Here is a 57,671-nt window from a genome sequence, read left to right on the forward strand (position 1 = left end):
AAAGGTGCTGGTAAACAAGTTGATATTGCCGCTGCTAAATTAATTCAAAAAGTCGGTAAAGAAAGACTACCTGAATTTGTGAAAGTGCATTTTGCTAATACAGAGAAGGCGTTTCGCTTATTAAAATAGTATCGACAAAAACAGGAGCCTACAAACTCCTGTTTTTTGTTTCGCTTTAGTCCACTCTACTATCGCCTGTGTATTTTTGTTATAATTAAAATATACATATTTTTCAAACATATGAGTTCCTATTACTACTTCTACAAATGATTCTAGATATTTTACTAGGTGATCCACACGAAAGACAGTTCGAAATTAGAGAAAACATTCAGCTACTAAGTGAACAACCCGTGTTCAACGATTTAATAGAGCGCTATGGCCGATCTTTCTTATTAAACTTTCGGATTCGAAGATTTATCGGGAAACACGATGCCCGCTTGTTAATACATAATCCAGTAAAGCTGCAACACTTCTGTGAGGAACTTGAATTTATGATTAGAAAAAGAGGATTGTTTAAATAAGGAGGTAATTCATATGAACTCTGTTAAAGTTAAAAAGATATTATATATTTTAGTACACCTCGTGTTCCCTCTTTCTTACCTTACAATCTCTATCATTTGGGGAGCTTTTTTCACTTCCAAATCCACATTCGAAAATATATCTGATAATCTTTGTGTTATGGCCATCTATTACGTTCTCATGAGCTTACTGTGGTTTTTCTATTTAGATCGATTAGACAAAGATGTAGATAAAATTACAAAAGAGATTAATGATAATAAGATGTAATACATAAAAAAAGGAGAGCCGCCAAGACTCTCCTTTTTTATGTTAGCTTCGTTTCTGCTTCTTATTTGATGAAGATACTTTATGAGAACCTGTTTCATGTGTCGTCGTTCCTTGTCCTTCTACTTCTGGAGAACCTAGGCTTGATCTTGAATGATCTTTTTTCACTTTTTTACTCATTTATATTCACCCCTTCGCGTTACTTTTTGCTACGAGGTAATAAACTATTCAAAATAAAAAGCGAGAGGAAACCCTCTCGCTTTTTTCATATTTTAGAACTCAGAAGAACCTGGAGTTCTTGGGAATGGAATTACGTCACGGATGTTAGCCATGCCAGTAATGTACATTAGGAAGCGCTCGAAACCTAGACCGAATCCAGCGTGTTTTGTACCGCCGTATTTTCTAAGTTCTAAGTACCACCAGTAGTCCTCTTCGTTCATACCTAATTCTTTAATTCTGTCTACTAAAACGTCCATTCTTTCTTCACGTTGACTTCCGCCGATTAATTCGCCGATGCCAGGAACTAGAAGGTCAGTAGCTGCTACTGTTTTACCATCTTCGTTCATACGCATGTAGAATGCTTTAATGTCTTTCGGATAGTCAGTTACGAATACAGGGCGTTTGAAGATTTCTTCTGATAAGTATCTTTCGTGCTCTGTTTGTAAGTCAATACCCCATTCTACTGGGTATTTAAATTCAGCACCTGATTCTTGAAGTACTTTAATTGCTTCTGTATAAGTGATGCGACCGAAGTCAGAGTTGATCACGTTGTTCATGCGCTCTAGAACTGTTTTATCAACGAAGCTGTTGAAGAAGTCCATTTCTTCTGGTGCATGCTCTAGTACGTATTTCATTGCATATTTCAGCATATCTTCTGTAAGATCCATTACATCGCCTAACTCAGCGAATGCAATCTCAGGCTCAACCATCCAGAACTCAGCTGCGTGGCGAGTTGTGTTTGAGTTTTCTGCACGGAATGTAGGACCGAATGTGTACACATCACGGAATGCTAACGCATAAGCTTCAGCATTAAGCTGTCCACTTACTGTTAAGTTTGTTTCTTTACCGAAGAAGTCTTTTGATTCGTCAACTTGTCCGTCTTCACCTTTAGGTACGTTGTTTAAATCTTGCGTTGTTACGCGGAACATTTCGCCTGCACCTTCTGTATCACTACCAGTGATGATTGGTGTGTGAACATGTACGAATCCACGCTCTTGGAAGAACTGGTGAATCGCAAATGCTGCGATAGAACGCACACGGAACGTTGCAGAGAATGCATTTGTTCTTGGACGTAAGTGAGCGATTGTACGTAAATATTCAAACGTATGACGCTTCTTTTGAAGTGGGTAATCAGAATCTGATAAGCCCTCGATATCAATTTTTTCTGCTTTAATTTCAAATGGTTGCTTCGCTCCAGGCGTTGCAATTACTTTACCTTCTACTTTAACTGAAGAGCTAAGTGGAAGCTTTGCAATTTCTTTGAAGTTCTCTAATTCTGTATCGAAAACGATTTGAACACCTTTGAAGAAGCTACCGTCGTTTAATTCGATGAAACCAAATGCTTTTGAATCACGTAAGTTACGAATCCAACCTGATACTTGTACTGTTTGATCTGCGTATTTATCTGTATCTCTATACAGACTTTTTACTAATGTGTTTTCCATAGTAAAATTCTCCTTTACTCATATATTTAAATACAAAAAAACCTTTCATCCATAAAGGGACGAAAGGTTAAACTTCGCGGTACCACCCAATTTGTCATAAAGACCAACTTTAACTCGTATGTAATACATACTTCCCGGTTTGTAACAGGCCGGATTCCCGTCTAAGTCTACTCTTGAATACAAGTTTCAATTTCGGTTAGCAACTCCAAGGTGTTCTTCACATATACCGCCTCATCAGGCTCTCACCGTCCCTGACTCGCTTTGGATTATAGTATATACTACTTTTCCTTATCATCGTCTTTCGTTTTGTTAAACTAAAATTAATGTACTACATTCGAGAGAAAGATGCAAGATGCCAGAAAATATATCAGCGATTTTCGCAATATATCGACTTACCGACAATCGTGCCATAAAAAAATTGCCGGACTTAATCCGGCAATTTTTTATTACTTACGTAACTCCGCACCAAATTTCTCTTCTACCGCTGTTAATACACGGTTATGTGCTTCTGTTACTTCTTCGTCTGTTAATGTACGTTCTGCATCGAAGTAGTTCATAGAGAATGCAATTGATTTCTTGCCTTCTTCCATTTTTTCACCTTCGTATAAGTCGAATAGTGCTACGTCTTTCAGAAGTTCTCCGCCAGCTTCAGCAATGACTTGCTTCATTTCACCAGCTTTTGTTTCTGTTGTTACTACAACAGCCATATCACGTGTCATAGATGGGAAACGTGGAATTGCTGAGTAGTAAGTTCCCTCAGCGTCTGCACCGAATACTTTTGCAAGAGATAATTCGAATACGAATGTATTTTTCACATCTAATTGTTTTTCTGTTTCCGGGTGCAATTGACCGATGAATCCGATTGCTTCACCATCTAATACGATGTCAGCAGTACGGCCTGGGTGCATACCTTCACGTTTTGCTGGTGCATAAGTGATTTGATTTGCCACGCCAAGTACGTCGAATAATCCTTCTAATACACCTTTAACAACGAAGAAGTCTACAACTTTCTTCTCACCTTGCCATGCATGGTGAAGAGCAAGACCTGTCATAACACCTGCAAGATGTTGTTCTTCTTTCGGAAGTTCTCCTGCTTCTGTTGGTAAGAAGATAGAACCTACTTCATATAATGCAACGCTGTCGTTTTTACGTGCAACATTGTATGAAACTGCTTCTAACAATTGTGGCACTAAGCTTAAACGAAGTTGGCTACGCTCTTCGCTCATTGGAAGCGCAAGATTTACAGGAGCTTTTTCGTTCGGCTCAACCATATATTGTTTCGCTTTGTCAGCGCCTGTTAATGAATATGTGATTGCTTCATATAAACCAGCACCTTCTAGGAAGCGGCGTACTTTACGACGTTTCGTTTGTGCTGATGTTAATTTACCACGTGTCATTGTTCCAGATGGTAATGTAACTGGAATGTGATCATAACCATACAGACGACCTACTTCTTCTACTAAGTCTTCTGAAATTGTAATGTCAGGACGACGTGCTGGTACATTTACATGGAATGTTCCTTCTACTTCTGTGAATGGGAATTTTAAGTTTGTGAACATTGTACCCATTTCACTCGCAGAAATATCTGTACCTAATACACGGTTTACTTTTTCAGCTGTAACAGATACTGTACGTTCTTGTACTTGTAAGTTATCAGCTTCTACTACACCTTCAAGCGCTTCTCCACCAGCGTATTTTGCCATTAAAGCAGCTGCATGTTGAATTGCTTCAAATGTACGTGTTGGGTCGATTCCTTTTTCAAAACGTGCACTTGATTCGCTACGAAGACCTAAGTCTTTTGATGTACGACGCACTGTTTGACCTGCAAAGTATGCAGACTCAATTAGAACGTTTACTGTCTCGCTATCAACTTCAGAATCCGCTCCGCCCATTACACCAGCAACAGCTAACGCTTTTTCACCGTTTGTAATAACAAGGTGGTGGCTTTGTAACGTACGTTCTTGAGCATCTAATGTTTGAATCTTTTCGCCTTCTTTTGCAAGACGAACAACGATTTCTTTTGAACCTAATTTATCGTAATCGAATGCATGTAACGGTTGACCGTATTCCATTAAAATGTAGTTTGTAATATCAACTACATTACTAATTGGACGAATGCCAGCTGCCATAAGACGAGTTTGCATCCACATTGGTGATGGACCAATCTTTACGTTCTTCACCATTTTTGCAATATATAATGGGTTTTCTTCTTTCGCTTCTACACTTACAGAAATGTAATCAGAAGTTTTTTCTTCTGTTTCTTGTAAGTCGATAGCTGGAAGTTTTACTTCACGGCCGTAAATAGCAGCTACTTCATATGCAACACCTAACATGTTTAAGCAATCTGCACGGTTTGGTGTTAAACCAAGCTCAAGTACTTCATCATGTAAATTTAAAATTTCAAGTGCATCTGCACCAACTTCAGCATCACTTGGGAAGATGAAGATACCGTCTGCATATTCTTTCGCAACGAATTTCCCATCAATACCAAGCTCTTGAAGAGCACAAACCATACCGTGAGAAGCTTCCCCGCGTAGTTTTGCTTTTTTAATTTTGAAGTTACCAGGAAGTACAGCGCCAACTTTTGCAACTGGTACTTTTAAACCTTTTGCAATGTTAGCAGCTCCACAAATAATTTGAACCGGCTCTTCTTCACCGATATCGATTAAGCATTTGCTTAATTTATCAGCTTCTGGGTGTTTTTCACATTCTAATACGTGACCAACTACAACACCCTTTACACCTTTATTTAATACTTCAACACCTTCTACTTCAATACCACTTTTCGTGATTTTGTCTGCTAGTTCTTGTGCTGTTACATCTTTAATATCTACATACTCTTGTAACCAACGATATGATACGAACATATTTATCCTCTCCTTCCCTTACGCTCGTTTGAATTGTTGTAAGAAACGTACATCATTTGTATAGAAATGACGAATGTCATCTACGCCGTATTTCAACATTGCGATACGCTCTGCGCCCATACCGAATGCGAAACCTTGATATTCTTTTGAATCATAACCAGCCATTTCAAGTACGTTCGGGTGAACCATACCTGCTCCTAAAATTTCGATCCAGCCAGTCCCTTTACAAGTGCCACAACCTTTACCGTGACACATCATACAAGAAATATCCATCTCTACAGACGGCTCTGTGAATGGGAAGAAACTTGGACGAAGACGGATTTCACGATCTTCACCGAACATCTTTTTCACGAATACTTGCAGTGTACCTTTTAAGTCACTCATACGAATATTTTTATCAATTACAAGACCTTCAATTTGCATGAATTGGTGTGAATGCGTTGCATCATCGTCATCGCGGCGATACACTTTACCAGGACAAATAATTTTAATCGGGCCTTTTTCTTTATTCTTTTCCATCGTACGTGCTTGCACAGAAGATGTATGTGTACGTAGTAACGTTTCTTCTGTAATGTAGAATGTATCTTGCATATCACGCGCTGGGTGATCTTTCGGTAAGTTTAATGCTTCGAAGTTGTAGTAGTCTTTTTCTACTTCTGTTCCTTCAGCTACTTCATAACCCATACCGATGAATACATCTTCAATTTGTTCAACAACTGCTGTTAACGGATGGTGACAACCTGTTTCAACAGGACGACCTGGCAGTGTAACATCAATTGTTTCAGTAGCTAATTTCGCCTCAATTACTGCTTTTTCTAAGTTACCAATTTTGTCTTCTAGACGCGTTTGAATCGCTTCACGTACTTCATTTACTAATGCTCCCATACGTGGACGCTCTTCTGCTGATAATTTTCCCATGCCGCGTAATACTTCTGTAATTGGACCTTTTTTCCCTAAATACGCTACGCGTACGTCGTTTAAGCCCTTTAGCTCTTTCGCTTCTTCAATAAGCTCTAACGCTTTTTGCTTTAGCTCTTTTAAACGTGCTTCCATTTGGAACCCTCCTAATTTTAAAAATAAAAAAACCCCGCTCCCAAAAAGGGACGAGGTAAATTCGCGGTACCACCCTAAATTGACAGAACAAGTCTGCCCACTCATTAGTTATAACGATCAATTCTGACCGGAACGCCTTTACATATAAATGGTCCTGGCGCCAACTCCAGAGGTGAATTCACTTCCATCTACCATAAGAATGCTTTCAGTCTACGGCACTCTCTCCCTATATGGCGATTTTGTAAGCTACTCTTCTCTATCAACGTTTTTCATTAATATACTTTTATTATATGTTCAAAAAAGTTCGATACTCATTTCACCACTTTTTTATGAACATGCACTTCAACTTATTATAAGAAGTTTTTTATCGATTCGCAACTGGGCTTTGTAAATAATACGTTAAAATCCCTGCTGCAACCGCAACATTTAATGATTCTGCCCCGCCGTAAATCGGAATATACAAGTTTTGATCACTTTTCGCAAGAATTTCTTGGCGTACGCCGCTTCCTTCATTCCCTACAATTAATGCAAAACTTCCAGCCGGGGTTACTTCACCAAATGGAACTCCATTTTCAAGAGCTGTTCCATATACAGGGACGTTATTTTCTTTTAACTTGTCTACCCATTCTTCTAAGTTCCCTTTCACAACCGGTAAGTGGAAAATAGAACCTTGTGTAGATCGTAGTACTTTACTATTATAAACATCAACGCACCCTTCTCCAAGCACAACGGCATGAATACCCGCTGCATCCGCTGTACGAATAATCGTTCCCAAATTACCTGGGTCTTGAAGGCCGTCTAATAAAAGAAATTTCCCATCAGTAAGAGCTACTTCTTTCTCATGTTTCTCACAAACAGCAAATACACCTTGCGTTGTTTCTGTTTCGCGAAGTACTTTTACAATTGCTTCAGGCACAATATACATTTCAACATCATTAACTGTCCAATCTTTCGGAAGATCTGTCTGATCTGAAACGATAAGTTCTGTTACAACTCCTGCCTTTAACGCTTCCTCTACTAAATGGAATCCTTCTACAAAAAATAAAGCTTTGTTATCGCGCTCTTTTTTCGTCTGCAGCTTTTTCCACTGCTTCACACGCGGGTTTTGTACTGAATCAATGTTTTTCATAATATGTATTTCCCTCTCTTCTTGTCTTATCATTATAGCCTATTTTTCATACATATTTACATAAAAAAGAACAAAAACTAACGTCAGTTTCAATTCTGAAGAAGAGGTGAAGATAATGAGTTTTAATTTACGCGGCGCGGTATTAGCGAATGTATCTGGAAATTCACAAGACCAATTACAAGAAACGATTGTCGATGCAATTCAAAGCGGTGAAGAAAAAATGCTTCCAGGTCTTGGCGTTTTATTCGAAGTCATTTGGAAAAATGCTGATGAAAATGAAAAACACGAAATGTTAGGAACACTGGAGCAAGGATTAAAAAAATAAGCAATAAAAGGTCACCTTAGAAAAAAAACTAAGGTGACCTTTTATGTCTATAAAATTTTTCTTCTCCTAAACATTTCTACTTTACTAACGCTACCCCGATGGAGTACAATGTTCAAAATACATTTAAACCGATCGATTTTTCTTCATGTACATCATTAGATAAAAGGAGTGAATGTTTTATGCAACGTATTACGCTTGAACAAGTTTTTAAACATCACATTACACAAAAATATGTAAACCGTTCTGGAATGGTCCACGCGATTGCTGTCGCTTACCATGCGTTTCACTTAGCCAAAAAGCATCACGCCTCAGTCGATGCTGCGACAAAGGCTGGCTTCCTTCATGATATCGGACATCATACGTGGTACACAGGCGGCGAATGGGACTATGACTTGTATAAAAAGAATGATATACATGCGATTAAAGGGGCAGAAAGATCTCATAAATTGCTTATTAGATTAGGAGAACATCCTAAACTAGCAAAAGAAATTTCTATTGCGATTCTTCTTCATACAGATTCTTTCTTAGTACAGCAAGAAATTGAAAGAACATCTCTTCAAAACATTATTAAATGGGCAGACGAAGCAGATGAAGAACCGGGCGGAGCGCACCATTATAGAACGATTTCTTACGAAAAAGCACTTAAAGCTATTCAGCAATTAGACCGATTGGTAGAGCGTGAATTACAAATAGAGCAAAAGAAATTGAATGACAAGGCAGAACATAGTTATCAATGAGAAAGAGGCATCACTATAGGGTGATACCTCTTTTATTATTTTGCGAAAAATACACCTTTGTATGTAATATTTAAATGTTACACCCAAAAGCAAAATACTTTATAATTAGATATAAAAATATAAAGAGGTGATTTTACAAATGCAACCCGCTACACAACTTTCTAATGCACAGAAATACTCTATGTCATGGGGACAATTTATTAGCTCTGTTTTATTCGCTTTTTTCGGAACCGGACTTATTACTGTGTTCCTCGCAATGCCCTTAACAATTTATACAGCCGGTCTTACAGATAAAAAACAAATTGCCCTGTATGAATCTATTGTAAATACTGCAAGTATCATATTACAACTAGCCGTGTTGTTATTCTTCATTTTTAAATTCGAACCCGCAAAAAAATTACTACTAAAATCTTTTAACTTTAAAGTACTTAAAGAATGGCGTACATACGTATACTTACTTCTTTTCTTCGCTATAAACATTATACTCAATTACATCTTGTTAAATTATGTGTTCCAAGACGCAACAAAGCAGCAATCTTCCGCACTAAACTTAGACGTTTTTAAGCAGTATCAAATATTATTACTTCTCGGCTTCGCTATACTCACACCAATTTTTGAAGAGCTGATTTTCCGTGGTTTTATACTTCGCTTCTTCTCAGAACGCTTTCCATTTTGGATTGCAGCTATCGTAACAAGCTTCTTCTTCGGTATCGCTCATACATACTCACTTGGAGTAATGGTAATTACTTTCTTCATGGGATTATTAATGGCTATTTTATGTAAAAAAACAAAATCCATTATTCCAGCTATGTTATTTCATATTATGAATAATATGTTAGCATTCTTGAGTTAGAAAGAGGTGTCATCGCGATACCTCTTTCACTCTTTTATCACAACTTCAAACTCTTCTTCCGTTAACACTTTTCGATAATTCGTTTTCTTTTCTCCCTCTTCACCAGAAGTGATGACAGGCGTCAGTACAATTTTCGTTACACTGTCCTCTAGCTTTTCAAAACGCCAATAACTATTTTCCGCTAATGTATGACCTGAAACTGGTTTTAACTCTTTCCCATCTTGATCTTTTGCAGTAAATGTCACATCTAACTTTGTTCCGTTCATCATTTTATAATTTAACTTCGTAGATACAGGAGACACTTTCAAATCTTCCACTTCTATTTTTTGACCATTTTCCAATTTAAAATGTTTATGGATTGGGATTGTTTTCGTTTCAGCTTTTAATTTGTCTCCAGATGCCTTAAAGGAAAAGCCCCATTCTCCTTTTATTGAGGTTTTATCTTTTAACGGCATAAGTCTTCTATATATAATTTGTATATCTAGTTCCCCATCCAATTCCATTGGCTTCATTTGTGAATCTTTCAAATTTGTAGTAGTAAAAAATGTGTATGTATAATCATTTACTTTTTGTTTACCTCCACCACCACTACCATTTAACTCTTTTCCATTTATATAAACATCTGGGTACGGTAAAAAAATACCTCCCAGATTAACACTGTTAGACTTAAACGTACTATTAACAATAATCTGCCCTTCATCTATCATCACTTCATCTAACCTTACTTCTACACCGTTATCATAAACCGTTTGTCCTATTGTCGTTTTATATTCTTTTAAAGGTTCTCCTCTACTGTTTACGTAGTCTTCCATTTTACTTCCGATTAACGGTATATCTGCAATCATCCTTCTCATATCTACAGTCATCATCATGATAAATAATGCCGCAGCCGATGTTACAATAGCTATATTATGTTTCGTATGAACTTTGTTCTTTCTTATCTTTTTGCTAATTCGCTTTTGTATTTTCTTTTTCTCTATATGAGTTAAGTTAACTTCTTTATATTCATTTTCATCAATTTTTATATCATTTAACATTTCATACGGATCTTTCATTTCCTTCACCTCTTTTCTTATTTACTTCATTCGATTATGTAAAAATAATGCCCTTAGCTTCTTCCGGCCTCTCGACAGACGATTGTATATAAAAGAAGTTTTCATCCCCATTTTCTCTGCAATATCTTCTACACTGTCTTCTTCAACGTAATGCTTCATAAAGATTTCTTTATCGTTCTTCTTTAAATGATCTAATATATGTTCCATATCATTACTAATTTCATTTTTAGTAGTATCGGTATGTACCGCTATTTCACCTATTTGATCTAATCCTTTTTCATTTACTGTCTTCGCATATTTCCTCGCATAATCGATAGATTTATATTTTGTAATAGCTGCAATCCAATTTTTTAAAGTATTTTTCTCCTCATCATACTTTTCAATATGATTCCAAATTGCCAATAACACATCATCCATGCATTCCTCTTGTACATCTTGAAAAGAGGCTAAATGCTTCTGAATAATACTTTTTATAAGTCCGCCGTACCGGTCGATAATAAAATATAATGCTTTTTCGTTCCTTTTCCGTAGTTGCATTGCAACGTTCTCTTCTGTAATTTTCATATGCACCCTCCTCTCTAACGTTCTCTACATCTATTAATTCGTATCGTTGCTTCTCATTTCTATCAATTTATACATATTTATTAATAATATCCAAAATAAACCTCATGTAGTAAAATATAACTTAATTCACTTAAAGGAGTTTACATATGTTCAGTATTATTTGGATACTTTTTACGCCACTTCTCTTACTATGCGGGATTGCTGGTGGTATTTTTTTAATGGTAACAGGAATTAAATATCGGAAATTACTTGTTATCTTAATGGGGATTATTTGCTTTTCATTAGTTATAATGCCTTTTATTTTTTTGAACAAAGGGATCAATGGAGAGACCGTTCTCCACATTCCACCTGTCCTATATTGGATACTTTTCTCTCTAGCTGGTTTATTAGCAGGATTGAATGGGGTACGTTCAAAAATTAAGAGTATACGCAACATGGGATTCATTATTTTCTCAATAGGACTGTTTGCAGCTATTTGCTATCAACTCATGTCCATGCCTGATTCATCTTTTATTCGTTAAGGGGTTATTACATATGGAATCTATCAACTTATTTATTTGGCTTATCTTAGCCCCTATTTTGTTATTATGTGAAGGCATCGTTGGCATTTTTTTAATTGCTGCCGGAATGAAATATCGAAAATCATTTATCGTTATAGCTGGTTTAATTAGCATATCGCTTATTGTTGTTCCTATCATTTGTATAGGTTTTGGAATAGATTTAGAGGGGATGGTTCCAATTTCAGGAACTTTATATTGGTGTTTCTTCTCTTTAGCTGGACTATTAGCTATTATAAGTGGAAGACAAACATCCAGCATTCGTGCTATGGGAACAATTTTGTTTATAACAGGGCTGTGCTCCGTAGCTGGTTATCATTTTTTATATCTCACTCTTTAAAAAGACAAAAAAGCAGGGAAATTAATTCCCTGCTTTTCTATTTGGTTTATTGCCTGATGGTAAGAAGAACGATAACACCCAAGCAATACCGGCTAATATAGTTGCAATTAAGAAGGCATCGTTAATACCGTTAATTGCAGATAGCTTTGAAATTTGTCCGAATAATAGTTGTGTACTCATCGCATCTCCTGCTTGAGCTGATCCGGCTAATGCCGCTAAGCTTTGGCCCATACCGTGTACTTTATCAACTAAAATCGGGTTTGACGTTGTTAACATATTGCCGTAATCCGCTACGTGAGCAGTAGTTTGTTGCGTCATAAGCGTGATTAATATCGCTGTTCCAATTGAACCAGCTACTTGTCTTGACGTATTTTGCGTTGCTGTACCGTGAGAAATTAATTTCATCGGCAGTGCATTCATACCAGCTGTCATAATTGGCATCATAATGAATGACATACCAATTGAGCGTATAATATAATCCGTCATAATAACGCTATACGGTGTATCCATCGATAACGTTGTAAATTTATATGTCGCATATGTTGTAATGGCTAATCCGACAATTGCTAACGGACGAATACCATACTTATCAAATAGTTTACCTGCAACTGGTCCCATGATCCCCATAATTAATGATCCTGGAAGTAATAATAAACCAGATTCCATCGGTGTAAAACCGCGAATGTTTTGCAAGTATACTGGAAGTAATAACATACCTCCGAATAAGGCCATCGTTACAATCGCGTTAATTACTAATGTGAAAGTGAACGTCGGATATTTAAACACTTGTAAATCAAGCATTTTATTGTCTGTTGTTAACTCTCTCCAAATAAATACAGCTAAACCAATGACACCGATGATAAGTGTTATAACAACTTCTGCACTAGTCCAGCCATTATTTCCAGCTTCACTAAATCCGTACAGTAAGCTACCTAGTCCAATACTTGAACTAATAACACCGAATACATCTAACTTTGTTTTAGACACTGGCTGAGCTAGTGTAAAGAATTTAAAAGATAAGAACGTAATAATTAAACCGATAACAAACATCCCATAGAACATTAAGTTCCAGCTATAGTTTTCAATTACCCAACCTGTTACAGTTGGTCCGATAGCTGGTGCTAAAATCATCGCTACCCCAAGTAACCCCATAGCTGCTCCGCGTTTATTAGGCGGGAATAATGTCATGAAGATATTCATACCAACTGGCATTAAAATACCTGCACCAACCGCTTGAACAACACGGCCTGTCATCATCATTGTAAAGTTTCCTGATGTAGCACAAATAATAGATCCTACAGTGAAGAATAACATTGCTGCTATGAATAATTTACGATACGTAAATCGTGAAACTAAAAATGCACTGATTGGTACTAAAATTCCGTTTACAAGCATGAAGCCTGTAATTAACCATTGTGCTGTTGAAGTTGATACGTTAAATTCATTCATTAATGGAGGCAGTGCAACATTAATGATCGTTTGGTTTAAAATAGAAACGAACATACCGAGAATTAATACAGCTACAACTGCCTTTACATTCACATTCTCTACCGGCAATTGTCTCTTCAGCATTTCTTTTTCCCGTTTTACTTGCTCTTGCTTCCCTGTTTCTAATTCCACTACGTTAGAAGCTTCTGTTTCTTGTTTTTGTTCAAGTTCTTTCTCTACTGTTTCTGCTTGACTTACTTCTATCTTACTTACGGCTGGGACTTGTTCTTCTCCCACATTCGTTTTTTTCTTTCGTAAAAGACGATTTACAAGGAAGAAGACGATTATACAAAATAGTGCATATCCTACAATTGCAATTGAGGACATCTCATCTCCCCCTTACTTATGAATACGAACTGACACATTCATTCCAGGAACAATATTTACTGATTTACTATGATCTAAAGAAACTTTAACTGGTACAACTTGCTTTACTTTCGTATAGTTCGCTGTTGCGTTACTTGATGGTAACATCGAGAATGTATTCGCTGTTGTTAATCCAACTTGTTCTACTTTTCCCGTTAACGTTGTATCTGGGTATGCGTCTACATACACATCTACTGTTTGGCCTTTTTGAACATCATCAATATTTGTTTCTTCAATATTTGCTGTTACCCATAAATTGCTCATATCAAATGCATAAGCAATTGGGCTACCTGCCCCAACGAACGCATTAGTTGTTGCATTTGACTGTACAACTGTTGCATTTTGCGGAATTGTTACATCTACTGTTTGCTCACCATTTGCTCCTGCTACAGTAACCGCACCTAATTTATCGTTCTCATTGTAATTTTTTCCGACTTCAGCTTTCCAGTCTGTTAATTTACCTGCTACTGGTGATGCAATTGGGATTACTTTCCCGTCAATCTTTGCATTTTCTGTTTTTAAATAGTTTTCCGCTTGATTGTAATAGTAATAACCGCCAATACCGCCGCCAACTAATACAATTAATGTGATAATGTTGATAATTACCATTCTTCGAAACTGATTCATTGCATTCCTCTCCTTATATCGCATATAATTTTTTTCTAAACTATTTACATCCTTAGTGTTTATATTGTTTAATTGTTAATTATATTAACCTTTAAACAAAAAAAGCACACCTTTTACGACGCAAACTATGTTTTGTCTGCATCCTAGCGGTGCTGATTTCTAAAGGACTATCGTTTATAATTATAAATAATTATCCCGAATCTACAACCAACAATTTAAACCTATATGTTGTTTAAACAACATTACACTATACATGTGTTGTTTAAGGTTAAAAAATTAAACGAGGTGAAGTAAAAATGTCTATTAAAAATACAAATGATCCACGTGTAAAACGAACGAGACAACTCATACAGGATGCTTTTGTCGCTTTAGTAGGCGAAAAGGGCTTCGAAAATGTAACTGTGCAACATATCGCGGAACGCGCTCCTGTAAATCGTGCTACATTTTATAGCCATTACCATGATAAATATGATTTATTAGAAAAAAGCATAGAAGAAATGTTAGAAAAACTAGCTGCAGTAATTAAACCACAAAATCGAAATAAAGAAGATTTTCAGCTCACTTTTGATTCACCGCATCCAACTTTTTTAGCTTTGTTTGAGCATATCGCAGATAATACTAATTTCTATAACGTTATGCTCGGCGATAAGGCAGCTGGAAACTATTCTTATAAAATGATGAAAACAATTCAAACACATTTAACATTAAGCCTATCTATTTCCCAGCCAGATGATGAAGACCTTATGGTCCCTCGTGATATTCTTATTAGTTATGTTACAGGCGCTCATATCGGAATGATTATGTCATGGTTAAAAAGAGGCATGATTTATACCCCACATTTCATGGCAATGCAATTAACTCGCTTAATTATTTTAGGAGCTCATACTGCAGCAGGATTAGAAAGACCGTTTTAAAAATGGAAAAAGCGAAGGAGGTTATCCTTCGCTTTTTTCTATTAATTAAATGTAATGTTATGTACAGCCTCTTTATCAAGACGTTTAATAACTTCTACAATTAACTTCACCGCGTTTTCATAATCATCACGATGTAACATTGCTGCATGAGAATGAATGTAGCGTGTCGCAATCGTAATTGCCATAGATGGGATACCATTTACAGAAATGTGAATTGCTCCTGCGTCCGTTCCCCCGCCCGCTACAGAATCATACTGATATGGAATTTGTAATTCATCCGCAACATCAACAACAAAATCACGTAAACCTGTATGACCAATAACAGAAGCATCATATAGAATGATCTGCGGACCATCACCCATTTTACTTTGTGCTTCTTTTGCCGTTACACCTGGTGTATCACCAGCAATACCTACATCTACTGCGAATGCGATATCTGGCTTAATATAGTTTGCAGATGTTTTCGCACCACGAAGACCAACTTCTTCTTGTACAGTCCCAACGCCGTATACAACGTTTGGATGCTTTTCATCTTTTAATTGTTTTAATACGTCAATTGCAATTGCACAACCAATTCGGTTATCCCATGCTTTTGCAAGTAACATCTTTTCATTCTTCATCACTTGGAATTCGAAGTACGGTACAACTTGATCTCCTGGTCGGATGCCCCACTCCATCGCTTCTTCTTGGCTAGAAGCACCAATATCGATGAACATGTCTTTAATTTCAACTGGCTTTTTACGAGCTTCTGGAGGTAAAATGTGCGGTGGTTTTGAACCAATTACACCTGTTACATCTCCTTTACGCGTTACAATCGTTACGCGCTGTGCAAGCATAACCTGCGACCACCAGCCACCCACCGTTTGGAAACGAAGGAAGCCTTTGTCATCAATTTGCGTAATCATAAATCCGACTTCATCTAAATGACCTGCAACCATAATTTTCGGGCCGTTTTCTTCCCCAACTTTTTTCGCAACTAAACTTCCTAAATTGTCAGTAGAAAGTTCATCTGCAAACGGCTCAATATATTTCTTCATTACTTCACGTGGTTCGCGCTCGTTACCCGCAATACCGCGTGCGTCTGTTAATTCTTTTAGCATTGTCAATGTCTCGTCTAATTTTATCATTGCCAACACCCTCCTTTTTCTTCAGTCACTTTATTATACAAAAGGAAATTGAAATATTCAAAAATTAAATTAGTATCCTTGTGTTTGACGCTGATGATTTACTTCATTTTTATCTAAATATGCTTTTTCAATTTCATCTTGTTCAAATTCAAGCGCTTGTCCAAGGCGAAGATAGCTTGTAAATAGTTCAATATAGTTCGTAATAGAAGGTTGATCTGTAAAACGAATTACTTTCGCATATGTGTCTAAGAAAATTTCCACTTGTGTTTTATTCGTTTGCGCACATTTATAGAATAAGAAGTTTTTATCAATTCCTAAATCGATTCCGATTGATAAAATAAAATGTAAACCATCTACGTATTCTTCTAATATTACTTCACGTTCTGAAGCTGGTTTATTGCTCCAATATTTAAAACAACGTGTTTCATTTGCAAGTTCTCCAATTTCTACAAGAAGAGCTAACATTTTTTCTTTTAACAATTTTTTCGGTTGTAAGTCATGTTCTTTCACAATACGGTCATCTAATTCTTTTTGTAATTTAAATAGTTGTAGTAAGTCCATTCTATTGTCCTCCTCCAACATCGCATTTTCCGCAACAATGTTGTTTCATCTCAAAGTTCATTATTATTTTTCGTTTCTTATTAACAAGTCAGCTACCTACATCTTTATAAAGATAGCTTGTCCTTAATTTGCAAATACGTTTCAATCATCACTCATATATTGTTCACTTGATGAAAGCTCCATATCATCTTTCCATTATAGCAGTGTCGTTTCTGCTAGGAAAGATGCACTTCTCACGAATGGGTTCAAATAAAAAAAGTCAGGAGGATTCTCCTGACTTTATATATATATTCTTTTATATCGCTATAGCTTTTATATTGATTTTGTCATATCGATAACGACACATCCGTTAATCTTTCCTACTTTCATGTAAAAGTCTCCTCGTTATCGTTACAAAATTTCTTACAAGCACATCTTAATATACTTGAGCAAGAAATAACGATAATAAGTGGAGGATTTTACAATAAATGCAAATAAAAAAAACCTTAGAAGAAAATCTTCTAAGGTTTTAAACAATTAGTTAATGTTGTTTTTTGCAACTGTTGCTAATTCAGCGAAAGCTTTTTCGTCATGAACAGCTAAGTCAGCAAGCATCTTGCGGTTAACTTCGATGCCAGCATTTTTTAAACCGTGCATTAAGCGGCTGTAAGAAAGACCATTCATACGAGCTGCTGCGTTGATACGTGTAATCCATAATTTACGGAAGTCACGTTTCTTTTGACGACGGTCACGGAATGCATACATTAGAGATTTCATAACCTGTTGGTTAGCAACCTTAAATAATGTACTCTTAGAACCGTAGTAACCTTTTGCTAATTTTATAACTTTTTTACGACGTTGACGAGTAACTGTACCACCTTTTACTCTTGGCATAATATTACCTCCTAGTTTGTTCTATATATCAGCCGAACTTATTTTAAGTTGTCAAGCATTTGACGAATGCGTTTGAAGTCACCAGCGCTAACTACACCAGCTTTACGTAGTTTACGTTTAGCTTTTGTAGATTTGTTAGCGAATAAATGGCTTGTGTAAGCGTGAGAACGCTTCAGTTTACCAGATCCAGTCTTTTTGAAACGCTTTGCAGCGCCGCGATGAGTTTTTTGTTTAGGCATAGGTATTTCCTCCTCTATCTATTACTTATCGTTTTTCGGTGCTAAAACTAAGAACATACTACGTCCTTCCATTTTAGGCTTAGATTCAATTGTACTAACTTCAGCACAAGCTTCTGAGAAGCGATCTAAAACACGTTGACCGATTTCTTTATGAGTAATGGCACGTCCTTTAAAGCGAATTGACGCTTTAACCTTGTCGCCTTTCTCTAAAAACTTGACAGCATTACGAAGTTTTGTGTTAAAGTCATGTTCATCAATTGTTGGACTTAAACGAACTTCTTTCATGCTAATTACTTTTTGATTTTTGCGCTGTTCTTTTTCTTTCTTCTGTTGCTCAAAGCGGAATTTACCGTAGTCCATAATGCGGCATACTGGTGGTTTCGCATTTGGAGCAACCAATACTAAATCAAGATTAAGACCTGCAGCTAAGTCTAAAGCGTCATTACGAGACTTGATTCCAAGTTGATCGCCGTTTGCGCCAACTAAGCGTACTTCACGTGCACGAATTTGCTCGTTAATCATCATATCCTTGCTAATAGTAAGCCACCTCCAAGGTTTTCTTAGAATACGTTTTGCAATTGTAGAACCCGAACAAAAAAAGTGCGGGCACACGGCACCCACACTTGTAATATCTTTAGTAAGAAATACATTTACCTGCTAACTGCGAATGCGTCCATCAGGTGAGAAGCGGGTGCTTCTACTTGTCAAAACCATATTCTATTATCCTTGATGAGTTTATCATAGGACATGACGTCTGTCAAGAAGACACGATGTGTTTTACTAACAACAAGAAATATTGTAACAAACAACCAGCATACTTGCAATACTTTTTTATGATAAGTATTGTTTGGTTATTTTTTCTAAATTTTCTTTTTTATAATACATAAATAAGCCGCGGTATACCGCGGCTCTTTCTTATCGTTTTCCTTCTACCTTAATCATGTCAACAAACGCATCTAATGCGATTGTTTCTGATTTTTGTTCACCATATTTACGTACGTTAACGCCATTTTCAGTAACTTCATTGTCACCTACTACAAGCATGTACGGAATCTTTTGCATTTGTGCTTCACGGATTTTGTAACCAATTTTCTCTTCACGAGTGTCTAATTCAACACGGATACCAGCACGTCGTAATTCATCTTGTACTTTCTTCGCATAGTCTAAATGTACTTGCGGAGAAACTGGAATTACTTGCGCCTGAACTGGAGCTAACCAAGTTGGGAATGCGCCTTTGTATTCTTCAATTAAGAAGGCTACGAAACGTTCCATAGTTGATACAACACCACGGTGAATTACAACTGGACGATGTTGTTTACCGTCTTCACCAACGTAAGTTAATTCAAAGCGTTCTGGAAGTAAGAAGTCTAATTGTACAGTTGAAAGTGTTTCGTCTTTTCCAAGAGCAGTACGAACTTGAACGTCAAGTTTCGGACCATAGAATGCCGCTTCACCTTCAGCTTCATAGTAATCAAGACCCATTTCATCCATAGCTTCTTTTAACATACCTTGTGCTTTTTCCCACATCTCATCATCAGCATAATACTTTTTAGTATCTGCTGGGTCACGATAAGATAGACGGAATGAATAGTTTTCTAAACCAAAATCTTTGTACACTTCTAACGTTAAGTTTACAACACGTTTTAATTCTTCTTTAATTTGATCTGGACGAACGAAAATGTGCGCATCATTTAAAGTCATTCCGCGTACACGTTGTAATCCAGATAATGCTCCAGACATTTCATAGCGGTGCATTGTTCCAAGTTCCGCAATACGGATTGGTAATTCACGGTAGCTGTGAATATCATTTTTATAAACCATCATATGGTGAGGGCAGTTCATTGGACGAAGAACTAACTCTTCATTATCCATTTCCATTGATGGGAACATGCCATCACGGTAATGGTTCCAGTGACCAGAAGTTTCATAAAGCTCTCTACTTCCTAATACTGGAGTGTATACGTGATCATAGCCTAAGCTTGCTTCTTTATCAACGATGTAACGCTCGATAATACGGCGAATTGTTGCACCTTTTGGTAACCAAAGTGGTAACCCTTGTCCTACTTTTTGGCTATTAGTAAATAGTTTTAACTCTTTACCTAATTTACGGTGATCGCGCTCTTTCGCTTCTTCAAGCATACGTAAGTGCTCATCTAATTCTGCTTTCTTAACGAATGCAGTACCGTAAATACGTTGTAACATTTTATTATTGCTGTCGCCGCGCCAGTAAGCACCTGCAACACTTAATAATTTAAATACTTTAATTTTCCCTGTAGATGGAAGATGAACACCACGGCATAGGTCGAAGAATTCGCCTTGCTCATAAATTGAAATAACTGCATCTTCTGGAAGATCGTTAATTAAATCTAATTTTAACTCATCGCCGATTTCTTCAAAGCGACGAAGTGCTTCTGCACGTGGTACTTCATGACGAACGATTTCTAAGTTTTCGTTCACGATTTTTTGCATTTCTTTTTCGATTTTCTTGAAGTCCTCAACTGTAATTGCTTCTTCCATATCAATATCGTAGTAGAAGCCATTTTCGATTACTGGACCAATGCCAAGCTCAAGCTTAACATCTTTATATAAACGTTTTAACGCTTGTGCTAAAAGGTGAGCTGTTGAGTGGCGTAAAATATATAAGCCATCTTCAGAATCTAATGTAATAATAGAAACTGCACCATCTTCTTCGATTGGTGTAACAAGATCGATCATCTCATCGTTTAATTTTCCAGCCACAGCTTTTTTCTTTAAGCCTGGGCTAATAGAAGCTGCGATTTCTTCAGTTGTTACTCCTTTTGGAAACTCCTTCACAGCTCCATCAGGGAAAGTAATTTTAACTACATCTGCCATCACTGGTCACTCCTCTTTTTTTTCAAAATAAAAAACACTCATCCCATAAAAAGGGACGAGTGTTGAATTCGTGGTTCCACCCTTGTTCCAATTAACCTTATTGTTAATTGCTCAAGTTCAACATAACGGTGTTGTCCGTTAGCAATTACTAGAAAAACGTTCACTGCTAAAGTTTAGAGGTGGTAAGTAATAATCCCGTACTAGGAAGCTCGCACCCTAAGGCTTCCCTCTCTGAAAATCGTAGATAACTACTCATGTCCTCATCATGACATTTCAATATATTTCATTTATGTAGGTAATTATATGCTCAAAAACTTAGAAAATCAAGGGCGTTACCTTTATTTTTTAAATTTTTCACATTGCGCTCAAACTCATGCAAACCATGTAATTGGACCCGTTCCTGAAATACATTTCGCAAAGTAACAATCATGTTATGATCTTGTTCTTTCGTATATAAATAAATCTTTTTCGGCGAAATAGAAAGAAGTGGTGCAATTACTTTCGTATCGATATATACATCCTGTTTCTTTAATAATTCTTCATCTATATATTGAACCAATTTCTCCTGTTTTAAACGCCTACCTTTATCATCATAGAAAATAAAACTTTCATCAAAAATAAGATGTACACAGGACAAACGTGATTTCCGGCTACTTACTTGTTGGCGAAGTGTCTCAATGAATATTTGGTATTCCTGCTCCATCTTATACTCATCAATTGCAACTTCAGCAAGCTTAGTTACCATTTCCCTATATGTACGAAGACGAAAACGAACGTATGATGAAAACGAGAATGAGAGCGGATCACAAAGCCAATCATTCAAAGACGACGCAATATAAGATTCAAATTTTTGACGTGTTAAATCACTAGCTACTCCTTTTCTTCTTTCCTTTAAAATCTCATGTGCCATATGCAATATTTGATGACACTCTTCTTGTTCTTCATAAAAAAACTTTTCCTTTAAAATGGTATGAATCCATTCATTTTGTTTCACATTCATAATGAAATATAGTAATACTGGCAATAAAATCTTTTCAATATAATTTGATTCACATAATGGTATATGAATAACAACCTTTTGTTCATTTAAATATACACTTGTTTCCTTATATAAGGATTCTGTTCTTTTCGTTAGTTGTCTGTATACGTACACAGCATCATTTTTTTCTTCGAAGCAAATTTCAATCACTTTTGTCCCCCCTTTTATCCCCGCTCTAAAGGATTGCATCTATACGTTACAAATCCTATAAGAGTCCGATCTATGGAAGTTCACTCTTAGTAGAAACCTATCTCCCATCGTTAGAACATCCACTCGATATGGCTTGCTAATTTTATATATATTAAGGGAGGGAGAAAAAAATGATACAAGCTACTCTGAAAAAATGATTAAAATAAAGTGAAACTTTAATCAGTGGAGGTTTTGTCCATCCTCCACTGATTATTAGCCCGCACCAATCGGGCTTTTACGGGCAGCAGGGCTCCCACCTAACTTCTTTGCTTTACAGCCGAATTTTGAGGTGGGAGTCTTACTGCCCGCCAATAGCGGGATAAAAAAGAGCAAGCTTCTCAGCTCGCTCTTTACTTATTACGACGATTTTTCCCGCCAATTGGGATTGGCTTCGCTAAATATTTAATTCGTTCCATAATACGGGCCGCTTTCATCTCTTCTGCTTCACCGCGCTGTGTATACGTTAAATGATGTTCCAACTGTTTGAAATCAAAGTTAGATGTAAAGAACGTCGGTAAGTTTTCCAACATACGGAATTGCAAGATTGCACCGAGTACATCATCACGTACAAAACTTGACATCGCTTCTGCCCCGATATCATCTAACATTAATACTTGTACACGTTTGACAGCATCAATCTTTCCGCTAATCGAATTATCTTGAATCGAACTTTTGATTTCACGTAAAAATTCAGGGAAGTATACGAGCATCGAACTAATTTTCTTTCGCGCAAGCTCATTTGCAATTGCCCCTAAAAGATACGTTTTCCCTACACCAAATTTACCGTACAAATATAAACCTTGTGCTTTTTTACCTGGTTCGTATGTGTTTAAAAATTCATTCGTTGCACCTATTGCATCAATACGTGCATCTAAATCTGAAGGGTCTAAATTTTCCATAGTTGCCTGCAAAATGTCAACTGGCATATATACACTTTGAACGAGTTTTTCATATTTTTTTCTCTCATCATATGCTACTTTTCTAATACAACGATCGTATTGAATATCAATCATCTTACCTTGAATGACGAGCTTCGGCTCATATCCTTGTAGCATATTTTTACATGACCCTAAATCTGGACAATCCGCACACCCTACACTTTGTCCAATATATTCATATAACTTCACAAGACTTCGTTCAATCATAGAAGTCGTTACTTCACCTTTATGTTCGTCTATAAATTCTTTCACACGAGGGTGCGCCATCACTTCTGCCTTTAAGACTTCATATCTATTTTTAAAGTTTTTATTTTCCATTAATTTCGTAAATGAATTTTGAATATGCTCCATTTTCTCACCTCAAAGAGCGTTCATTTTCTTTTATTAATCACGCTTATATTTTTTCAATACTTCTTCTAATCGTTTCCGTTCATCTTCTAACGTACTTGCATCTTTTTTCGCACTTACGTCATTTTTTGCAGGTTCTTTCTCTTCTTCTTTCGACTCTTCTTTAAGCCAATCTGGCACCATTTCTTTTCGCACTGTTTTCTTCGCTGTACGACCTTTTTTCTTCTTCTCAGCCCACTCTTGATATTGACGATTCTCTTCTTTCGCTAGCGCCATCGCCTCGCCTACTGTACCGACCTTTTTTCGCGCCCAATGTCCAGCAATCTTCTCGACATACGTTTTAGCAAGCTTCATATCTGAGCGTAGCATAACGTAATAAATAAGTACATTCACAACCCCTGGCGTTAACTTTTGATTTATCATTACATCCTCAACGATTTGCAAGTCCGCTTTCGTCGCCTCTGCACCGCCTGAAATCTCTTTCAATAGTTGTTTTGGCGAGATTTCCTCTAACTGTTTCATTAGCATCTCTTCTTGCGTAGATGGCTCTTTCTCTTTCATTGTACGAGCAGCATGAGGTTGCACTCTTTCACTTAATACAGGTAACGCTTGACCATTTTCGAATTGATACCAATCGCGTGCTCCCTTCCGAAGCCTTTCGATATCAATTGTTTGCACTTCTGTCACTGCGCCAAGAACGATATTTTGCATCGATAACACATCCACACCGTACACATAAGCGAGTGTAATAACACATTCTCTCACTTGATCTGTAATCGCCTTTTTAGGAACAAGGGCTGATAGTCCGTCTACAAATAACGAGAAATCAAAGAAATCGTTCCAAACTTTCGGAGCATCCCCATTCTCGTTACTTGGCATAATTGTCGTTTTCGGGATACGCAGTTCTTCTTGCGCATATTCAAACTGACCTGGGTTAAACGAATCAAATATATCGTTGAAGGAGCGCGTAACATTTTCATAAGAAGCAAAATCGAATTCTTCTTCTAAGAAATATTGCTTTACTTGATTGTATTTTGTCCGACTCAAGCGATTATATAAAAAGATACTTAAAACAATATCATCAAAAAACTGCTTCGGAGATAAAGGTGGTTGCAATTCATATATAAACATCCGAATATCTTTTTCTTTCTTAATATATACATTTAAAAGACCAATCGCTTCTAACTTTACTCGTTCCCCATATATTTCAGGAAGTTGCATTTGCATAGTCACCATAAGGGAGTGATGTGTATTCTCTTTTCCAAACACACGATCTTGCTCTAACTCTCCCCATAGTGTCATGTATAAGCTAAAAGCTCTACTACCTATTAACGGCTGATACAACATCGTTAATACTTTCCGGTCGTAATTATGTAACAACCCTTTCGCACTTACTTTATAACGATCAATCGGCAATAGCTCCATCCATGACTGTTTTTCCATTCTTGCTTTTCCTTTCTCTCATCCAATCTAGCCTACATTTCACTCGTTCTATCTTTATTATATAATTTATTAGCGAAAAAGAGCTATTAGCTTCCGCTTCTAGCTCTCTTATCTCGTTTACTTACAGTATATAAAGAGATTCCTTCTACTCTCTCTCTTTTTGCAGTATATCTTTTAATTCTTCAATAAATACATTTAAATCTTTAAATTGACGATACACAGAAGCAAAACGTACGTACGCAACATCATCAATATCACGAAGTTCTTCCATAACAATTTCACCAATCATATCACTTTTCACTTCTGATATACCTAAGTTACGAAGTTCACGCTCCACACTTTGTGTTACTTCCTCTAACTGCCTTAAAGATACAGGTCTTTTTTCACACGCTTTAATTAAACCGCGTAAAATTTTCTCTTTATTAAACTCTTCTCGTGTTCCTTCTTTTTTAACAACGATAAGAGGTGATTCTTCTACTCTTTCAAATGTCGTAAAGCGACTTAAACAACTTTCACACTCTCTTCTTCTTCGAATAGAGCGCCCCTCGTCTACCGGACGCGAATCTAACACTCTTGTTCCATTATGAAAACAGGATGGACAACGCAATTCATTCACTCCTTTACACTATAATCTTTATTCTTTCGCTACTCACCTACATGTGAAAATATATATACAATATTATATAACTCATTCTTCTATAATGACCACTCTAAGTTATTACATATCGTGATCCTATTTTATATAAACTAAAAAAGAGGTGCATTATACACCTCTTTACATTTTAAATCAATTATGTTCTTTTTTAAAGAGCTTTTGTTTCTCTCTGCTTAATTTCGAAGCTACCAGTGCCTCGAGGAAGCTCGATGCTCTCACGCGTTTTCGCGTTTAAACCTTCTGCAATATATTCTGCAGCAACATTTGGATCAATACGATCCCCACAAGTATAAACATCAATACTTGCGTAACCGTGCTCCGGAAAGCTATGAATTGTTAAATGTGATTCCGAGATAATTACTACTCCACTTACACCTTGCGGTGCAAATTTATGAAAAGCAACCTCACGTACTTCAGCACCAGCTCTTAGTGCTGCATCCACAAATAATTGTTCAATATACGGCATGTCATTAAGCTTGTCGAAATCGCAATCCCAAAGTTCAGCAATCACGTGACGACCCATCGTATCCATAGTATCCATTCTACAGTTCCCCCTTGTAAATTTATTCTAACTGTTCGAATTGAAAACTAATTTGCAATTTGGCTTGCTCCACTACCACGGGGGAAAGTTAGTCCAGAGAGGTCCTAACCCTTTAAGTAGTGACTACGTACCTCAGCTCTTAAGTTTACGAGTGTTAGTATACTTTGTTTATTTTCATTTTGCAACAACAGTTTTTTCGATTTTCTGTCATATTTTCCTCTTTACTTTTCCCTAAAAAAGATTAATGATTCACGAATACAGTAATCCCAACGTTTCGTGGTATGTCCACTATTTAAAAATATACTTATATAATTTTTTTCCTTTTCAGAAAAAAATAAAAAAGAGGGCAAATTTTCACTTGCCCTCTCTCGTTCACTTAAATATGTTGCACATTTTTTTGTTTCGCTAATTCATCAACAACTAACGTTACAAGATCTACAACACGACGAGAGTAGCCCCACTCGTTATCATACCAAGCAAGTACTTTCACTTTACGATCACCCATTACCATTGTAGACAAACCATCAATAATAGCTGAGTGTGTATTTGTATTAAAATCGATAGACACTAAAGGCTCTTCGCTGAATTCTACAATTCCTTTTAATGCACCGTTTGCAACAGTTTTGAACGCTTCATTAATATCTTCAACTGTTACATCACGTTTTACGTCTACTACTAGGTCAACAAGAGACACGTTTGGTGTTGGTACACGAAGTGCCATACCATGAAGTTTTCCGTTTAAGTGTGGAAGAACTTTTGCTAGCGCTTTTGCAGCACCCGTCGTTGTTGGAATGATAGACTGTCCGCAAGCACGCGCTCTTCTTAAATCTTTATGTGGGTTATCAATATTTTTTTGGTCATTTGTATAAGCATGAACAGTTGTCATTAAACCGTTTTCAATTCCGAACTGCTCATCTAACACCTTTACAACAGGCGCTAAACAGTTTGTTGTACAAGATGCATTTGAAATAACAGTATGCTTTGTAATATCTAATTGGTCTTCGTTCACACCAACTACGATTGTTACATCTTCATTTTTACCAGGTGCTGTTAAAATAACTTTTTTCGCTCCAGCTTCAACATGAAGAATTGCTTTTTCTTTCGAGTTAAATTTACCAGTTGCTTCAATTACAACTTCAACACCTAGATCTTTCCAAGGCAACTCCTTTGGATCGCGGTTGTTTAAAAGGCGAATCATTTTCCCATCAACTAGTAAGTGATCTTCAAATGCTTCCACTGTTCCGTCAAACTTTCCATGAACTGTATCATATTTAATTAAATGCGCTAACGTTTCTGATGGATAGCTTGCATTTATTGCTACAATTTTGAATGCGCTTTCTTTTATTGCTTGACGAAATACCATTCTCCCGATACGTCCAAATCCATTAATTGCCACACGAGTCATAATATGTTATCCCCCTTGAATGCGTTATACTATTTATCTCCAATCCCAATAATAGTATAACACAAAAAGGAGATATGTCACTAAGCATTTTCATTAATTTCACAATTTTTTAATCAATAATGTTCCATTCTTTCAAAATAGAAGCTAATTGTGTTTTCGTTCCAGTAATTGTGCCATCATTATAAATTACCTCATCTGCCTTCTTTACTTTTTCTTCTAATGGCATTTGAGATTGAATACGAGCCGTTGCTTCTTCTTCTGAAAAGTTATTTCGTTTCATTAAACGTTCCAATTGCGTATTCGGTGTGACTGCTACAACTAAAACACGATCAACGAGATTTGTTAATTTACTTTCAAACAAAAGAGGGATATCTAACACAACCGCTTGCATACTTTCTTTTATGTACATCTCCTTTTGTGCATTCATTTCTTCACGCACTGCAGGATGAACAATTTCGTTTAACTGCAATCGTTTTTCTTCATTATAAAAAACGACACTCCCAAGCTTTGGTCGATCAAGCTCTCCATCTTTTTGTAACACTTCCGTTCCGAACACCTCTACAATTTTGTTATATGCCGGTTTTCCTCGTTCTACAACTTCTCGCGCAATAATATCTGCATCAATAACCGGTATACTCATTTCACGAAACATTTCTGATACCGTACTTTTTCCGCTTGCAATGCCTCCTGTTAATCCAATTACTACTGTCATAATAATCCTCCTCACAATATTAAAGGCGCGAAACTAATGTTCCACGCCCATACTTACATTTTCCAAATTCCAATAATAATGAGTAATACCCCAGGCAGAAATGTAAATTTTTGTAACCATTTCATATTTGATAAAATCGTACCGAGCTTCATTCCAATAAATAAAAATAAAGAACTCATAACCGCGACTAATGCCGCCATCATCGCGGGTGCATAACCTAATAAAGATGCACCAATTCCAGCACCAAACGAATCTATAGAAAGAGCAATACCAAGAAGTAACGCTTCTCCTGCAGAGATAGTTCCTGATTTATCAAAATCCGCAACAGTCGGCTTCCGCAAAATTTGAATCACTAACCCTAGCGAAGCAATTTCTAGTTTCCAAACCTTCTCCTCTTGCTTCGGTTCTTCTTTTTTATCACTTCGAAAAAATTGATATAATACCCAAATACCTATTCCAATAAGAACAAATCCGCCGATACGCGTTGCGATAACAGGTGAAAATATTTTCGCGATCATATGTCCAATTCCCATGGAAACGAGCATTACAGCTGCTGAACAGATCCCGATAATTATAATTGATCTTAGTGGAATTCTTACGCTCCTTAACCCGTATGTTAGCCCTACACTACAGCTATCTAAGCTTAATGTAAAAGCTAATAAAATAAGAGATAAATAAAGGTACATCGGTAAGCTCCTCCCTTATACATAGCTCTGCTCTATGTATATGACAAATGCCTATCCGATGTTATCCCTTTTCTATATTCTAGGTTGGCAAATTGGGCAGTAATGTGTTCCCCTTCCGCCAACAACTGTTTTTTCTAATAGCGTACCGCAAGTCACACACGGTTCTCCTTTTTTCCCATATACATTTAGAAGTTCCTGGAACGAACCAATTTGTCCTTGTGAATTAATATACGTTCTAATTGTACTTCCGCCTCGCTTAACAGCTTCGCCCAGCGTTGTAACAATCGCCTCGTAAATTCTTTCTATTTCTTCTTCTGTTAAAGATGCGGCTTCTCGTTCTGGATGAATTTGCGAACGGAATAATACTTCATCTACATATATATTTCCAAGCCCTACTAAAAGACGCTGATCTAATAATACGACTTTTATTTTGCGATTTGTCTTTTGCAATCTTTCTTGTAAGTACTGCGGTGTCAATTCAGCATCAAATGGCTCTGGTCCTAAATCTGCAAGAGGCATTTGATTCAACTCTTCACCTTTCTTAAAGAGATGCATCGTACCAAACTTTCTCACATCTTTATAATGTAATTCAGTTCCATCTGTAAATAAGAAACGGACGTGCGTATGTTTATCAATCGGCTCATCCTCTTGATGAAGTAAAAACTTACCTTCCATGCGCAAATGTGAAACAATTACATAGTTCGTTACATACAAAAGCAAAAACTTACCTCTTCGCTTTATATTTTCAATTGTCTCGCCTCTTAGCATTTCTTTAAAAATTTCTGCATCATCCGGTCGTTTTACTATTTTGGGATAAGTAATAACGACATCTTCAATCGTTTTTCCTGTTACAAGATTTTCAAGCGTCCGTCTAACGTTTTCAACCTCTGGTAATTCCGGCATTTCATCACGTCCTTATTTCGCATCGTACCAAGTTGGACCGTAAGAATAATCAACTTTCAATGGAACGGCTAGTTCAATTGCATGCTCCATTACTTCAGGTACAAGCTTCTCTAATTTTTCAATTTCTTCTTTTGGTGCTTCAAATATCAATTCATCGTGTACTTGCAGAAGAAGACGCGCTTGTAATCCTTCTTCTTCTAGACGATCTGCCATAATAATCATCGCTTTTTTAATAATATCAGCCGCACTACCTTGAATTGGTGTATTCATAGCTGTACGCTCAGCAAAGCTACGTAAATTGAAATTACGACTCGTAATTTCCGGAATATAACGGCGACGATTTAATAATGTAACCACATATCCTTTTTGTTTCGCATCTTTTACGATTTCATCCATGTATTCTTGTACACCAGGGAAACTTTCTAAATACTTTTCAATAAATTCCGCTGCTGCTTTTCTTGTAATTCCTAAGTTTTGCGAAAGACCATAATCACTAATACCATACACAATTCCGAAGTTAACAGCTTTTGCTTGTCGTCTCATGTTAGATGTTACTTCATCTTTCCCAACACCAAATACATCCATAGCTGTTTTCGTATGAATATCCATGTCATGTTGGAACGCTTCAACTAACCCTGGATCTTTTGCAATGTGAGCAAGCACACGAAGTTCGATTTGTGAATAATCAGCCGCGTACATGATCCATCCTTCTTCTGATGGAACGAATGCCTGACGAATCTTTCTTCCTTCTTCTAAGCGAATCGGGATATTTTGTAAGTTCGGATCTGTTGAACTTAATCGACCTGTTTGCGTTAACACTTGATTAAAACGAGTATGGATTTTAGATGAATCTTCATGTACAACTTTCAATAAACCTTCAATGTAAGTTGAATTTAGCTTTCCTAATTGACGGTAATGTAAAATATTTGGAATAATTTCATGACGATCCATAAGTTTATCTAATACATCCGCCGACGTAGAATAACCTGTTTTCGTCTTTTTAATAACTGGTAAGTTTAAATTCTCAAACAGAATAACCCCAAGTTGCTTCGGTGAATTAATATTAAATTCTGTTCCCGCAAGCTTATAAATTTCCTGTTCCATTTCCTTTAATCTACCTGCAAGTTCTTCTCCCATATTACGAAGACGATCCGTATCAACTTTTACACCTTTCACTTCCATATCAGCTAATACACGTGCAAGTGGTAATTCTAATTCCGTAAATAATTCATATTGCTCGTTCTTTTTTAATTCTTCTAAGAACGTTTGCTTTACATCATATAATACATGCACTTTACGAGCTACATGCTCCGCTACTACCTCTAGCCCCGGAACAGCACGCTTCGCACCTTTCCCGTAAACTTCTTCGTCAGATTTTACGGCATGCGTTTCTTTCATTTTCGCTACAGTACGGAAATCTTTATCTGTATCGGCTGGATCAAGTAAATAAGCGGCAATTAATAAATCAAAGTCAATCCCTTGAATATCTACACCTTTCCACTTGAGAGCAACGATAGCACGCTTCGCATCAAATGTATGTTTTCTCATTTCTCCATTTGCAAGCCACTCTTTAAAAGCATCCGATTTAAGAGCAACATCGGCTGGAATGAAGTAACAACCATTTTCATTTTGAATACCAAAACCTTGAATATCGGCTTTATGATAATTATCTTCTTGCACTTCAACAATAAGCGCACTATCTTGCTGAAGCATTTCTTCTGCAACTTCTTCTACAATATCAAATGTAATATCATCTAATTCAGCTGGAGCCGTTTCCTCCGGCGTAACACCTAACTTATTTAAAAGGGATGTAAATCCTAAATTCTCGAACATTGGAATCAAATCGTTTGGTTCATACCCTTTATATTCCATATCATCTACATGCACAGTAATCGGTGCGTCTGTAATAATAGTCGCAAGTTCTTTACTCATAAGAGCTTGTTCTTTATTCGCTTCTAACTTTTCTTTTAATTTCTTTCCACTCACTTGATCTAAGTTTTCATATACTGCTTCTACCGTTTCAAATTGCGTTAATAATTTAATGGCTGTCTTCTCACCAACACCTGGTACACCTGGAATGTTATCCGATTGGTCTCCCATTAAACCTTTCATATCGATAATTTGCTTTGGTGATAAGCTATATTTCTCAAATAAAGCTTCTTTCGTATATTCATCTACTTCCGTAATCCCTTTGCGAGGAATACATACGAGTGTATTATCTGAAACAAGTTGCAGTAAATCTTTATCTCCTGAAATAACTTTAACATGAAACCCTTGCTCACTCGCTTCTTTCGCTAACGTTCCCATAATGTCATCCGCTTCATAATTTTCCAGCTCATAACGCGGTACATTGAATGCATCAAGCACCTCACGAATAAACGGGAATTGCTCTGATAACTCAGGTGGAGTCTTTTGACGCCCTCCCTTGTAATCACTATACGTTTTATGACGGAATGTTGTTTTCCCCGCATCAAACGCCACAAGCATATGCGTCGGTTTTTCTTCCTCTAGTATCCTCATTAACATCATTGTAAAACCATAAATTGCGTTCGTATGTATACCTTTGTCGTTATTTAAAAGCGGTAGTGCAAAGAAAGCACGATACGCGATATTATTACCATCTACTAATACGACTTTTTTTTCCAAACTACAAACCTCCCCATACATATTTGAAACGGTTTTTTCCACAGAAAAAAAACCGTTCCTGTCCTCTCTCTATATTAACATGACTAATAGAGAGAAGAAAAATAACGGTTTTTTTCTATCATATATAAACAAACTTACATTGGCATAAAGGGAAGTGACGAGAATAGCATAACTACTCTCGTCCAAAATTACTCCTTGGATGAAGGGGTTTTCATATATTATATTAACAGAGCTTTATTAATATTTAATTAAGCCATTGTTAATATATTGTAAATATCCTTCATCCTATTTTTCAGTAGCTGATTTTGGTAAAACAACTGTAAATGTTGTTCCTTCCCCAACCTCACTATCCACTGTAATCGTACCTTGATGCGCTTCAACTAAATGTTTTACGATTGATAAACCAAGACCCGTTCCACCCGTATTTCTACTTCTTGCTTTATCCACTCGGTAAAAGCGTTCAAAAATACGTGGGATTTCCTCTTTACTAATACCAATTCCAGTATCAGATACTTTTATATAAGCATTATATTTATCTTCTGCCAATTCAACAGAAACAACGCCTCCAGCCGGTGTATATACAATCGCGTTATTAATTAAATTAATAAAGATTTGTTTCAAGCGGCCTGGATCTCCAATAACGGAAACTCGTTTCAATGCATTCACTTGTAAAGAGATTTCTTTTTCTCCCGCTTTATTATCAAGCACCATATGAATATCTTCAAGAAGTTCCTTCATATCAACGGTCCCCATATTTAGTTTAAACCCTTGTTGCTCAATCTTTGACAAGTCTAATAAATCTTCAATTAATCCTTGCATGCGTTCACTTTCTTTTAAAATAATATGTAAGAAATGTTCGCAGAATTTTTTATTATCCATAGCCCCATCCAAGAGCGTTTCTGAAAAACCTTTAATAGAAGTAATTGGCGTCTTTAGTTCATGAGAAACATTCGCTAAAAAGTCTTTTCTCATTTGTTCTAATTTCTTTAACTCTGTTATGTCATGGAACACAAGAACAATACCTTTCCATTCATGGTTCGTCCCGATAATCGGCGCTCCATATACTTCAAAGTGCTTTCGCTCAATTCCAAGCGGCAATAACATTTGTTTACGCACTTTCACTTCTGTCATAAAGATTTCTTCCACAAGCTCAATAATTTCTGTATGGTGAAATGATTCATAATATAAGCGATCTAAATATTCTTCATCTGTTACGTGGAAAGTTTCCTTATAAGAACGGTTTACAAGGTTTATATAACCGCGGCTATCAATTAAAATCATTCCACTTCCCATATTTTCAATTAACGTATGCAGACGATCCTGTTGCATTTCCTGCTCAAGAGTCATCTCTTGTAAATTACGAGCTAAAATATTAATCGCTTTACTCAGCATCCCTGTTTCATCCGAATGACTTTCATAAGCGCGTGCTTTATAATTTCCCTTCGCTAATTCAATGGCAACTTTCGTAACTGATTCAATCGGCCTAATATATTGCCCCGTAATTTTCATACCTAAAAATACGACTACGAGACAAGCGATAACAAATCCTATAATTAATAATCCCCACGTTTTTTGATGTACGTCTTTCAATGGCTCAATTGTACTTTTCACCAAAATATATCCTTGTTTTCCTGTTAGATCTTGAACGAACACCGCATGATAAAATTCATTCTTTTGATCTGTTTCTTGCGTAATCACTTTACTTCGTTGTTTTGCTGCTTCAGAAGAAAGTTCTTTAATCATCTCTTGATTAAATGCAGATGGTTGCCCTCCGCTATATTGAACTTTCTTTTTTTCATCAACAAATATAATAGAAGCTGGTATTTTTTCTTCTAACTTTTCAAATACATAAGGCTTTTTTAAAACAGCATCAAACCCTTGCTCTTCTGCTAATACCGCAACATACTGTGTCTCTTTTATCATTCTCTCTTTAGCATGATCTATATAGTAGTTTTCAAATACAGTTTCTAATAATACACCTAGTCCAACTAAAATAAAAACGATAAGAGAAACAAATGTAAAAAGAAGCCTGGAACGAAACTTATTCATCCACTTTTGGCTCCTCTAATTTATAACCTAAACCACGTATCGTTTTAATGTACGTCGGTTTTTTCGTATTTTGTTCAATTTTATCGCGCAAATGGCTAATATGGACATCAACAATTCTTGTATCACCGGCAAAATCATAATTCCATACAGCACTTAATAATTGGTCACGAGTTAATACACGACTTTTATTTTTCGCAAGATAAACAAGTAACTCAAATTCTTTCGGTGTTAATTCCAGTTTCCTTCCTTGGAAGTACGCTTCATAAAACTCCGGTAAAATTTTAAGCTCTGCAATTTTGATGCTCTCTTCATCTGGCGATTCTGAAACTTGTTCTTCCTGCTGTAATTTCGTACGGCGCAAAATCGCCTTCACACGAGCAACAACTTCCCTTGGACTAAATGGCTTCGTCATATAATCATCAGCCCCAAGCTCAAGACCTAGCACCTTATCAAATTCATCATCTTTTGCTGTTAACATTAAAATCGGCGTCATAATACGCTGCAATCGTAATTCTTTACAAACTTCCATACCATCCATTTTTGGAAGCATTAAATCTAATATAATTAAATCTGGGCGTTCTGTAGTCGCTTTTTGAAGCGCCATTTCTCCATCCATTGCTGTAATAACTTCAAACCCAGCTTGTTGTAAATTAAATTCAATTAAAGTTAAGATAAATTCCTCATCATCAACTACTAAAATACGATTGTTCATTCTTTTCCTCCAAGTTATAGACTTGAAACCTTCTTCATCCTAGTATTTTCCCCGTTATTCTCATCATACTAGAAAACAAGGTCTCCCTCAATATAATTGTCTATTCATGGAGCTCGTTTGTACTAGAGTTTCGGAAAATAAAAGCAATCGTAACTTCATTCCCTCTATCCGGTCGCTATCCAAACTTTATAGATGAATCTATCTTTTTTAAACTCTTCTTCCGTATGAACTATAAACTCTCGATTTTGCGCTAGGAAAAACGAAAGAGCATACGCTATTTTATAATCTGTTGTTTCATATCCATCAAATACTTTCCCATACATTTCATTCGCGATTGAATCGGCCCATACTTCAGCTTCTCTTATCGTTTCAAAAATAATGTCTTCCCTCTCCCATTTCACAGTTATATCACCCTTTCCAAACAAAAAGTAGCGCTAGCATACCCTTAATAAGAATATGACTAACGCTACTTTTATATCATTCTAACTTTCATTTTTTAAAAATTATCTAATGCTTTTTCCATAATGGAAACAGATTTAAAAGGTGGTGTTACTGTTAATGAACCTTTTACAACAGTTTCTCCTTTTTCATCATGAGCAAATACAAGCATATCAATTGTATGTTCCTCCTCTGAAACAGCCACAACTTCAAAGTGGATTTGTAACGTTTCATAATGGTGAACATGTTTCACGAACGTAAGGTCCTTCCTAGTAATATGACTACCTGGACCTGGTAAATATTTCGTAACCGCCGTTGTAATCAGTCCCGTTAGCATAATGCTTGGGACAATCGGCTTTTCATACGGAGTTTGGGATGCGTAATCATGCTGAATATATAATGGATTGGCATCATTCGTTAACCCTAAGTACAATAACAAATCTTTATCCTCAATTTTTTCAGTGATAGATAATTTCTCTCCTACTGTAATTTCATCCATTCTACGACCAATTTGAACTTTTTTCTTTAACATGTTACAACCCCCTCCGATTTTTTCACCTTATTATCCTACTAAAAGCGATACCTTATCCGAAATTTACTGTGATGAGGGCAATGTATAGTATAAGTCTATAGTTTCATTATAGGATACACCAAATGATAGCGTTTTCATATTATTTCAAAAAAACATTTCAATATATAGTAGAAAAAGATTCGGGGCCCCGAATCTTTTTCCACTTATATTTAATTATTAAACAAGAACTTTCATAACGTTACGTACAGATTCTACAGAGCGATCTAACGCTTCTTTCTCATCTGCAAGAAGTTCTAATTCAATAATTTTTTCAATTCCGTTACCACCTAGAATTACTGGTACCCCTAAGTAAAGGTCACTATAACCATATTCACCTTCAAGGTACGCAATAGCTGGTAATACACGGCGTTGATCTTTCAAGATCGCTTCTGTCATTTCAACTAAAGAAGCTGCTGGTGCGTAATATGCACTACCGTTTCCTAATAAGCCTACAATCTCACCGCCACCTTTACGTGTACGTTCTACGATTGCTTCTAAACGCTCTTTTGGAATTAATGTTTCTAACGGAATGCCACCTGCATAGGAATAGCGTACAAGAGGTACCATATCGTCACCATGTCCACCAAGAACAAATCCTGTAATGTCTTTCACAGAAAGGTTTAACTCTTGTGAAATAAATGTACGGAAACGAGCTGTATCTAATACACCCGATTGACCGATAACACGCTCTTTCGGGAATCCTGCTTCTTTAAATACAGAATATGTCATTGCATCAACTGGATTTGTTAATACAAGAATAATCGCATTTGGTGAATGTTTCGCAATGTCGCGCGTAATACTTTTCATAATTTTAGAGTTTGTTGCTACTAAGTCATCACGGCTCATACCAGGCTTACGCGCAATACCTGCTGTAATAACGACAACGTCAGAATCAGCAGTATCTGCGTAATCAGATGTACCAATAATGTTAGCATCAAAACCTTGTACTGGGCTCGCTTCTAACATATCTAACGCTTTCCCTTTCGTTGGATTTTCCAGCTGTGGAATGTCCACTAATACAACATCTGCAAGTTCTTTTTGCGCTAATAAGAATGCTGTTGTTGCTCCTGTAAATCCTGCACCGATGACTGAAACTTTCTTGCGTTTGATTGTCATAATTTACCCCCCGCTTTAATTATGCGTTTTTGATTATCGCTACATCCATGTTTTTAATAAGTTCATTAGCAAACTCAGAACATTTTACTTCTGTTGCACCTTCCATTAAGCGCGCGAAATCATAAGTTACTACTTTTGATTCAATTGTTTTCTCAACTGAATCAGTTACTAAATTCGCAGCTTCGTTCCATCCTAAGTGCTCTAATAATAATACACCTGAAAGAAGAACTGAAGATGGATTTACTTTATCTAAACCTGCATATTTTGGAGCTGTACCATGTGTAGCTTCAAAGATAGCATGTCCAGTCACATAGTTAATGTTTGCACCAGGTGCAATACCAATTCCACCTACTTGTGCAGCAAGTGCATCAGAGATGTAGTCTCCGTTTAAGTTCATTGTTGCAACAACATCAAACTCACGTGGACGAGTTAAAATTTGTTGTAAGAAGATATCTGCAATAGAATCTTTTACGATGATTTTCCCAGCCACTTCAGCGTCTGCCATCGCTTTATTCGCTGCATCTTTTCCATCTTTTTCAACAATGCGATCATATTCAGCCCAAGTAAATACTTTGTCGCCAAATTCTTGTTCCGCTACTTCGTAACCCCAGTTTTTGAAAGCACCTTCTGTAAATTTCATAATGTTTCCTTTATGAACTAATGTAACAGAAGAGCGTTTTTCGTTAATTGCATATTGAATTGCAGCGCGAACAAGACGCTTTGTCCCTTCCTCTGAAATTGGTTTAATACCAATCCCTGATGTTTCTGGGAAGCGGATTTTATTAACACCCATTGCTTCTTTTAAGAAAGCAAGAACTTTTTCTGCTTCTGGAGAACCTTGTGCATATTCAATTCCAGCGTAAATGTCTTCTGTATTTTCACGGAAAATAACCATATCAGTATCTTCCGGACGTTTTACAGGTGAAGGAACACCTTCAAAGTAACGAACTGGACGTAGACATACATATAAATCTAATTCTTGACGAAGCGCAACGTTTAGAGAACGAATACCACCACCAACTGGAGTTGTAAGTGGACCTTTAATTGCGATTAAATATTCACGAATTAAATTTAAAGTCTCTTCTGGTAACCACTCGCCTGTTTGGTTGAATGCTTTTTCCCCTGCAAGCACTTCTTTCCAAACGATTTTCTTCTCACCATCATAAGCTTTTTCAACTGCTGCTTCTATTACGCGAGATGCTGCAGCCCAAATATCAGGACCAATTCCATCTCCTTCGATAAATGGAATAATCGGATTGTTTGGTACATTCATAACACCATTAGTTACAGTAATTTTTTCACCTGTCGTCAATGTGATAACCCCCATGTTTGAAATTTCATATGTATGAAACTGAGGGAATAACCCCTCAGTTCAAACCGTTATTCAAATTTAAATATTCTAATCATTATATCTTCCCAAAAAAATCAGACTTTTGAAAGCGTATTTTCACTATCAAAATAGTGTTTTTCGCTTATCGTTGCGCTAGCGGAACGTACACTTGATGTGTCGGTCCATCATAATCAGCACGCGGACGGATTAAACGGTTGTTTTCATATTGTTCTAGAATATGAGCTAACCAGCCTGACATACGGCTAATTGCAAAGATAGGTGTAAATAAGTCATGGTCAATTCCTAAACAATGGTATACAGAAGCTGAATAGAAATCAACATTTGGTGGAAGACCTTTTTCTTTTGTTACAATGTCTTCAATTTTGATAGACATATTATACCATTTGTCTTCTCCTAAAAGCACGCATAATCTCTTAGACATTTCGCGTAAGTGTTTCGCGCGTGGATCACCATGCTCATATACGCGATGACCAAATCCCATAATTTTCACTTTATTTTGAAGAGCATTATGAATATATGATTCTACATTTTCTTCTTCGCCAATTTCAGTTAACATCTTCATTACATTTTCATTTGCCCCGCCGTGAAGAGGACCTTTTAATGCACCGATTGCTGCCGTAATACCAGAATACACATCTGAAAGTGTAGCTACGCAAACACGTGCAGTAAATGTAGAAGCGTTTAACTCATGATCGGCATGAAGTACAAGTGCCTTATCAAAAGCCTCAATTTCAACTTCATTTGGCTCACGATCATTTAACATGTACAAGAAGTTTGCAGCTAATGATAGATCTTTTCTTGGCTCAACAACATCTAAACCTTTGCGAATTCTTGCATAAGCCGCAATTAAAGTTCCGACTTGAGCCTGTAATTTAACCGCTTTCAAATAATTAGACTTTCCATCCATTATTTCAGCGCTCTCATCATATAATGATAGCATGGAAATCGCAGTTCGTAAAACCGACATCGGGTGCGCGATTTTTAAATCTACTTGTTTCAAATATGTTAAAACCTCACCTGGTACTTTATAGTATTCAGATACTGTTCCACTAAATTCCGCTAGTTCTTTTTCGTTAGGAAGCTTGCGGTGCCATAATAAGTACACTACCTCTTCGAACGTAGCATTCTCAGCTAAATCATCAATATTATACCCAACATAAGTTAATGTATCATCAATAATAGAGCTCACAGATGATGTTGTTGCTACTACCCCTTCTAAACCTCGAATAACAGTCATGACATTCTCTCCTTTTCCTGAAAATTCTCCCAACCTTGCTCCTTATATCTATTTGCTCCCCTTATAAATTATGAACGCTCGTTCACTCTTTAGGCAAGCAAAATGCACGTTCATGCAAATTTATTGCGATGTTCCCCTCTTATTGTCCATTGCTTACATGGAAAGCATGAGCGTGAATGTCTCCCCGAATCCTCACGCTCAGAACAACAAGTTAGTGAGGAAAATGAATTCCGAAGAGTTTATGATAAAAACAACATAAAACAATATCATTATAAAATTGTTTTATGTTGTTTTTATTTTATCTGGTGTAAAGTCTCTGCTGTTATGTAACTTTTCAAAGTTTCTAATCCTATTATAAACAATTATCTGACTTTTGTGAACAGAAAGAATTCAAAAATTTTATATTACTATAAAATTCCTTATTTAAACATCTGTATAATACTCATAACTGCGTAGGCAATTCCAGCCCCAATTAATGGACCTACAGCGACTCCATTAAATAAAGCTACAGCTATAATTGTCCCAAAAACAAGTGCGGTTGTAATATGTGGGTCCGTCGTCAATAATTGTACGCCGCCTTTCGCTAACAAAGCGACCGCCACACCTGAGGCTAAAGCAATCCATGCATAATACGATTTCGCTGCTTCTCCGAGTTGTTTAAAGCCTATTTCCCCTGTCGCAATCGGTACAAGCACTGCTATTGTAATGACTGTTACACCAAGGTTAATCCCTTTCGTTTGTAGATAAGGAAAGACTTTATCTCCTAAAAACGTAAATTTCAATAAGAATAACACTCCAATAGCTACAGTAAGCGATTGGTTTTTAGCAATAAGTCCTATAATAAGTAGTATGAATAAAAATAACGTTGACTGACTAATCATGTTTGCACTTCCTTTCTGAAAATAATGAACTCGCTTCCAAACAAAAATACCTTTAAACCTATCGTTATACATGCTATATCGATGTATATGCAACAATAACCACTTCATTTTTTTCATATTTTAAAATGACAAACTGAAACTCTAACCATCAAAAATTTAAGCATGTATACATTTTTAAAAACGGTCGTCTCTCCTTTCTTTTCTATTAAGAAACAGGTAAAATAAAAAGAAGAGAAAATGAAGTTTTTACCATATAGTAGAAGCATCAACACCAAGCTTTTCCGGTCACTCATATATTGAAAAAGCAGGAAAAATCCATCATTCCACTATAACATAAAGTGAAACTTTGATCAGTGAATCTCACTAGTTATAAGTTGAACGAATTAGGATAATCCAAATTGGAATGGGAGGTATACATCTTTGAACCGAAACTTACTATATATGATATTACGACTCATATTTGTCATTGTAGCAACGGTAGTTGGGTTCTATGCATTGCTGTACATGTCAGGCCTTATCTACCCTTTTATTATCGCTTTTGCATTCGCTTATTTGATTAATCCTGTCGTCAATTTCCTTAATCAAAAACTACAATTCCCTCGCGCATTAGCGGTACTCGTTAGCTTAATTCTCGTATTCGGAGCTATCGTTGGACTTGTTACATACCTTGTAACTGAAGCAATATCTGCCACAACGTACTTACTACAAATTGTTACAGTTAAGTTTCCAGATATCGTTGCATTCGCCCAACAATTTGCACTTAATCATATTATGCCTCTCTATGATGATTTAATCTCTAAATTTAATCATCTCGGAGAACCACAGCGATACACTATTACACAAAACATTCAAAACTTAGGCACCGAAGCAACGACACAAATGAAAGAACTTTTAACCGCCATTATAAGTGGGTTAACAAATTTCATTAGTGCATTACCAACAACTTTAACTGTCCTTGTCTTCGTCTTATTAGCCACCTTCTTCATTAGTTACGATTGGCACCGTCTTGCTCATAAAGTAAGAAAACTTCTACCTAATCGTTTGCATGGATACGGAAAAACTATTTTTGTCGATTTAAGAAAAGCTTTGTTTGGTTTTGTTAAAGCGCAACTTACACTCGTATCTATGACAACTATCATTGTACTAATCGGCCTTTTAATATTACGCGTGCCATACGCAATTACTATCGCGATTATTACAGGGGTTGTCGATTTACTCCCGTATTTAGGAACTGGAGCCGTCTTCGTTCCTTGGGTTATATACGTATTTTTCACAGGCGATACTGCATTCGCCATCGGTCTTCTCATCCTATACATCGTCGTGATTGTCCAAAGACAAATCATGGAGCCAAAAGTACTTTCATCTAATATTGGACTAGATCCATTAGCGACACTCATCGCTCTATTTGTCGGCTTTAAGCTCTTTGGTTTTTTAGGATTAATCATCGGTCCAGTCATATTAGTACTACTTAATACATTACACAAAGCTCATGTATTCCACGACTTATGGAAATTCATTAAGGGTTCACCATCAAAATAATATTTCCTAATTCATACACAATAAAAAATCAACTGTAATCAGTGGGAATTTCCCACTGATTATTCACTGTACTTTTTTGTACTACCTACATCTACAAGAGAATTTCCTAAAAAAGGATAATCCTCTTATTTTTTTGCATAAAAACGCATATTTTAGGACAAAAATACATTTTTATTCTATATACTTTATAATTATTACTTACATTTATTACTTTTTATGTAAGTGAATAAATATACAAAACAAGGCAGATGAACCCTTTAATCAGTAATTTTTCTTCTCCTGTCTAACTTCTGCTCACTAGTCGAATCTTACTACAAGCAAAAAACATCATCCTAATGTAACACTTTTCATTCACAAGAACCCTCTGCATCCTATCGTTTAATAACTAACAAAAATCCAACCCGAGCAGGAAGCTAACAATTGACTATAAGTAGCAAATAAAAAAATAACGCGTAGATCGCTATAATCTACGCGTTATTTCTGAACAATAATAGTAGTTCTCTTTCTAAATTTCCAATCAATCCACTTCATAACAGCCGGCTTCAATAAAGCCCTCGTTATAGGAACAACAAAGATAAAACCTATTATATCCGTCACATATCCAGGCAGTACTAAAAGAATACCTCCTACGAATATAAAAATACCATCTAGAACCGCATCACCCGGCATTTCTCCTCTATTTAGCCTAAATTGAATCTCTCTAAGTACTTTAAACCCTTGTCGTTTCGCCAAATATACACCCACAATACCCGTAAATACAATCATAGCGAACGTAGACCATAAACCTATTACATGACTCGACCCTATTAACACCGTAATCTCAATCGCCGGCACTAAAATAAGTAAGAACAGTAACCACTTCATAGCTCGCACTCCTTCATATTTCATTTAAAAGGTTTGAAAGCATCACCCTTGCAAAACCCCTTATAAGCCCCTTACAATCCCCTTAAAACGCTCATACAAGCTTCACAAGGGACAAACAACCCTCTCCCACTAAACATTATAATAAACGTTTTTCAAAGCAATTTCAGGTATTTAAAGCTATCCCTATCCTTTTTTGTGTAAAAAAAAGAGAAGGACTCCGATCCTTCTCTCCGTATTACTTCTTATAGCACTTCCGCATGTCCATTATAAACAATTCCGCGTGCTGCATCAACTGTTACTTCTTGGCCATTTTTTAAAGTTGTTGTTACGCCGTTTACACCAACGATAACAGGAATACCGATTGATACACCTACAACAGCTGCATGGCTTGTTAGACCGCCTTCTTCTACAACTAGAGCAGCAGCTTTTTCAATTGCAGGAATCATATCTTTATCTGTGCTTGTTGTAACAAGGATATCACCTTTGTTTACGTTCGCTACAGCTTCAGCAGCTGTTTTCGCTACAACTACTTTACCTTTTGCAGATTTACGACCGATTCCTTGCCCTTTAGCAACTTTTTCACCAACAACGTGGATTTTCATTAAGTTTGTTGTACCAGTTTCAGCAACTGGAACACCAGCAGTGATTACTACAGTATCTCCAAGTCCGATTAGACCCGCATCCATACCTGTTTGAATTGCTGTATCTAACATTTCGTCAGTAGAAGCTGCACGTTTCTCAGACATAAATGCTTGAACACCCCAAACAAGTGCAAGACGACGTCCTACTTGCTCGTCAGATGTTACAGCTACGATTGGAGATTTCGGACGGTATTTAGAGATCATTTTCGCAGTATGTCCACTTTCTGTTGGAGCTACGATTGCAGCTACATCAAGAGCAAGTGCTGTGTGCGCAACAGATTGGCTAATTGCATCTGTAATTGTTGGTGTGAACTCTTTAATACGTTTTTTGAACATATCTTCATATTGTAATGATTTTTCAACACGTACCGCAATGTTAGCCATCATTGTTACAGCTTCTACAGGGTATTGACCCGCAGCAGTTTCACCTGAAAGCATGATTGCATCTGTTCCATCGAAGATTGCGTTTGCTACGTCACTTGCTTCCGCACGAGTTGGACGTGGGTTACGTTGCATAGAATCTAACATTTGTGTTGCAGTAATAACTGGTTTGCCTAATACGTTACATTTTTTGATTAGACGTTTTTGTACTAATGGTACTTCTTCTGGTGGAATTTCTACACCCATATCACCACGAGCAACCATTAAACCGTCAGAAACTTCTAAGATTGAATCGATGTTGTCGATACCTTCTTGGTTTTCGATTTTTGGTACGATTTGGATGTATTGAGCGTTATGCCCTTCTAATAATTCACGAATTTCTAATACATCAGATGCTTTACGTACGAAAGATGCTGCGATGAAATCAACTTTTTGCTCGATACCGAAAACGATATCTTGCACGTCTTTTTCAGTGATACCTGGAAGCTTAATGCTTACGTTTGGTACGTTAACACCTTTTTTATTTTTTACAGTTCCGCTGTTTAATACTTTTGTACGGATGTTTCCGTCAGCTTTCTCGATTACTTCTAGTTCGATAAGACCGTCATCGATTAGAATACGAGAGCCTGGATCAACATCATCATAAAGACCAGCATAAGATACAGAGAACTTCTCTGCAGTTCCTAATACTTGTTCAGTAGAAAGAATTACTTCTGCACCTGTTACAAGCTCAGCTTGTCCGTCTACGAAGTCATGTGTACGGATTTCTGGACCTTTTGTATCAAGTAAGATACCAACTGTTTTACCAGTTTTCTTTGAAGCTTCACGAATATTTTTAATACGAGCTCCATGCTCTTCATGGCTACCATGAGAGAAGTTTAAACGAGCAACGTTCATACCCGCTTCCATTAATTGCTCTAATTTCTCAATACTTTCACTAGCAGGACCTATAGTACATACAATTTTAGTTTTACGCATATTGCACCTCCGAAAATTATGAAACCGTTCCCAAATACAAGGCATTAAGCCGATTAGATAGATAATTCTTTAGATAATTGATACATATCTTTATCGATTGTATGCTTTTGAGCTAACGCTTCGATAATGTCATGATCAACAAGTTTATTATTTTGAATACCAACACAACGTCCGCCATTACCAGCAATTAATAATTCAACTGCTCTTGCGCCAAGACGACTAGCTAATACACGGTCTTGTGCACTTGGTGATCCACCACGTTGTACGTGACCTAATACAGTTACACGAGTATCAAAGCTTGTTGCTTCTTCAATGTGCTTACCGATGTCAATTGCACTTCCAACACCTTCAGCTACAACGATAATACTGTGCTTTTTACCACGTTCACTACCGCGTTTCAGACGAGCGATAACATCTTCCATGTCATACTTTTCTTCTGGAATTAAGATAGTTTCTGCACCATCAGCTAAACCAGCCCATAATGCGATATCTCCAGCGTGACGTCCCATTACTTCGATAACATATGTACGTTCATGAGATGTAGCTGTATCACGGATTTTATCAATTGCATCAATAACAGTGTTTAAAGCTGTATCAAAACCAATTGTGAAGTCTGTTCCAGGGATATCATTGTCGATTGTACCTGGTACACCTACACATGGGAATCCTTGCTCAGTTAATTTTTTTGCGCCTTGGTACGAACCATCTCCACCAATAACGACAAGTCCTTCAATACCATGTTTCTTTAATTGCTCGATTCCTTTTAGTCGTACTTCTGGGTCTTTAAACTCAGGACATCTTGCTGTATATAATTTTGTACCACCACGGTGGATAATATCGCCAACAGAACCAAGTTCTAATTTTTCAATATGACCAGAAATTAAACCAGCGTATCCATGGTAAATACCATATACTTCAATATCATGGAAAATCGCTTTACGAACAACTGCACGAATGGCAGCATTCATACCAGGTGAATCTCCACCACTTGTTAATACACCAATACGTTTCATTTGTACTCACCTCATAAAGATTATTTGCCTTATAATAAAATAACACGAAAAAATACAAAAACACAATGGAGAAGATGTGTCTTTTCATAATAAAAACGTGCATTCGCGAAGAGGAACGCACGCTTTTCTTATTTTATCCCAATGGAAGCGTTTGAAAACGAAACTTGCCCAATTTTCATATATTTTTCATAACGTTTTTCGATTAATTCATCTTTCGAAATTCCGCTTAATTGTTCAAAAGTTTTCTTAAGCATTAAATCTATATTTTCTGATTGTTTCAAAACATTACGATGTGCTCCGCCTTTTGCCTCTGGAATAATTTCGTCAATTACACCTAATTCTTTCAAATCTAATGCTGTAATTTTCATCGCTTCTGCAGCTTCTTTTGCTTTACCAGCATCTTTCCAAAGAATCGCCGCCGCACCCTCTGGTGTAATAACAGAATAAGTGGAATTTTCCAGCATATGAATGTAATCTCCTACTCCAAGACCTAACGCACCACCGCTACCACCTTCACCGATAACGATACAAATAACAGGTACAGTTAAACCCGCCATTTCAAATAAATTACGGGCAATTGCCTCACTTTGTCCACGTTCTTCAGCTGCTTTACCAGGATAAGCTCCCTTCGTATCGATGAAACAAATAATGGGACGATTAAACTTTTCCGCTTGTTTCATTAGACGCAGTGCTTTTCGATATCCTTCTGGATGAGGCATCCCAAAATTACGACGAATATTTTCTTTCGTATCTTTTCCGCGTTGGTGCCCAATTACAGTTACGGGCATCCCCTTATATTTCGCAATGCCGCCGACAATCGCTGCATCGTCGCCAAATAGGCGATCTCCATGACATTCAAAAAAATTAGTAAATAAGTGCTCAATATAATCGAGCGTTGTCGGTCGTTCTGCATGACGAGCAATTTGAACACGGTCCCATACTTTCATATTGCCGTATATATCTTCCTCTAGTTTTTCTAGCTTGTCTTCCAAAATACGAATCTCCTCACTGAAGTCCATCTGGCTGTTTTTCGTATAGTCTTTCAGTTCACGAATCTTATTTCTTAGCTCAACAACTGGTTTTTCAAATTCTAGCTCTGCCATACAGCCATTTCCCCCCCTTGATGAACTTCTAAAATCTTACGGAGTGATTCTCTCATATCATCACGATGCACCACCGCATCTAATTGACCGTGCTCTAGTAAAAATTCTGCCGTTTGGAAATCTTCCGGTAGTTTCTCACGCACTGTTTGTTCAATTACGCGTCTACCAGCAAATCCGATAAGTGCACCTGGCTCTGCAAGATTGTAATCACCAAGTGAAGCGAAACTCGCTGAAACCCCGCCCGTCGTTGGGTGAGTCATAACAGAAATAAATAACCCTCCTGCATTACTATGCTTTTTCAAAGCTACGCTTGTTTTTGCCATTTGCATTAAACTTAATATCCCTTCTTGCATACGAGCACCACCCGAAGCAGTAAAGATAATAAATGGAACTTGTAAGTCGTATGCCTTTTCAACCGCACGGGCAATTTTCTCTCCTACAACAGAGCCCATGCTGCCCATTCGAAAACGAGAATCCATTACTGCAACAACAACAAGCATGTCATCAATTGTTCCTTCACCAGTTACAACCGCTTCATTCAATTTAGTCTTCTTACGATCGTTTTCTAGTTTCTCTTCATATCCCGGAAACTCAAGTGGATTTAGTGAAACCATCTCTTTGTCATACTCACGAAATGAACCTTCGTCCAATATACTATCAAGGCGTTCCCATGCATTCATCGGATGATGATATCCACAATTCACGCATACTTTTAAATTTTTAAGAAGCTCTTTCGTATACATGATTTTTTTGCATTTCGGACATTTTGTCATAACGCCATCTGGTACATCTTTTCGTACTTGTTCTGAAGGTATTGCAGCGTACTTTTTCTTTTTCACGAATAAATCTCTTAGCACAATTTGACCCCCTTCATTGAGAGCTAAGGTTAGCGTAAGAAGAAAATGGGGCTAACACCAATGTTTGATGTTAGCCTTATCTTCTCAATCTGTCTAATAACCTCTCTCTTTACGTTTAACTTTAACCGCTATGCGGTAGAATGTTTGTCATAACGTGTCATGGTCATTTCGACAAATTTTATACATTACGAGTGAAACTGTATATTCTCTACTAATTCATCGTAAATTTTTAATGCATCATTTTCTTGTTTCACTTCCAAAGTAGCATAAAGCTTTCTATACATTTCGATAGAATCTCCTGAAACTTCACAAGAAAGAGTTGCAACGTAATCATTTACGATCATCCAAATGCGATAGAGTAAATAATTATCGAATTGTTCAATAAGTGTTTTAAAGAACGTTTGATGAAGCACCGGAATTGAGCTTTCATTTTCTTCAAGCACTTGGTGTAATTTACTTAGTACTTCAGAAAACGTTTCTTTCGGTAAATTACATACAAGTCGAATCATATCTTTCTCAAGCAATCGTTTTGTTTGTAATAAATCACGAATTGTTTTCTCATCTTGCAGCAAGAACGGAGCAATTAATTGTACAAGACCGTTATCGTAAAAGTTTCGAATAAACGTTCCCTCACCACGTCTCGTTTCAATTAATCCTACCAGCTCTAACGCACGTAATGCTTCTCTTACAGAGGAACGTCCAACATTTAAGCGTGAACTTAACTCACGCTCAGATGGCAAACGATCCCCCGCTACTAAACAATCCTCTTCCATAATGGAACGGATTTTTTTTACAATTTCGAGATATACTTTTGTATTTGATGATGTCAATGGAAATTCCTCGCTTATTCTTTACCAATCAGCGCTAATTGTTTTGTTTTCTCAGCGACTTCATTTGGATCTACTTGACGGCGAGCTACTCCTGTCTCCATTGCTGCTTTCGCAACGTAAGCCGCTACTTGAGGCGCTACACGCGCGTCAAATGGTGCTGGAATGATATGATCTGCATTCAACTCATCCTCTGATACAAGCTCTGCAATGGCCTGTACAGCTGCCATCTTCATTTCTTCATTAATTTGTGTCGCATGTACATCAAGTGCACCGCGGAAAATCCCTGGGAACGCTAGTACATTATTTACTTGGTTCGGGAAGTCAGAACGACCTGTTCCAACAACAGCTGCGCCCGCTGCTTTTGCCAATTCTGGCATAATTTCTGGAACCGGATTCGCCATTGCAAAAATAATTGCATCGTCATTCATTGTACGAACCATCTCTTCAGTTAATGCACCTGCTGCAGATACACCAATGAATACGTCCGCACCTTGTAAAACGTCAGCTAAAGAACCTTCTATACGACTCTTATTTGTATATTTGGCAACTTCATCTTTCACCGGATTCATACCGACAGGACGACCTTCATAGATTGCACCTTTACGGTCACACATAATAACGTCACGTACACCATAGCGGTATAAAAGTTTAATGATTGCAATACCTGCTGCACCTGCACCATTTGCGACAACTTTAATGTCAGACATTTTCTTTCCAACTAACTTCAGCGCGTTCACAAGGCCTGCTACTGTTACGATAGCTGTTCCGTGTTGATCATCATGGAATATTGGAATGTTTGTCTCTTTTTTCAAACGTTCTTCAATAACGAAGCAGTTTGGCGCTGCGATATCTTCTAAGTTTACACCGCCAAAAGTTGGCTCCATTAATTTTACAGTTTCAACAATTTTATCTACATCGTTTGTATTTAAGGCAATCGGGAATGCATCTACACCAGCAAAGCTCTTGAATAATACAGCTTTACCTTCCATTACTGGAAGAGATGCTTCAGGTCCAATGTTACCAAGACCAAGTACAGCCGTTCCATCTGTCACAACTGCTACCATATTTCCCTTCATTGTATATTCATATACCTTACTTTTATCGTCATAAATTTCTTTACAAGGCTCTGCAACCCCTGGAGAATATGCAAGACTTAAATCTTTTGCATTTTCTACTTTTACTTTTGATACAGTTTCTAATTTTCCTTGATGCACTTTATGCATGTGAAGTGCTTCTTCACGAAGTGTTGACAAACTATCCACTCTCCTCAAATTATGCTTGCTGATATCAATTTCTCCAAGTGGTCTGACCACGAACACTACTACTATAATAATCGAAGTGTAGGGAAATTGTCCATTATATTTTCACAACGACATTTTCGTCACCGACAATTTCACGAAGTGCTCCTAGACATTCTTCACTTGGATGAATCGATAAACTTCGAGATAATTGTACCATTTTATGTTCCTTTTCATAATAAATTAGTACTTTCGTAAAACCTGAATAATCAAACAATATTTTTGTAACTTGATTTACAAGCTTTTTTTCATATTGAGACGGCAATTTCACGTAAACAGATGCTTCTTTCATTCCTTCATAAACATCCATTTCTTCTAGCGGATATAGTCCATTCACGATCCATTGCAACTTATGATTTCTTTGCTCGATCGTACCATCAACTAAAACGATTGCACCTTCTTGTAACCTGTCCGAAAAATGTATATACGTTTCTGGAAAAATAACGGCTTCCATTTCATCATTTTGATCACAGAATGTAATAAACGCCATCTTTTGCAACTTTTTCGTACGAATAACTTTCACACTTGTTATATATACGATCGCTCTTTGTACTTTTTTCTTATGTCGCATCGCCTGAGCAAGAGAGGGAATTTCTAATTCTTTTCCTAGCTCCGCATACTGCGCTGTCGGATAGCTAGATAAATAAAAACCGAGTGCTTCCTTCTCTTTATTTAACTGTTCAATAAAGGATAGCTCTTCTCCTTGTACGTATTTTGATTTCGGAACAGCATCCCCTAAATCAAAATCACGTGCAAGATTTGCATACTCCAACGCTCCTTTAAGACTTCTCCATAACGTCGTCCTCGAAACACCAAAACCGTCAAAACAACCAGACCAGACAAACGCTTCTAAATTTCGCTCTGTTACAAATTTTGATGGCATACGAAGACAAAACTCAAATAAATCTTCGAACATTTTTTCCTCTCGTTCTTCGAGTAATGCCGTCACGGTAGCCATCCCGATATTCCGAATCGAAAGTAAACTATATCGAATCGCATTCCCTTCTATTTGGAAGTTGTAACCACTTCTCTGAAGAGACGGCGGTAAAACGTGAAAACCTTTCCGCTTCGTTTCTCGTACATACTGCACAATCTTATCTTCATTTCCAATTGCACTTGATAATAACGCAGTCATAAATTCCAGCGTATAATTTGCTTTTAAATATGCAAGCTGATATCCGATCATACTGTAAGCTACAGCGTGACTTCGGTTAAAACCGTAATTCGCAAATCTTACAATTAAATCATAAATTTGTTCTGAAGATGTCTCATCGTATCCGTTTTCCAAACAACCTTGAACAAAATGCTTACGTTCTTGATCTAAAATATCACGATTCTTTTTACTCACTGCACGGCGCAGCAAATCCGCTTCTCCAAGCGAAAATCCAGCTAACTTCGATGCGATTTGCATAATTTGTTCTTGGTATACAATTACGCCGTATGTTCTTTCTAAAATCGGCTTTAAATCCGGATGTAAATATTCAATTTGTCTTTTCCCATGCTTCGATTCAATAAAGGTTGGAATTTGTTCCATCGGTCCTGGTCTGTATAACGAGTTAACAGCGACTATGTCTTCAAATTCATTCGGTTTTAACCCACGAAGTACATTTCGCATACCACCTGATTCAAGCTGGAATACACCTGTTGTATCCCCTCTTCCTAACAATTGAAACGTCTTTTCATCTTGCAGAGGTAAATTTCTTATATCAATTTGTTTCCCAGTTTTTTCAACAATAAATTTTATAATATTTTCAAGTAACGTTAAATTACGTAAGCCTAAAAAGTCCATCTTGAGCAATCCAAGTTCTTCTAATGCATCAGCTGGATATTGCGTAACATAAACATCGTTATGCCCTTCTTGAATCGCTACACTTCCCGTTAACGGTTCTTGGCTCATAATAACGCCAGCTGCATGAATAGACGTATGACGCGGTAATCCCTCTACACGTTTTGCAATTTCAAACACACGCTCATGTAACAGATTCCCTTGTATAAACTCACGGAGCGATTGCGATTCCTCATATGCATCTCTTAACGTTATACCAAGCTTTGATGGGATAAGTTTTGAAAATATGTCAATATCTCTTGGCAGGAGCCCCATTACACGAGCAATGTCTCTAATTGCGGCTTTCGCTGCAAGAGTTCCGAACGTTACAATTTGAGCAACACGAAGCTGACCATATTTATCTTTCACATATCGAATCATCTCATCACGTCTTATATCTGGAAAATCAATATCAATATCTGGAAGTGTCACACGTTCAGGGTTTAAAAACCTTTCAAATAATAATTCATATTCAATCGGATCAATATCTGTAATTTCCAATACGTAAGAAACGAGTGAACCAGCTGCCGATCCACGGCCTGGACCAGTTAAAATATGATTTTCATGTGCATATTTCATAAAGTCCCATACGATGAGGAAATAATCGCTAAATCCCATACGAGAAATAACATTTAATTCATGATCCAAACGTCCTATATGCGCTTCTTTCGGCGTACCATAGCGTTTCTGCAAGCCTTCTTCACAAACACGGCGCAAATACGTATCATTCGTCTCGTTAGATGGAACAGGAAATTTCGGTAATTGATTTACATGGAAAGGAATTTCTACTTGGCAACGTTCCGCGATTGTTATTGTATTTTGAACCGCTTCCTCAGCATGAGAAAATAGTGCTCCCATTTCATCCGATGACTTTAAATAATACTGATCCGTTTTCATTCTCGGTCTATCTGGATCAGTCATTTTCGTTCCGCCTTCAACAGATAATAAACATTCATGAACAAGTGCGTCACTTTGATTAATATAGCGAACATCATTTGTTGCAACGACTGGAACGTTTACCTTATTAATAAATTCAGGCAGTTTTTCTTGTAAAAGCAGTTCATCTTGAATTGCATGATGCTGCAAACTTATATAAAAATTGCTGAACATATTTTGATACGTATGAGCTACTTCTTCAGCCTGACTCTCTTTGTCTTCTAATAATAGCTGTTCAATCTCTCCGTCTTTCCCTGGTGAAATTGCAATTAACCCTTTCGCATAATGAGCAAGCCACTTCTTCGGGATACCTTCTTTTGACTTCGTCATAATGCTGCTAGAGATCTTTAATAAATTTTGATAGCCTATTTCATTCTCAGCAAGTAAGACGAGTGGATAAGACCTTTCTTCTTCTTCACTAAAAATAGAAGCTGTTAAGCCGATAATAGGCTGTATACCATTTTTCTTGCATGCTTTATAAAACGGAATAACTCCATACATAACATTTTCATCTGTAATGGCCAGCGATGAAAATCCAAGCTCTTTCGCCCGAATGACAAGCTCATCAATTTTACAAGCACTTTTTAATAAACTAAAAACGGTTTGACATTGTAAATGCACAAACTTCACTGTTGTACCCTCTCTTTACCTATGTGACTACTTTTATTATAGGTGATGAGGAAAGCGGAAATCAAAACATACTTCTCATACTTTGTCCATATATATGAAGAAGAAAGGGGAATGACGATGGATGTAAGAGAACATACTTTTTTCTCTCTGCTTATTATTAGTTATTTTATTGCCTTTGGAGTTATACTTGGTGGTTCATTAATTGGCGGATTTGGTGCATTTCTCATCGGAAAACCAACTCTAACTTATATTAATCAATTCGCCCAAAATTTAAGAATTTGGGCACTCGTTGCAGCAATTGGCGGAACGTTCGATACCTTTTATAGCTTTGAAAGAAGCTTCTTTGGCGGAGATATGAAAGATATCGTAAAACAAATTCTCCTTATTTTTTTTGCAACTGGCGGTATGCAAACTGGTCTTATTATTATTAAATGGCTTACACAGGAACATGTATGAGAGTACCCAGCGCCAATACAGCCAAAAGGTGGTATTTAGTTTTAGCTGGTGCTGCTGTTGGAGGAGTGTTGAGCTGGTTTGTTTTTTTGTACATATACGGTGTTTTTCAAGAAGAACAAACTAGTAAAATAGCAGAACAAAAAGAAATTATCGAAAAACAAGAAGCAAAACTCCACGTCCTTCTCGAAGACCAAGAGAAATTGAACACAGAAAATAAACGGCTCTTAACAATTCAAGAAATCAAAATAAAAATTATAAATCGAAAAAAATATAATTTAGACAATCTTACACTTGAAAACATGACCACTTCTATCCATAATGATCTCCAGCATCTTTTAACGAAAAACATTCAAAGCATCGCAAAAAATAAAGACCTGCTCAAAAAAGTCATCGAAAATAAAACGTACAAACATTACGATCGTATATACCGCTTTAAAGTAGACACAGTCTCTTTTGATACCGTACTTGAAATTAGTATTGATATAGAGAAAGAAAAATAAAAAAAGGAGGGCTTCAGTGCCTCTCCTTCTCTTTCGTTCAACATACAATTTTTATCTACACAGCTCACGTAAATCAGCAAACAGGCGATCTGCTTCTTCCCAAGAAGATGCTTTTGCACCAGAAGCCATCGGATGTCCTCCGCCATTATATTGCATTGCTAATTTATTAATAACTGGTCCTTTTGAACGAAGACGAACACGAATAACATCATCTTCCTCTAAAAATAGAACCCATGCCTTTAATCCATCAATATTACCAAGTGCTCCGACAACACCAGATGCTTCAGTAGAAAGTACATCAAACTCTTCTAGTACCTCTTTCGTTAATTTAATGTACGCTGCACCTTCTTCTACCATCGTAAAGTTTTGTAAAATATAACCGTTCAAACGAGCAATTTTTTCTTTCGTCTTATACATTTCATTGTATAAATCTGTGAATTTTACATCCATGTCAACGAGCTCACTTACGTAACGAAGTGTTTTCGCTGTTGTATTTGGGAATAAGAAACGACCTGTATCTCCAACAATACCCGCTAAAATAAGGCGAGCTGCTTCCTTTGAAATCGTTAATCCTTTATCTTTTCCATAACTGTAAAATTCATAAATCATTTCACTTGTAGAACTTGCTGTCGTATCCACCCATGTAATATCTCCGTACGGGTCTTCATTCGGATGATGATCAATTTTAATTAACATCTTTCCTTTTGCATAACGCTGATCACAAACACGCTCTTGATTTGCTGTATCACAAACGATAACAAGTGCATCTTCATATACACTATCTTCAATATCATCCATTACTCGTAAAAATGATAAAGAAGGCTCGTTGTACCCAACCATATAAATATTTTTCTCTGGAAACGATTCTTGCAGAATTGTACCAAGTCCGCACTGAGAACCTAACGCATCTGGATCCGGACGTACATGACGATGAATAATAATTGTATCAAACTCTTTAATTGCTCCTAAAATTTGCTCATGCATATGTATAATCTCCTTTTTATTCAACTTCTTCATTTTATCCCGCATTAACGTGTAGTAAGACTCCCACCTCAAAAGTATTAAAAACAATGAGGCAAAATTAATTTGGAGCCTGGATGCACGTAAAAGCCCGATTGGTGAGGGCTAATAATTAGTACGTGGGATCTCCCCACACTAATTAAAGTTTCACTTTATCCCCCATTATAACGGAAAACATTTCATACATGCGAACAATTGCTTTATAATAAAAGTTAGAAAGTTTAGATTTTTCTTTTTTCTAAATTGTTATTTTTATACCAATCGATGGGAGCGTGTATTATGCCAGTATTCGTCTTTTGTATTATCATCTCATTTGTGTTGTACCTCTTCTACAAAACAAAATTCTTTCGTACAAACCGTCCAATGGAGAAAGGTTGGCTCTCAGGAAAATCCGCAATGGCACTCGGCTTATTCGTCCTATTCTTTGGGATAAACCAATTCTTTTTAGAACTTTCAACTGCCCGTATTATCGTTGGTGTTTTGTTTATGTTACTTGGCAGCGCGAGTACATTTAATGGATTCCGCCAATATAAACACTTTCTACCATTAGCAGTCAAAGAAGCCGAATCTTATAAAACAACGTAAAAAAAGCATCAATATTGTGATGCTTTTTTACGTCCCTTAACTTTCAAAATCATATATGCAACAAACGCAGATGGGATATTAAAGAGATTACCTTGCACGTGAAAATGTAATTGTTCTTCTTCAAAAGACATCTGTTTGTATAATTCTTGCTGAGATAATCCTGTTCTTTTCTTTTTTTCATGCAATCCTTGTAAATATAAATATTGAATTGGTATCATCACAAGAAAGTAAAATAGTGCGATACCAGCAAAAAAGAGTACTTCTGATGACATATTGCATCCCCCTTCCGACATCCATTATCTTACAATCTAATTATATCATAGTATACACTCTAAATGGATTAATATTCTGTTTTTTCTAATTATACAATCATCTCTCCTTATATATATATTTCCAGCTAAAACTCCTCCACATCTTTAGCAACAGCTTCAAAACCCAATAAAACAAAAAAGATGGAACAAACCAAAGCGATTTGTTCCACCTTTTTATTTATCGATTAACTGCACCATAAGTAATGCTTTCCCGACAACATTACCTTCATGATGTACTTCTACATCAACCTTACCAAATTTACGGCCAATTTCTAATACTTTCGGATGAACCGATACAACATTATCAATTTGAACCGGTTTTACGAAATAAATTGTTAAGTTCTCAACAATTGAATCGCTCTTCTTCTGCGCACGAATGACGCGGTTTGTTGCTTCTGTCACAATTGTTGTGAATACACCGTAAGATAACGTCCCGATTGAATTCGTCATTTGTGGTGTCACTGAAAATTGATATAAATGCTCATTTTTTGCTTCTTTCGGCGTCATAAATTGATTCGTTACAATGTCATCAATCGTTTCACCAACTTGTGGTTGACGCTGAATCATCTGCAAGGCCTGAAGTACATCTTGACGACTAATGATACCTTGCAATTTATTTCCATCCTCCACAACAGGAAGTAATTCAATACCTTCCCACACCATCATACGTGCTGCAGCTGCGACAGACATTTTTCCGTTTACCGTAATAGGGTGTTTCGTCATAACTTTATCAATCGGTGTTTCTTTCGCAACACCAATCATATCTTTCGAAGTTACGATACCTAACACCTTTTTATTTTCATCCACAATTGGATAACGTCCATGCATCGTCTCTTCATTGTACTCATGCCATTTCTGCACTATGTCACTAGGCTTTAAATATAGTGTTTCTTCAATTGGTGTTAAAATATCTTCAACTAGTACAATTTCTTTCTTAATAAGTTGATCATAAATTGCACGGTTAATTAACGTTGCGACCGTAAATGTATCATAACTACTCGAAATAATTGGCAATTTCAATTCATCTGCTAACTTTTTCACATGCTCTTCTGTATCAAATCCACCTGTA

Annotated in this window: 57 protein-coding genes and 4 other annotated features (2 of these 61 running past the window's edge); of the genes, 13 read left to right on the top strand and 44 right to left on the bottom strand. The window is 36.8% G+C overall.

Annotation, left to right across the window (positions count from 1 at the left end; translation table 11 throughout):
• From rnhC to CQ058_RS13570, 3 genes are all read left to right on the top strand, one after another.
• On the top strand, positions 1 to 129 hold the end of the coding sequence (gene rnhC / locus CQ058_RS13560) for a ribonuclease HIII (RefSeq protein WP_002190834.1). It extends 807 nt beyond the left edge of the window; only the last 129 of its 936 coding nucleotides appear in the window; its start codon lies off the left edge, out of view; the stop codon is at positions 127 to 129.
• A 137-nt stretch (positions 130 to 266) separates the two neighbouring features.
• Positions 267 to 521: a hypothetical protein gene (locus CQ058_RS13565; RefSeq protein ID WP_078175945.1), complete on the top strand. Its 255-nt coding sequence runs from the start codon at positions 267 to 269 to the stop codon at positions 519 to 521.
• A gap of 13 nt (positions 522 to 534) precedes the next feature.
• Positions 535 to 786, top strand: a complete 252-nt coding sequence (locus CQ058_RS13570; protein WP_002143326.1) for a hypothetical protein — start codon at positions 535 to 537, stop codon at positions 784 to 786.
• A gap of 42 nt (positions 787 to 828) precedes the next feature.
• On the opposite strand, the gene CQ058_RS13575 is transcribed toward CQ058_RS13570, so the two are convergent.
• The 5 genes from CQ058_RS13575 to CQ058_RS13595 all read right to left on the bottom strand — a co-directional run bounded on the left by CQ058_RS13575 (position 829) and on the right by CQ058_RS13595 (position 7,529).
• Entirely contained in the window at positions 829 to 963 is a 135-nt protein-coding gene (locus CQ058_RS13575) for a YuzL family protein (protein WP_000039594.1), read from the bottom strand.
• A 92-nt stretch (positions 964 to 1,055) separates the two neighbouring features.
• Positions 1,056 to 2,447: an asparagine--tRNA ligase gene (asnS, locus tag CQ058_RS13580; protein WP_002034242.1), complete on the bottom strand. Its 1,392-nt coding sequence runs from the start codon at positions 2,445 to 2,447 to the stop codon at positions 1,056 to 1,058.
• Positions 2,448 to 2,499: 52 nt separating this feature from the next.
• Positions 2,500 to 2,751 (bottom strand) — a binding site (T-box leader).
• A gap of 142 nt (positions 2,752 to 2,893) precedes the next feature.
• Positions 2,894 to 5,314 carry a phenylalanine--tRNA ligase subunit beta gene (gene pheT / locus CQ058_RS13585; protein WP_002190836.1) on the bottom strand — a complete coding sequence of 807 codons (2,421 nt, stop codon included), beginning with the start codon at positions 5,312 to 5,314 and terminating at the stop codon, positions 2,894 to 2,896.
• Between the two features lie 18 nt (positions 5,315 to 5,332).
• Positions 5,333 to 6,367 carry a phenylalanine--tRNA ligase subunit alpha gene (pheS, locus tag CQ058_RS13590; RefSeq protein ID WP_002015457.1) on the bottom strand — a complete coding sequence of 345 codons (1,035 nt, stop codon included), beginning with the start codon at positions 6,365 to 6,367 and terminating at the stop codon, positions 5,333 to 5,335.
• 43 nt (positions 6,368 to 6,410) lie between these two features.
• Positions 6,411 to 6,639: a binding site (T-box leader), on the bottom strand.
• A gap of 92 nt (positions 6,640 to 6,731) precedes the next feature.
• A complete protein-coding gene (locus tag CQ058_RS13595; protein WP_002015458.1) occupies positions 6,732 to 7,529 on the bottom strand; it encodes a TrmH family RNA methyltransferase in 798 nt (265 codons plus the stop codon).
• Between the two features lie 82 nt (positions 7,530 to 7,611).
• Between CQ058_RS13595 and sspI the strand changes: the two genes are divergently transcribed.
• The 3 genes from sspI (at position 7,612) to CQ058_RS13610 (ending at position 9,411) form a co-directional block, all read left to right on the top strand.
• Positions 7,612 to 7,821, top strand: coding sequence for a small acid-soluble spore protein SspI (sspI, locus tag CQ058_RS13600; RefSeq protein WP_000009511.1), 210 nt, complete (start codon positions 7,612 to 7,614; stop codon positions 7,819 to 7,821).
• A 179-nt stretch (positions 7,822 to 8,000) separates the two neighbouring features.
• Entirely contained in the window at positions 8,001 to 8,558 is a 558-nt protein-coding gene (locus CQ058_RS13605; RefSeq protein WP_002143328.1) for an HD domain-containing protein, read from the top strand.
• 139 nt (positions 8,559 to 8,697) lie between these two features.
• Positions 8,698 to 9,411, top strand: a complete 714-nt coding sequence (locus CQ058_RS13610; RefSeq protein ID WP_002192413.1) for a CPBP family intramembrane glutamic endopeptidase — start codon at positions 8,698 to 8,700, stop codon at positions 9,409 to 9,411.
• A gap of 26 nt (positions 9,412 to 9,437) precedes the next feature.
• Here the strand turns inward: CQ058_RS13610 and CQ058_RS13615 are convergent, their stop codons facing one another.
• Together CQ058_RS13615 and CQ058_RS13620 are read right to left on the bottom strand one after the other, a co-directional pair.
• Positions 9,438 to 10,466, bottom strand: a complete 1,029-nt coding sequence (locus CQ058_RS13615; RefSeq protein ID WP_002190838.1) for a DUF4179 domain-containing protein — start codon at positions 10,464 to 10,466, stop codon at positions 9,438 to 9,440.
• A gap of 21 nt (positions 10,467 to 10,487) precedes the next feature.
• On the bottom strand, positions 10,488 to 11,030 hold the full coding sequence (locus CQ058_RS13620; protein ID WP_002034234.1) for a sigma-70 family RNA polymerase sigma factor: 543 nt from the start codon (positions 11,028 to 11,030) through the stop codon (positions 10,488 to 10,490).
• Between the two features lie 146 nt (positions 11,031 to 11,176).
• Here CQ058_RS13620 and CQ058_RS13630 point away from each other — a divergent pair, with 146 nt between their 5' ends.
• Positions 11,177 to 11,551 carry a hypothetical protein gene (locus tag CQ058_RS13630; RefSeq protein ID WP_002190839.1) on the top strand — a complete coding sequence of 125 codons (375 nt, stop codon included), beginning with the start codon at positions 11,177 to 11,179 and terminating at the stop codon, positions 11,549 to 11,551.
• A 13-nt stretch (positions 11,552 to 11,564) separates the two neighbouring features.
• Positions 11,565 to 11,927 carry a hypothetical protein gene (locus tag CQ058_RS13635; RefSeq protein WP_002190840.1) on the top strand — a complete coding sequence of 121 codons (363 nt, stop codon included), beginning with the start codon at positions 11,565 to 11,567 and terminating at the stop codon, positions 11,925 to 11,927.
• Between the two features lie 21 nt (positions 11,928 to 11,948).
• Here CQ058_RS13635 and CQ058_RS13640 read toward each other — a convergent pair whose 3' ends face one another.
• Positions 11,949 to 13,742 carry a DHA2 family efflux MFS transporter permease subunit gene (locus tag CQ058_RS13640; RefSeq protein WP_002034231.1) on the bottom strand — a complete coding sequence of 598 codons (1,794 nt, stop codon included), beginning with the start codon at positions 13,740 to 13,742 and terminating at the stop codon, positions 11,949 to 11,951.
• 12 nt (positions 13,743 to 13,754) lie between these two features.
• Complete coding sequence (locus tag CQ058_RS13645) at positions 13,755 to 14,408, bottom strand: HlyD family secretion protein (protein ID WP_002190842.1); 654 nt, start codon at positions 14,406 to 14,408, stop codon at positions 13,755 to 13,757.
• A gap of 296 nt (positions 14,409 to 14,704) precedes the next feature.
• On the opposite strand from CQ058_RS13645, the gene CQ058_RS13650 reads away from it, so the two are divergent.
• The gene (locus CQ058_RS13650) at positions 14,705 to 15,322 is read left to right on the top strand and encodes a TetR/AcrR family transcriptional regulator (protein WP_002015467.1); all 618 of its coding nucleotides are present in this window, start codon (positions 14,705 to 14,707) and stop codon (positions 15,320 to 15,322) included.
• Between the two features lie 41 nt (positions 15,323 to 15,363).
• Here CQ058_RS13650 and CQ058_RS13655 read toward each other — a convergent pair whose 3' ends face one another.
• The 24 genes from CQ058_RS13655 to CQ058_RS13780 form a co-directional block, all read right to left on the bottom strand.
• The gene (locus CQ058_RS13655; RefSeq protein WP_002088917.1) at positions 15,364 to 16,449 is read right to left on the bottom strand and encodes a M42 family metallopeptidase; all 1,086 of its coding nucleotides are present in this window, start codon (positions 16,447 to 16,449) and stop codon (positions 15,364 to 15,366) included.
• Positions 16,450 to 16,518: 69 nt separating this feature from the next.
• The gene (locus tag CQ058_RS13660; RefSeq protein ID WP_002015469.1) at positions 16,519 to 17,010 is read right to left on the bottom strand and encodes a dUTP diphosphatase; all 492 of its coding nucleotides are present in this window, start codon (positions 17,008 to 17,010) and stop codon (positions 16,519 to 16,521) included.
• Between the two features lie 516 nt (positions 17,011 to 17,526).
• Positions 17,527 to 17,883, bottom strand: a complete 357-nt coding sequence (gene rplT, locus CQ058_RS13665) for a 50S ribosomal protein L20 (RefSeq protein WP_001138364.1) — start codon at positions 17,881 to 17,883, stop codon at positions 17,527 to 17,529.
• Between the two features lie 38 nt (positions 17,884 to 17,921).
• The gene (gene rpmI, locus CQ058_RS13670) at positions 17,922 to 18,122 is read right to left on the bottom strand and encodes a 50S ribosomal protein L35 (protein WP_001125945.1); all 201 of its coding nucleotides are present in this window, start codon (positions 18,120 to 18,122) and stop codon (positions 17,922 to 17,924) included.
• 21 nt (positions 18,123 to 18,143) lie between these two features.
• Positions 18,144 to 18,647 carry a translation initiation factor IF-3 gene (gene infC / locus CQ058_RS13675; protein ID WP_002015470.1) on the bottom strand — a complete coding sequence of 168 codons (504 nt, stop codon included), beginning with the start codon at positions 18,645 to 18,647 and terminating at the stop codon, positions 18,144 to 18,146.
• A 63-nt stretch (positions 18,648 to 18,710) separates the two neighbouring features.
• Positions 18,711 to 18,831: a sequence feature (ribosomal protein L20 leader region), on the bottom strand.
• A 206-nt stretch (positions 18,832 to 19,037) separates the two neighbouring features.
• Positions 19,038 to 20,975, bottom strand: a complete 1,938-nt coding sequence (gene thrS, locus CQ058_RS13680; RefSeq protein ID WP_002190845.1) for a threonine--tRNA ligase — start codon at positions 20,973 to 20,975, stop codon at positions 19,038 to 19,040.
• Positions 20,976 to 21,023: 48 nt separating this feature from the next.
• Positions 21,024 to 21,251 (bottom strand) — a binding site (T-box leader).
• A gap of 31 nt (positions 21,252 to 21,282) precedes the next feature.
• Positions 21,283 to 22,164 carry a putative sporulation protein YtxC gene (ytxC, locus tag CQ058_RS13685; RefSeq protein ID WP_002190846.1) on the bottom strand — a complete coding sequence of 294 codons (882 nt, stop codon included), beginning with the start codon at positions 22,162 to 22,164 and terminating at the stop codon, positions 21,283 to 21,285.
• A gap of 389 nt (positions 22,165 to 22,553) precedes the next feature.
• A complete protein-coding gene (dnaI, locus tag CQ058_RS13690) occupies positions 22,554 to 23,492 on the bottom strand; it encodes a primosomal protein DnaI (protein WP_002015473.1) in 939 nt (312 codons plus the stop codon).
• Positions 23,493 to 23,525: 33 nt separating this feature from the next.
• Entirely contained in the window at positions 23,526 to 24,932 is a 1,407-nt protein-coding gene (locus CQ058_RS13695; protein ID WP_002190848.1) for a replication initiation and membrane attachment family protein, read from the bottom strand.
• Positions 24,933 to 25,077: 145 nt separating this feature from the next.
• Positions 25,078 to 25,539 carry a transcriptional regulator NrdR gene (gene nrdR, locus CQ058_RS13700; RefSeq protein ID WP_001203686.1) on the bottom strand — a complete coding sequence of 154 codons (462 nt, stop codon included), beginning with the start codon at positions 25,537 to 25,539 and terminating at the stop codon, positions 25,078 to 25,080.
• 196 nt (positions 25,540 to 25,735) lie between these two features.
• Positions 25,736 to 26,119: an adenosylmethionine decarboxylase gene (gene speD, locus CQ058_RS13705; protein WP_002003660.1), complete on the bottom strand. Its 384-nt coding sequence runs from the start codon at positions 26,117 to 26,119 to the stop codon at positions 25,736 to 25,738.
• Between the two features lie 385 nt (positions 26,120 to 26,504).
• Positions 26,505 to 27,533 carry a glyceraldehyde-3-phosphate dehydrogenase gene (locus tag CQ058_RS13715; RefSeq protein WP_002129350.1) on the bottom strand — a complete coding sequence of 343 codons (1,029 nt, stop codon included), beginning with the start codon at positions 27,531 to 27,533 and terminating at the stop codon, positions 26,505 to 26,507.
• Positions 27,534 to 27,642: 109 nt separating this feature from the next.
• A complete protein-coding gene (gene coaE / locus CQ058_RS13720; protein WP_002129351.1) occupies positions 27,643 to 28,245 on the bottom strand; it encodes a dephospho-CoA kinase in 603 nt (200 codons plus the stop codon).
• Positions 28,246 to 28,298: 53 nt separating this feature from the next.
• A complete protein-coding gene (gene ytaF, locus CQ058_RS13725; RefSeq protein ID WP_002190849.1) occupies positions 28,299 to 28,931 on the bottom strand; it encodes a sporulation membrane protein YtaF in 633 nt (210 codons plus the stop codon).
• Positions 28,932 to 29,003: 72 nt separating this feature from the next.
• Complete coding sequence (gene mutM, locus CQ058_RS13730) at positions 29,004 to 29,834, bottom strand: DNA-formamidopyrimidine glycosylase (protein WP_002015480.1); 831 nt, start codon at positions 29,832 to 29,834, stop codon at positions 29,004 to 29,006.
• A 12-nt stretch (positions 29,835 to 29,846) separates the two neighbouring features.
• Positions 29,847 to 32,480 carry a DNA polymerase I gene (gene polA, locus CQ058_RS13735; protein WP_002190850.1) on the bottom strand — a complete coding sequence of 878 codons (2,634 nt, stop codon included), beginning with the start codon at positions 32,478 to 32,480 and terminating at the stop codon, positions 29,847 to 29,849.
• A 285-nt stretch (positions 32,481 to 32,765) separates the two neighbouring features.
• Positions 32,766 to 34,529, bottom strand: coding sequence for a sensory box histidine kinase PhoR (phoR, locus tag CQ058_RS13740; RefSeq protein ID WP_002190852.1), 1,764 nt, complete (start codon positions 34,527 to 34,529; stop codon positions 32,766 to 32,768).
• Positions 34,522 to 35,241, bottom strand: coding sequence for a two-component system response regulator PhoP (phoP, locus tag CQ058_RS13745; protein ID WP_002015484.1), 720 nt, complete (start codon positions 35,239 to 35,241; stop codon positions 34,522 to 34,524). Before phoP ends, phoR begins: the two co-directional genes overlap by 8 nt.
• Positions 35,242 to 35,405: 164 nt before the next feature.
• Positions 35,406 to 35,642 carry a hypothetical protein gene (locus CQ058_RS13750; protein ID WP_002190853.1) on the bottom strand — a complete coding sequence of 79 codons (237 nt, stop codon included), beginning with the start codon at positions 35,640 to 35,642 and terminating at the stop codon, positions 35,406 to 35,408.
• A gap of 95 nt (positions 35,643 to 35,737) precedes the next feature.
• On the bottom strand, positions 35,738 to 36,211 hold the full coding sequence (locus CQ058_RS13755; RefSeq protein WP_002015489.1) for a MaoC/PaaZ C-terminal domain-containing protein: 474 nt from the start codon (positions 36,209 to 36,211) through the stop codon (positions 35,738 to 35,740).
• A gap of 216 nt (positions 36,212 to 36,427) precedes the next feature.
• Positions 36,428 to 37,366, bottom strand: a complete 939-nt coding sequence (mdh, locus tag CQ058_RS13760; protein WP_002034284.1) for a malate dehydrogenase — start codon at positions 37,364 to 37,366, stop codon at positions 36,428 to 36,430.
• Between the two features lie 19 nt (positions 37,367 to 37,385).
• The gene (gene icd / locus CQ058_RS13765) at positions 37,386 to 38,678 is read right to left on the bottom strand and encodes an NADP-dependent isocitrate dehydrogenase (RefSeq protein ID WP_002088934.1); all 1,293 of its coding nucleotides are present in this window, start codon (positions 38,676 to 38,678) and stop codon (positions 37,386 to 37,388) included.
• 160 nt (positions 38,679 to 38,838) lie between these two features.
• Positions 38,839 to 39,954: a citrate synthase gene (gene citZ / locus CQ058_RS13770; RefSeq protein WP_012261808.1), complete on the bottom strand. Its 1,116-nt coding sequence runs from the start codon at positions 39,952 to 39,954 to the stop codon at positions 38,839 to 38,841.
• A 419-nt stretch (positions 39,955 to 40,373) separates the two neighbouring features.
• Complete coding sequence (locus CQ058_RS13780; protein WP_000625507.1) at positions 40,374 to 40,835, bottom strand: DUF441 domain-containing protein; 462 nt, start codon at positions 40,833 to 40,835, stop codon at positions 40,374 to 40,376.
• A 420-nt stretch (positions 40,836 to 41,255) separates the two neighbouring features.
• Here CQ058_RS13780 and ytvI point away from each other — a divergent pair, with 420 nt between their 5' ends.
• Positions 41,256 to 42,374 carry a sporulation integral membrane protein YtvI gene (gene ytvI / locus CQ058_RS13785; protein ID WP_002129361.1) on the top strand — a complete coding sequence of 373 codons (1,119 nt, stop codon included), beginning with the start codon at positions 41,256 to 41,258 and terminating at the stop codon, positions 42,372 to 42,374.
• Between the two features lie 474 nt (positions 42,375 to 42,848).
• On the opposite strand, the gene CQ058_RS13790 is transcribed toward ytvI, so the two are convergent.
• The 8 genes from CQ058_RS13790 to dnaE all read right to left on the bottom strand — a co-directional run bounded on the left by CQ058_RS13790 (position 42,849) and on the right by dnaE (position 53,730).
• Positions 42,849 to 43,238 carry an FxsA family protein gene (locus CQ058_RS13790; RefSeq protein ID WP_002088939.1) on the bottom strand — a complete coding sequence of 130 codons (390 nt, stop codon included), beginning with the start codon at positions 43,236 to 43,238 and terminating at the stop codon, positions 42,849 to 42,851.
• A 242-nt stretch (positions 43,239 to 43,480) separates the two neighbouring features.
• Positions 43,481 to 45,238, bottom strand: a complete 1,758-nt coding sequence (gene pyk, locus CQ058_RS13795) for a pyruvate kinase (protein ID WP_002015497.1) — start codon at positions 45,236 to 45,238, stop codon at positions 43,481 to 43,483.
• Between the two features lie 53 nt (positions 45,239 to 45,291).
• Positions 45,292 to 46,251: a 6-phosphofructokinase gene (gene pfkA, locus CQ058_RS13800; protein ID WP_002034288.1), complete on the bottom strand. Its 960-nt coding sequence runs from the start codon at positions 46,249 to 46,251 to the stop codon at positions 45,292 to 45,294.
• Between the two features lie 128 nt (positions 46,252 to 46,379).
• Complete coding sequence (gene accA, locus CQ058_RS13805) at positions 46,380 to 47,354, bottom strand: acetyl-CoA carboxylase carboxyl transferase subunit alpha (protein WP_000818787.1); 975 nt, start codon at positions 47,352 to 47,354, stop codon at positions 46,380 to 46,382.
• Positions 47,342 to 48,211, bottom strand: coding sequence for an acetyl-CoA carboxylase, carboxyltransferase subunit beta (accD, locus tag CQ058_RS13810; RefSeq protein WP_002015500.1), 870 nt, complete (start codon positions 48,209 to 48,211; stop codon positions 47,342 to 47,344). Before accD ends, accA begins: the two co-directional genes overlap by 13 nt.
• A gap of 185 nt (positions 48,212 to 48,396) precedes the next feature.
• Entirely contained in the window at positions 48,397 to 49,041 is a 645-nt protein-coding gene (locus CQ058_RS13815; protein WP_002015502.1) for a FadR/GntR family transcriptional regulator, read from the bottom strand.
• Between the two features lie 14 nt (positions 49,042 to 49,055).
• Entirely contained in the window at positions 49,056 to 50,264 is a 1,209-nt protein-coding gene (ystJ, locus tag CQ058_RS13820) for an NADP-dependent malic enzyme (protein ID WP_161793975.1), read from the bottom strand.
• 133 nt (positions 50,265 to 50,397) lie between these two features.
• Complete coding sequence (gene dnaE, locus CQ058_RS13825; protein ID WP_002129365.1) at positions 50,398 to 53,730, bottom strand: DNA polymerase III subunit alpha; 3,333 nt, start codon at positions 53,728 to 53,730, stop codon at positions 50,398 to 50,400.
• 42 nt (positions 53,731 to 53,772) lie between these two features.
• Between dnaE and CQ058_RS13830 the strand changes: the two genes are divergently transcribed.
• Positions 53,773 to 54,186 carry a YtrH family sporulation protein gene (locus CQ058_RS13830; protein ID WP_002015507.1) on the top strand — a complete coding sequence of 138 codons (414 nt, stop codon included), beginning with the start codon at positions 53,773 to 53,775 and terminating at the stop codon, positions 54,184 to 54,186.
• Entirely contained in the window at positions 54,183 to 54,686 is a 504-nt protein-coding gene (gene ytrI, locus CQ058_RS13835) for a sporulation membrane protein YtrI (protein ID WP_002190855.1), read from the top strand. Before CQ058_RS13830 ends, ytrI begins: the two co-directional genes overlap by 4 nt.
• A 51-nt stretch (positions 54,687 to 54,737) precedes the next feature.
• Here the strand turns inward: ytrI and CQ058_RS13840 are convergent, their stop codons facing one another.
• The gene (locus CQ058_RS13840; RefSeq protein WP_002167586.1) at positions 54,738 to 55,670 is read right to left on the bottom strand and encodes a DHH family phosphoesterase; all 933 of its coding nucleotides are present in this window, start codon (positions 55,668 to 55,670) and stop codon (positions 54,738 to 54,740) included.
• Between the two features lie 315 nt (positions 55,671 to 55,985).
• Between CQ058_RS13840 and CQ058_RS13850 the strand changes: the two genes are divergently transcribed.
• Positions 55,986 to 56,291, top strand: coding sequence for a YtpI family protein (locus CQ058_RS13850; protein WP_002129367.1), 306 nt, complete (start codon positions 55,986 to 55,988; stop codon positions 56,289 to 56,291).
• Positions 56,292 to 56,299: 8 nt separating this feature from the next.
• On the opposite strand, the gene CQ058_RS13855 is transcribed toward CQ058_RS13850, so the two are convergent.
• Positions 56,300 to 56,563, bottom strand: a complete 264-nt coding sequence (locus tag CQ058_RS13855) for a DUF3949 domain-containing protein (RefSeq protein ID WP_002190856.1) — start codon at positions 56,561 to 56,563, stop codon at positions 56,300 to 56,302.
• Between the two features lie 213 nt (positions 56,564 to 56,776).
• Positions 56,777 to 57,671 carry the 3' portion of a DRTGG domain-containing protein gene (locus tag CQ058_RS13860; RefSeq protein WP_002034295.1) on the bottom strand. The gene runs 419 nt beyond the window's last position, so only the last 895 of its 1,314 coding nucleotides appear in the window; its start codon lies off the right edge, out of view — the gene reads right to left on this strand; it ends in the stop codon at positions 56,777 to 56,779.

Source organism: Bacillus sp. MYb56, from assembly GCF_002976445.1.
GTDB lineage: Bacteria > Bacillota > Bacilli > Bacillales > Bacillaceae_G > Bacillus_A > Bacillus_A mycoides.

Bases quoted from the DNA above. Each gene is read 5' to 3' on its own strand.
- CQ058_RS13855 (WP_002190856.1), bottom strand. From the start codon at position 56,563: ATGTCATCAGAAGTACTCTTTTTTGCTGGTATCGCACTATTTTACTTT.
- CQ058_RS13620 (WP_002034234.1), bottom strand. From the start codon at position 11,030: ATGAAAATTACAGAAGAGAACGTTGCAATGCAACTACGGAAAAGGAAC.
- rpmI (WP_001125945.1), bottom strand. From the start codon at position 18,122: ATGCCTAAACAAAAAACTCATCGCGGCGCTGCAAAGCGTTTCAAAAAG.
- CQ058_RS13645 (WP_002190842.1), bottom strand. From the start codon at position 14,408: ATGAATCAGTTTCGAAGAATGGTAATTATCAACATTATCACATTAATT.
- speD (WP_002003660.1), bottom strand. From the start codon at position 26,119: ATGGATACGATGGGTCGTCACGTGATTGCTGAACTTTGGGATTGCGAT.
- mdh (WP_002034284.1), bottom strand. From the start codon at position 37,366: ATGACAATCAAACGCAAGAAAGTTTCAGTCATCGGTGCAGGATTTACA.
- pfkA (WP_002034288.1), bottom strand. From the start codon at position 46,251: ATGAAACGTATTGGTGTATTAACAAGTGGTGGAGATTCACCTGGTATG.
- ystJ (WP_161793975.1), bottom strand. From the start codon at position 50,264: ATGCATAAAGTGCATCAAGGAAAATTAGAAACTGTATCAAAAGTAAAA.
- CQ058_RS13575 (WP_000039594.1), bottom strand. From the start codon at position 963: ATGAGTAAAAAAGTGAAAAAAGATCATTCAAGATCAAGCCTAGGTTCT.
- pheT (WP_002190836.1), bottom strand. From the start codon at position 5,314: ATGTTCGTATCATATCGTTGGTTACAAGAGTATGTAGATATTAAAGAT.
- CQ058_RS13650 (WP_002015467.1), top strand. From the start codon at position 14,705: ATGTCTATTAAAAATACAAATGATCCACGTGTAAAACGAACGAGACAA.
- CQ058_RS13660 (WP_002015469.1), bottom strand. From the start codon at position 17,010: ATGGACTTACTACAACTATTTAAATTACAAAAAGAATTAGATGACCGT.
- pyk (WP_002015497.1), bottom strand. From the start codon at position 45,238: ATGCGTAAAACTAAAATTGTATGTACTATAGGTCCTGCTAGTGAAAGT.
- thrS (WP_002190845.1), bottom strand. From the start codon at position 20,975: ATGGCAGATGTAGTTAAAATTACTTTCCCTGATGGAGCTGTGAAGGAG.
- CQ058_RS13755 (WP_002015489.1), bottom strand. From the start codon at position 36,211: ATGTTAAAGAAAAAAGTTCAAATTGGTCGTAGAATGGATGAAATTACA.
- CQ058_RS13615 (WP_002190838.1), bottom strand. From the start codon at position 10,466: ATGAAAGATCCGTATGAAATGTTAAATGATATAAAAATTGATGAAAAT.
- asnS (WP_002034242.1), bottom strand. From the start codon at position 2,447: ATGGAAAACACATTAGTAAAAAGTCTGTATAGAGATACAGATAAATAC.
- CQ058_RS13610 (WP_002192413.1), top strand. From the start codon at position 8,698: ATGCAACCCGCTACACAACTTTCTAATGCACAGAAATACTCTATGTCA.
- CQ058_RS13695 (WP_002190848.1), bottom strand. From the start codon at position 24,932: ATGGAAAAACAGTCATGGATGGAGCTATTGCCGATTGATCGTTATAAA.
- CQ058_RS13655 (WP_002088917.1), bottom strand. From the start codon at position 16,449: ATGATAAAATTAGACGAGACATTGACAATGCTAAAAGAATTAACAGAC.
- CQ058_RS13780 (WP_000625507.1), bottom strand. From the start codon at position 40,835: ATGATTAGTCAGTCAACGTTATTTTTATTCATACTACTTATTATAGGA.
- CQ058_RS13635 (WP_002190840.1), top strand. From the start codon at position 11,565: ATGGAATCTATCAACTTATTTATTTGGCTTATCTTAGCCCCTATTTTG.
- CQ058_RS13840 (WP_002167586.1), bottom strand. From the start codon at position 55,670: ATGCATGAGCAAATTTTAGGAGCAATTAAAGAGTTTGATACAATTATT.
- accA (WP_000818787.1), bottom strand. From the start codon at position 47,354: ATGGCAGAGCTAGAATTTGAAAAACCAGTTGTTGAGCTAAGAAATAAG.
- CQ058_RS13605 (WP_002143328.1), top strand. From the start codon at position 8,001: ATGCAACGTATTACGCTTGAACAAGTTTTTAAACATCACATTACACAA.
- CQ058_RS13640 (WP_002034231.1), bottom strand. From the start codon at position 13,742: ATGTCCTCAATTGCAATTGTAGGATATGCACTATTTTGTATAATCGTC.
- phoP (WP_002015484.1), bottom strand. From the start codon at position 35,241: ATGAACAATCGTATTTTAGTAGTTGATGATGAGGAATTTATCTTAACT.
- phoR (WP_002190852.1), bottom strand. From the start codon at position 34,529: ATGAATAAGTTTCGTTCCAGGCTTCTTTTTACATTTGTTTCTCTTATC.
- mutM (WP_002015480.1), bottom strand. From the start codon at position 29,834: ATGCCGGAATTACCAGAGGTTGAAAACGTTAGACGGACGCTTGAAAAT.
- CQ058_RS13570 (WP_002143326.1), top strand. From the start codon at position 535: ATGAACTCTGTTAAAGTTAAAAAGATATTATATATTTTAGTACACCTC.
- CQ058_RS13565 (WP_078175945.1), top strand. From the start codon at position 267: ATGATTCTAGATATTTTACTAGGTGATCCACACGAAAGACAGTTCGAA.
- dnaI (WP_002015473.1), bottom strand. From the start codon at position 23,492: ATGGAGCATATTCAAAATTCATTTACGAAATTAATGGAAAATAAAAAC.
- coaE (WP_002129351.1), bottom strand. From the start codon at position 28,245: ATGACAGTAGTAATTGGATTAACAGGAGGCATTGCAAGCGGAAAAAGT.
- sspI (WP_000009511.1), top strand. From the start codon at position 7,612: ATGAGTTTTAATTTACGCGGCGCGGTATTAGCGAATGTATCTGGAAAT.
- infC (WP_002015470.1), bottom strand. From the start codon at position 18,647: ATGATGATTAACGAGCAAATTCGTGCACGTGAAGTACGCTTAGTTGGC.
- rplT (WP_001138364.1), bottom strand. From the start codon at position 17,883: ATGCCAAGAGTAAAAGGTGGTACAGTTACTCGTCAACGTCGTAAAAAA.
- CQ058_RS13595 (WP_002015458.1), bottom strand. From the start codon at position 7,529: ATGATAAGACAAGAAGAGAGGGAAATACATATTATGAAAAACATTGAT.
- CQ058_RS13715 (WP_002129350.1), bottom strand. From the start codon at position 27,533: ATGACTCGTGTGGCAATTAATGGATTTGGACGTATCGGGAGAATGGTA.
- CQ058_RS13850 (WP_002129367.1), top strand. From the start codon at position 55,986: ATGCCAGTATTCGTCTTTTGTATTATCATCTCATTTGTGTTGTACCTC.
- ytaF (WP_002190849.1), bottom strand. From the start codon at position 28,931: ATGTACCTTTATTTATCTCTTATTTTATTAGCTTTTACATTAAGCTTA.
- ytrI (WP_002190855.1), top strand. From the start codon at position 54,183: ATGAGAGTACCCAGCGCCAATACAGCCAAAAGGTGGTATTTAGTTTTA.
- pheS (WP_002015457.1), bottom strand. From the start codon at position 6,367: ATGGAAGCACGTTTAAAAGAGCTAAAGCAAAAAGCGTTAGAGCTTATT.
- CQ058_RS13790 (WP_002088939.1), bottom strand. From the start codon at position 43,238: ATGAAGTGGTTACTGTTCTTACTTATTTTAGTGCCGGCGATTGAGATT.
- citZ (WP_012261808.1), bottom strand. From the start codon at position 39,954: ATGACTGTTATTCGAGGTTTAGAAGGGGTAGTAGCAACAACATCATCT.
- CQ058_RS13630 (WP_002190839.1), top strand. From the start codon at position 11,177: ATGTTCAGTATTATTTGGATACTTTTTACGCCACTTCTCTTACTATGC.